Consider the following 54,438-nt stretch of genomic DNA (forward strand, 5'->3'; position numbering starts at 1 on the left):
CGAGCTGACCACTACTGTCCAGGCCGGCACCATGGACACAGCGGCAAACGCCGGTACCACCATCACCGCATTGGAAACAGCATTGAACAACGTCGGTTCGATGCGTGCCAAGTTCGGCGCCAACATCAACCGTCTGAACCACACCAGCAACAACCTGGCGAACATGAAGGACAACACTGATATGGCCAAGGGCCGGATCATGGATGCCGACTTCGCCATCGAAAGCGCCAACATGAGCAAGAACTCGATGCTCATGCAGTCGGGTATTTCCATGCTCAAGCAAGCTGGCCAGATGCCGGGCATGGTCATGGGCCTGCTGGGTTAAAACCACCCGCTCGCGGCGACCCCTCGAATGGTTCGCCGCACCGCGCTTTTACGAGCTGAACGCTCGCTAATCAGAAGGATTTAGACCATGGCACTGTCCATTCATACCAACTATTCCGCGCTGACCACCAACACCGCGCTGAACAAGTCAAACAGCTCCCTGGCCACCAACCAGCAGCGCCTGGGCACTGGCCTGCGCATTAATTCGGCAGCTGATGACGCCGCTGGTCTACAGATCGCAACCCGGCTGAACGCCCAGAGCCGCGGCATGGGTGTCGCAATGCGCAACACCGGCGACGCGACCTCAATGCTGCAGACCGCCGAAGGCGCCTTCAGCGAAATGACCGACATTACCCAGCGCATGAAGGACTTGGCGACTCAGGCTGCCAACGGCACCAATGGCGTTGCTGACCTCAAGTCGATCCAGTCCGAGTACGACGAACTGGGTAAAGAGCTGCTGAACATATTCAAGAACACCAAGTACGCCGGTGAAGGCCTGTTCAGCAACGGCACTACTAATGATGGTGCCACCGGTAAATTCGGTCTGGCCGCAGGCGTGACCTTTCAGATTGGCTCCAGCGCAAGCGAGACGATGGTAGTCAATGCTTCTGCCAAACTTGGCACGCTGGCTACCAACTTGGGTGCCGCATCCGCTATTTTCACTGCAAACGGTGCCGCTGCAGTGGGTACCGAAATCGCCACAATCACTGCTGGCCCGCCTGAGACAGCAGTCAACAACGCCAACGCCAGCATTACCAAACTGGAAACAGTGCTTAACTCGCTCGGTGAAGTGCGTGCGCAGTTCGGTTCGAGCATCAACCGCCTGAACCACGTAAACAACAACTTGGCGAACATGAAGGACAACACCGAGATGGCCAAGGGCCGGATCATGGATGCTGACTTCGCCATCGAAAGCGCCAACATGAGCAAGAACTCCATGCTCATGCAGTCGGGCATCTCCATGCTCAAGCAAGCTGGTCAGATGCCAGGCATGGTCATGGGGCTGCTGGGCTAAGCGGTACACAACATCGCCGGTCGCTATTGACTGGCAACGAAAAGCCCCGACTCGTCGGGGCTTTTCGTTTCTGGGAATACCCGAACGGGCATGCTCCGACAAACGGCTGTGATGATTGAGCGAGAGAACACATCACAATATAGGCCGAATTAAGCCGCTGACGGCAGCTGTAGCACCTCTATCTGCCCTGTTTCACTCAGCATTTGCTCTGCAGACTCGATGGCCGTTCGGCGCCTTTTTGGTGCAACCGCCTTGCATGATCAAAAAAACGGCGCCAATATGCCGCCGTCTCGTTTTGCCAAGGTGATCACACCGGTAAAACCTTGTCTTCGCGAAATCCGAACCTAGGCGCTCATGTCCTCATCTCTGACCCCTCCGGCCATCGATGCCCTTGTCTGTCCCTTGTTGAAAACGGGCCGGGCCAGCTGTACAGCGCGCTTCGATCGCTCGCTGTTTCAACTCGTGCGGGTCGACGATGAACACGAAGATACACTCGACTTGGGTTTTTCCGGCAGCCGTGTGCTGGAGCGTCTGCTGCAGGCGCCCGGCGAGGTTGTATCCCGTGAGGAGCTGATGACTTATGCCTGGGAGGGACGGGTTGTTGGCCAGGGCAGCCTTAATCAGCAGATCTACACGCTTCGCCAGGCCCTGTTCGATTCTGGTAATCAGATCATCCAGACGTTGCCGCGCCGCGGCTACCTGTACAACCCGCAATACCTGAAGGATCAATTGCAGCCTTCAATCGAAGCCGCGCCTGTAACGGTCGTTCCGGCGGGCGCCAGCGCGGTAGTGGTGAAGTCGCCAGCCCCGAGCACCCTGCCAATCACCGAGCAGCCCAAACCGGCACGCCAGCACCGTTCATGGCAGACCTTCGCGCTTGCCGGTACAGGCATGATGGTGCTGCTGGGCCTGGCAACGCTTGGCTTTCGCCTGGCCAGCAGCTCGGCACCCTCGTTCATGCAGACGGTCGATGCTGGCGCGCTCGAGGTGCTTTACGTGGAGAAGAGCCAGCACCTGCTCGACTCGCTGGTTAAGGAAACCCGACCTCTGGTCGATACCATGGCCAACATGAGTGCCGAACCGGCCCGTCTTATCGTCAACATGTCCCCGGGTTTCTACGAGATTCGTTGCCTGCAAGATGACGGCCGGGTCAATTGGCTCAAGGTTCACAAGAGCCGCGTCCAGACGATTCCCAGTGACCATTTACAAGAGTGCCTGCAATGAATAGCCAGAACGAGACCGGCGCAGTCGGCAAACGCATGCTGCGGGTGATGGCGCCTGCTGCGCTGCTGCTATGGGCGTTCGTGGCGATGGGCACCACCGGAACGGCTTCGTCGAGCCTCGATGGCCACTACAGTTCCAGCGGGCGTGTACTGCTGAGCGACGGCACAACCCTCAAGGTCAGCCAGAGCCTGGTCTTCAACAAGGGCCGTTTCTATTCCATGACGCGCAACGCGCCGGCCATCGTCGAGGCGTCCGGTCGCCTGGAAACCGATCTGCTCGGACGGGCATCGCTGGTCGTGGAAGAAGGCCAGGTGCACGGCCTGGGATCAAAGGACGAAATGGACGATGACCTGGTGTTCAACCTGTTTTACGGCTCGCACAAAGGGGCGCGCATCACGCTCGAGCAGGTCGGCTCGTGCCTATACGGCGTAGAAACGCGACAGGTTTATTGCGCGGACGATCACCCCAACCGCGGATGAAGCAGGGCTGCCAGCAATTGCGATAACGCGTGGTAGTAATGGGCTGTCGGCGTCATGATGAATCCGACGCTAGACGCGATGCCGGTAGCTGGCTCGTACGGGTGGGATCTTCGCTAGATAAAGTGCCGAAGCCGATACTTGCATCGCGCACTTGCAGGCGCGAGCCTGCTCGCGAATGAGGGTGCGGCGTGCATCGAGGATTGCGGCATCCTCGACGCCGATTCGCCAGCAAGCTGGCTCCTACAAACGGCAAATTCCTGGGTTCGAATCAAGGAGCCTCGTCCCGGCGCTGCGGCCTGCATTGCCCTACCTGTTTGGATTGAGCTTGCTCGCAATCAATGGCTGAGGCGCTCGCTCCGTAGACCTGCAACCCACCACGAGCGGGCGCCCAATGACCTATCAATTTGCAGCCGCTCCGCTATAGCTCGCGCCGCTCTCGGAGAAGCGGACCTTGCCGTAGCTGTCACCGAACAATTCCTTGTACAGCGCCTCGGCCGAAGCGGTGAGTAGCAGAATTTCCACTCGGCGGTTAGCACCGTTCTGCGGATCTTCAAGCTGCAGCGGCATGACGTCGGCCTGAGCGGTCACCTGCAGCACCGCGCGTTCACCGAGACCGGCATCGACCAGCGCATTGCGGGCGCGTAGGGCACGATCCCCGGACAGATTCCAGTTGTTGTAACCGTTCTTCTGCCGATAGGGCGTGGCGTCGGTATGGCCGCTGATGATCAGTTTGTTATCCACCTTAGCCAGTACGCCGGCGAGTACGCCCAGCAGCTTCTGAAAATGCGGATTGAGGGTCGCGCTACCGCGCTGAAACATGAAGCGCTGCTGGTCGTCCTTGATAAGAATGCGCAGCCCCTGCGGGACCACGTCCACTTCCAGGTTCGCTAACGCATCGACTTCGCTGGCGACCTCACGCATCAACTCAGCGAGCTTTTTCAGCTCTTCGGTCGAACCGTAGTTATGGCTGCCGTCCTGGTCGGTTTTCCCTACCTTGCGCTCGGTTTCGTCAGCCTGCGGTGGGCGCACCGGTACGCCGTCAAGTTCCAGCGGTGAGGTGCTGGTGCCGTCGAAGATACCCGCCCCGCCATCGACCAGCGGATTACTCTCCATCTCGCCATAGGACGGGTTGGTCTGATTCATCTGCGGTTGGATGATCCACAGCACCATGAACAGCGCCATCATCGCCAGGGTGAAGTCGGCGAAGGCCACCTTCCACGCACCGCCATGCTCGTCGCCGTGACCCTTCTTGCCGCGGCGCTTGATGATGATCTCGTGCTCGCCGCCGCCCTTGTTCTTGTCCCGGCTCCTCATGCGGCGTCCCTTTCTTCCTCGTACTGGGTCACCCATTTTTCCAGCTGGCGGAAAGCGGGCTTGACGTCCTGCTCGATCAGCTTGCGACCGGCGTCGACCGCCAGCAGTGTGGGCTTGCCGGCGACATGGGCAACCAGCGTGGTGCGCACGCATTCGAGCGCCGAGAGTTCGGTCTTGATCCGCTGGCTCATGGCGTTCGAAAGCGGATCCATCAGGCAGTAGCAGAAGAAGATGCCGAGGAAGGTCCCGACCAGCGCTGCCGCTACGTGCGCGCCGATTTCCGCGACGCTGCCACCGATGCTGCCCATGGTGATGATAATGCCCATGATCGCTGCGAGGATGCCGAAGCCAGGCATGGCTTCGCCGATCTTGTGCAATGAGCGCGCCGGCTGCAGCAGGGCGTGCTCCATGGCTTCGAGCTCCTGCTCAAGAAAGCCTTCCAGCTCGTGAGCGCTGATCTTGCCCATCGCCATCAGCCGGAAGTTGTCGGCGATAAAGGCCATCAGGTTCTTTTCCTGAAGGATCAGCGGGTAGCGAACGAACAGATCGCTTTGCTCCGGCTCCTCGATATGCGAATCGAGCACCTTGAGGCCGCCGACGTCGACCATTTCCAGCAGTTCGTAGAGCAGCATCAGCAATTGGCGCTGAAACTCCTCGCCACGACGCTGGTAGGAGAAGACGCCCTTGATCTGATGCAGCATCTCGATCAGCACTTCCTTGGGGTTGCCGACCACCAGACTGCCGAGCGCGGCACCGAGAATGATGACCACCTCGGCCGGCTGCCAGAGCATGCGCATGTCGCCGTGCGCCATGGCGTAGCCGCCCAGCACGCAGCCGATGATGATGAAGGCGCCTAATACTTTCTGCATGACTACTGACTTCTCTCGGTTAGGAATCGGCAGGCCTTGCCGATCGCCTGTTTGCTCAGCTGACAGACCCGGGCATCGCTGACTTCCAGCACCAGGGCAATTTCCTTCAGGCTCAGTTCGTGCTGGTAATACAGCGTTAGTACGAGGCGCTCACGCTCGTCCAGCCGTGCCAGCGCCTGCGCCAAGACGCGCTCCTTGATCAGGCGCTCCTCGAACAGCTCGGTGGTGTCCGGGAAATGCTCGTGGCCGCTCTGCAGCAGCTCATCGAGGCTTTCGATGGCCTCTGATGAATCGGCACAGAGGAACGCCTGGTATTCCTTTTCATCAAGGCCGGTGTGGGCCTTGATTTCCTCGTCGCTGGGTTCGTGGCCCAGCTGTCGTGACAGGTCGCGGATCGCATCGCGCACCTTGTGTGCTTGCTGGCGGACTTGGCGCGGGCGCCAGTCCTGGCGGCGCAGCTCATCGAGAATCGCGCCGCGGATACGCAGGGACGCGAACTTGCCAAAGCCTTCGTCCGGCTCGCCGTAACGACGCAAGCCTTCGAGCAGCCCCATCATGCCGATCTGTTCCATGTCCTCACGGTCGAGCACCTGGTTGGCCTGCAGTGACAGCTGGCGAACAATGCGTTTGACCAGCGGCAGGTACTGCATCAGCCAGCGCTGCTCGACCGCCGGCGCGAACACCGAAGGGGCAGCCGGCGTAGCGCCGTAGTAGTCGATGGGGCAAGTGGCACTCATGGCGGGGCCTTTACTGCACGATCAGCTTGTTGACCAGCACGTGCTCGAAGGGCACCGCTGCGTTCTTGCTGGCGAAGTCGGCGAAGAGCGCCTTCTCCAGACGCTCCTGCAGCTCGCCGATCTTCAACCCACGCAATTCATCGAAAGGCAGGGACGACAGGTAGCCCACCACCGAGTTACGCACGATGGGCTCGGCCTGCTCGAATTTCGGTGGCTCGTCAGATACCTCCGCCTGCAGCGCCAGGTCCAGCACGAAGTAGTGCTCACGTCCGTCGCCGCGCACGCTGACGATGATCTTCTGCACCGGGAAGAACACGTACTCCAAGGGCTCGACCGGTTCAGCCTCCGCGACTTCGCCCGAGCTGGAGCCTTCCAGGCCGGGCTTGAGCAGCCAGTAGCTGGCGCCAACGCCACCGGCAACGGTCAGGACGTTGAGCAACAGCATCAGCAGAACAATACGGGGCGTCGACATAACACACTCACAAATGGCTAATTAGGTTGAATCGGCTCAGACCGTCACCAGGACATCACGGGTCCGGGCACTTTCGCGTTCCGGCGCTTGCTCCTGCGGGCGGGCCGCCAGAGGTGTTTCTTCCCCTGCCAGCACCGGGCGTTGGCGCTGCTGGCCCTGCTGACCGCCGCCGTCGGCGCCGACCTGCACGTTGACCTGGACGAAATGCTGGCCCACCAGCTCCTGGCGCAGACGGTCACTGGTTTGCTGCAGCAGGCGCGCCACATCGGCGTTCGCTGCGGACAGTTGTACGTTCAGCCGGCCCGACTCGTGGTTGAGCAGGATTTCCATGCTGCCCAGTTCCGGCGGATCGAGGCGGATGGTGGCGCTCTGGATCTTCTGCTGGATTTGCAGATCGACGTTTTCGCGCAAGGCGTGGAGCATCTGCTCGCCCCACTTGGCCTCCGGTGCCTGCAACTTCAGCGCACGGTCCGCAGACTGCAGCGGCGCGCTTTGTCCGCGCTCGACCGTCGCGGCCAGAGGGTCGCCCGCTTCCAGTGGCTCAGCGACCTCCAGAAGCGAGTCCAGCGACGCGGCCGGCATGGCATCGGCCGACGTGACTGCGGCGGCCAGGGATTGGCCGACACTCATCTCAACGATGGGCTTGGGCATGGCTGTCGCCACCGGGTTCAGCTCAACGGTGCGGCCCTGAACAGCCATCTTCGCAATGTTCAGCGAATCGCCCGGCACGGCATTGAGCGGGGCGTCAGTCATCTGGATCTGCCCCGGCAATGCGCTCAGCAGATCGTCGGGGGTCGCTGTGGTGGCCTGCGGAAGCGCCTGTGGCGCAGGCGCGGCGCCCGGTTGTGCAGCATCACGCGCCTGAATTTCGGCCAGTTGCTGATCGATCATGCCCAGCAACCATTGCTCAGGGGTCAACTCCTGGGGCGCTTCATTGCCCTGGCTGACACTGCCGCCTGCCTGCAGCACCTGGCCCTGCTCAGCAGCCAATACCGGTAATGGGCCTTGCAGCGAGGAGGCAGAAATTTCGGAAGACAGGTCGTCACCCGCGCTCGACGCCAGCAGCATGCGCTCGCCGAAACCGCGCATGGCACTGCCAGCCATGGCTTGACCAACAGTGGCCTGCCCGCCCTGGCTCGCACGCGCAGCAACCGGCACCGCGGATTCGCCACTGGCTGCCGTACGCGTTGCTGATATCGACTGGATCATCATCCCCTGTCTCCGGCTTGGAACATATCAATGCGCTGGTAGGCGGCACGCCCTTCGGCGTGCTCGAGGTGGTTCAAGAGCAGCAGGCGCAGACGCTCGCACTCTTCGGCGCAGGCTTGCAGGCCTTCCCCGTGGAGCTGCTTGAGGCGGCTCTTGGCCGCGTGCGTCGGCTCGTCCAGTTCAAGCCGACCGGCCAGTGTTTCGAGACACTGACGAATCGCCGCATCAACCGTGGCCACGGCGGTCCAGTCATTGCTCTGCAACGCCGCCTGCAATTCGCCGTGCAGCGCCATCAGGCGCTCGCTGTCACTTACGGGCGGCACTGACGCCCTCCCAGCCCTCGCGGAGAATGCCGAGCAGGTTGATCACTTCGTCCAGCCCTTCCAGCGACAGCGACACGCTGACGTCCGAGAGCCGGTAGATGCAGTACTCGTACAGCCGTGCCAGCCTTTGAACCACCTCGCCGCCGCCCTCTTCATCAAGCGCACCGTTGAGGCCGTTGAGGATGTTCATACACTTTTCCAGCGATACGCCCTTCTGCTGGTACCGTTTGTGCTCGATGTGGCCGCGGGCGCGGGCCAGCTCGTCCAGCAGGCCGTCCATCAGCACCAGCACCAGTTCGTAAGGCGAAGCCGAGGCAGCACGTGCCTCGAGGTCTACCGAGCGGTAGCTGTCATAACTGTCGTTGGGGTGATAGCTGTTCATGAGAACAATCCGTTAGCTTGCGATGTGGTGGGCATCGAGAACATTCCGCTGGTCTGCTCCATGCTCTGCATGGTCTGCATCATGCTGGTGAACTGCCGCAGGTAGCGGCTGTAATGGGTGTCGTACTGCTGCTGGAGCGTCTCGAACTGCTCGTCGATGCGGCGCAGGCTCATGTCCAGCGTGTCCATGCGGTTCTTCAGCAGGCCGTTGGTGCTGCTGGTGTAGCTGGCGACAGTCTTGTCCATGCTCTCCAGCAGCTTGTCGGTGCCGGTGAACAGCTCCTCGAAGCCCGCAGGATCGTTGGCGACGGCGGCCTCGAAACGCTTGGCATCGATCGTCAGCTTGCCGTTACGGTCGGCGCTGATGCCGAATTCGATCAGGCTCTTGCCGCCGAAGTCGGCACGCAACAGGCTGTTGAGGCGGCTTTCGATGGAACGCACGCTGGAATCGCCGGCCAGTGCGCCGCGTTTGGCGCTATCGCTGCCGCTGGCGGTCAGCGAATCGAAACTGGTCATCAGGGCGTTGAAGGCGTCGATGAATGTCTGCGCCTTGGCCTGTGTGCCAGCTTTGTCCTGGCCCACCGTGACGGTCAGCGGGGTGTCGGTCGCCGCATGCGTCTTGCTCACGGTCAGGCTTACGCCGTCGATGACGTCGGTAAAGGTGTTGCTGGCGCTGGTCAGCTCGATGCCGCCCGCGCCATAGCTGCCACCCATACGAACCATCGCGTCCTGGGCAGTCGATAGCGCGGTCGTGGTCGCGGCAGCGTTGCCTGTCATCGTGAGGCTGAATGCATTGGCAGCGCCGGTTTGCTCACTGCTGACGACCAGACTGACCGCGCCGTTGCTGCGCACCAGGGTCGCTTGCACACCGAGACCGGCGTCGTTGATCGCCGTGGCGGCATCGCCAAGCGTGGCGTACTGGCTGAGGTCGAACGATTGGGCATTCAGCGTCAGGGTGCCGCTCAGGCTGCCATCGACCAAGCCCTGTACCGCGACCTGCTGCTTGCTGGCCAGGCGCTCGACGAAAAAGTCATAGGTACCGGCCGTTGCGGTAGTGCCCACGCTAGCCGTGGCATAACCCTCCTGACTGAAGGTTGCACTGTTGGTCAACATGCTCGATGTGCTGCTGTTGAGCTTGGTGATGGCGGACTTGAAGGTCGTCATCGACGTGCGCAGCGAATTCAGCGCTTCACGCTGGGCCTTGTAGCGGGACTCGTTGCGGTTAAGCCGATCCAGCGACGACTGAACTTCGTAAGTCGCCAACTGCGTCGACATCTGCTGTACGTAATCGGAATTTATAGCCATCACCATCCCCTCTTGTTGTTTCTAGAGCAGATTGCATGCCAGGTCTGAAACGCCCGCGATATGGGCCTTCCAGCAAACGGCATGCAGAAAAAAGGCTTCCGCAACGTGACAGGACCAGGAAACGGGGAAGTGCCGTTTCCGCCTCGACGCGGGCGGAGCATCTGTCTGTAAAGGCGACGTCAACAGTGAGGTAGTTAAAGGCCAAACCGAAAAGGATTAATTCCTTGATGGCGACGATAGGCCTGTCGCGGCAAGGCGCCTCTTACACGCTGTCGTGGTGTGGATCGCAGTGGCGTACGGCTGAAGGGAGCTGTGGCTGAAGCCACTAACGGGAGCTGAGAATCCGCAGAAGCGCGGACGAATGTCTTTGCGCCTCAATAGGCCTGCGGCGAATACAGCCGCGCATCCTGCCCACCGGCGAGCAGCTGCTGAAGAATGTCGTGATGCATGGCGAGCAGCTTGCCGTTGTGCTCGTTGAATTGCTGACATTGCACAGCGAGATCACCGACTTGCCGCCAATGCTGCTGAAGGGAGTCACCGCGCTCACCCGTGCAGCTGGACAGCAGGCGGCGCATGCCAACACCCGAGGTTTCCAGACCGAAAGCCGCGAGCACCTTGCTGCGTCGCTGGGCGCGCGCGGCGATGGCTTCGACACGCACGGTGATCTGCAGGTTGATGCGGTCGATCTCCGGCACGTCGCGCTCGAGCAGACGTCCGTAGAGCGCCTGCATCAGCTCGCGCAAGGCGAGGTAATCGCCGCAATCCTGCTGGAGATCGTCATCGACGACTGCCAGCAGCTTATCGCGCTGGCTCACGCATCGTTTCCGCGGTGGTAGCTGAGCATGCTGCTGGCCAGATCACCCACGTCGGTAGAGATCTCGCCGCGCTGCAGCGCTTGCTTGATGGCCGCCACCCGGTCCAGATCGACCTCGGGCATGGCGCGCAGGGCGTCGTGCATCTGCTCCAGCGGCAGGCTTGTGGCCGGACGCGCAGCAGGCTGGGCCGTGGGGCGCGCACTGGCCGGACGCGCCGAAGCGGTCTCGGTGGGCATTGCAATGGCGGGCTTGAACTGCCGGCTGATTTCCATGATTTCGTTCCAACTCAGTGGTTACTGCCAAACAAGCGACCGCTAAGGCGCAAACCTTAAATGTTTTTTTGCTAGGGCTGACAGGCGGGCCGCCTGACGCCGTTTCCAAGCGCCGTGTTCAGGCACTCCTACTCAGGCGATCTGATTGCGCCACCAGGTCTGCGCGGCCAGACCGTCCTGAATTTTCTGTTCCTGCGCCATGAGCAGCTGCTGCCACTGCTGCATCTTGGCGTCGATCACATGCTCAACCACCTTCTCGCTGCGCATGGCCTGCAGCAGCTCCTGCTGAATACGCACCAGGGCCTGCTCGGCCACGGCCAGTTCGCGCCGCTGCAGCTCGACCATCTTGTACAGCGTGGCCTTGTAGCGCTGCTGATTGTCGCGCTGCAGCGGCGTGCTCATCGGCACGGAGAAGCCGCACAGGCGGCTGAGACCGGTGATGTTGTTGCGATAGCGCTGGCAGAGGTTCTGCTGGTACTGAACCTGCCCGAGCATCTGCTTGACCCGGTTGCCGCGCAGGCTGGCCAGGCGCGTGAGCGTTTCGATCTGCTGCTTCATGGCTTCCTGATGATGCTTTGCAGGATGGTGAGACTGGTTTCCAGCTCCGCCGCCTCGCCCACTTCTTGGCGCAGAAAGCGTTCGATGGTGGGTGCAAGCTGCACGGCGCGGTCGGTCTTGATGTCTGCGCCGGGGCTGTAGCCACCCAGCGGGATCAGCTCCTTGATCTTCTCGTAAGTGCTGTAGAACTCCTTGAGCTGCCGCGCCGCGCCCAGGTGCGGCGGCTGGCCGACCTGACTCATGCATCGGCTGACCGAAGCGCAGATGTCGATGGCCGGGTAATGCCCGGCGTCCGCCAATCGACGCGACAACACGATGTGGCCATCGAGAATTGCACGCGCGCAATCGACGATCGGGTCCTGCTGGTCGTCGCCTTCGGCGAGAACGGTGTACAGCGCACTGAGGCTGCCGTTGTCGTTGGCACCATTGCCGGCGCTTTCGACCAACTCCGGCAGCATGCCGAACACAGACGGCGGATAGCCCTTGGTCGCTGGCGGCTCGCCGAGGGCCAGGGCAATTTCTCGCTGGGCCATGGCGTAGCGGGTCAGCGAATCGACCAGCAACAACACATCGTTGCCCTGGTCGCGGAAATAAGCGGCGATGCTGTGGCAAAGCTCGGTGGCCTTGAGACGCATCAGCGGCGATTCGTTGGCCGGCGCCACCACCACGACGGCCTTCTTCAGGCCCTCTTCACCCAGCGAATGCAGCAGGAACTCCTGCACCTCGCGCCCGCGCTCACCGATCAGCCCGACCACCACGACGTCAGCCTTGGTCTGGCGCGTGATCATGCCCAGCAGCACGCTCTTGCCCACACCGGAACCGGCGAACAGGCCGACGCGCTGGCCCTTGCCGAGGGTGAGCATGGAATTGATCGCCCGCACGCCGACGTCCAGCGGTTCACTGACCGGCTTGCGCTTGAGCGGATTGACCGAAGGCAGCTCGGTGGGCAGCGGATCGCGCCCGCTGAGCTTGCCCATTTCGTCCAGCGGCTCACCGAGCCCGTTGACTACGCGTCCCAGCCAGGATTCGTCGATATGCAGCTTGGCATCATCCGGCGCCGGGAATACGCGCGATCCGGCCGTCAGCCCCACCGGTTTCTTGAAGGGCATCAGGTAGGTGATGTCGCGGTTGAAGCCCACCACCTGCGCTTCGAGCATGCTGCCGTCGCCCTGTTCGACGAAGCAGCGCTGGCCGGTCATGCGCTGGCAGCCGAGGCTTTCCAGCAGCATGCCGGAAACGCGCACCAGCCGGCCGCTGACCTTCGCCAGCTGCACCGTGTCCAGCGAGCGCAACGCCTCGTCGAGCCTGAAGCTCTCGCGCAGGGACATCTCAGGCTTCCGCCCTGATGTGCTCGCCCAGCGTATCCATGCATGAATCCAGGCGCTGCTGGCAGCCGATATCGGCTTCAGCCTGCGCCGTGATCACACGACACTCGCCGAGCGCCAGCTTCTCATCCGGGACCAGACGCCAGTTCGCCGCACGCTCGGGCGCCAGCTCCTTGATCCGGGCGCATTCCTCGGGGTTGAACAGAATGCGCACGTCTTCCTGATCACCCGGCATGGCCGCCAGAGCTTCTTCAGCCAGGGTCAACAATTGCGTCGGATGCAGGGTCAGTTCGCAGCGAATCACCTGCTTGGAGACTTTCTGCACCAGCTCCAGCAGTTGCTCGCGACGCGCCTGTTCAAATTCCTGCCGGAAGTGCTCGAAACGCTCGACCAGTTCATCCAGCGGCCGGGCCGCTTCGTCGAATGCGCGACGTCCCATGACACGGCCTTCTTCACGACCGATCGTCTTGCCGTCCTCGACACCGCGCTCGAAACCTTCGCGATGTCCGGCTTCACGACCCTGCTCGAGGCCCTGCTCGTAGCCCTTGTCGATGCCTTCCTGAAAGCCATCGGCAACGGCGCGCTGCAGCGCCGCCGGGTCACCGGCCACGCTGTCGGCCAGTTCAGAGGCGGTGCGCACGCGAGGCGGGAAGCGGAACGGCCGCCAGGAGCGACCTTCACCCTTGATGATCTTGATGCTCATCGGCGCTTACTCGACGGTCTGTTCGCGGAACAGCTGAACCTGCAGGTCGCCTTCGTTGGACATGTCCCGGACCACGGCCATGATGTCCTTGCGCACCTGCTCCACCCGCGACAGCGGCACTGGGCCCTGGCGACGGTTGATCGACTCCATCTGCTGCGCCTGGCGCTTGGGCAGCGCCCCCTGGATGGCATTCACCAGCGCCGGCTCGGCGCCCTTGAGCGCAACCACCCACTCTTCCAGCGGGATCACTTCAAGCAGCGTTTGCAGCACATCCTGGTTCTGCCGGGACAGAATGAAGAAGTCGTACATTTCATCTTCGATCTTGCCGACCAGTTCTTCGTTGTGCGCGCGCAGCAGTTCGAACATCTGGTCTCGGTTGCCCTTGAACCGGTTCATGATGTCTGCGGCCTGCTTCACGCCACGCACCTGTGAACCCTGATTCGTGAGCACTTGCAGACTGCGATCGATGAGCTGCTCCAGCTCGGCGATCACGTCGCTGTTGACCTCGCTCAGGTTGGCGATGCGGTACAACAGCTCGTCCTGACGCTCGGCCGGCATGCACTCGAGCACGTCGGTGGCCATGCCAGGCGGCAGGAAGGCGAGGAACACCGCCTGCATCTGCGCGTGCTCCTTGGCGATCAGCGCGGCGAACTGCTTGGGGTCCAGCCACTCCATCTTGGCCATCTTGGCGCGAATTTCTTCGCCATAGATGGAGTCGAGCAGCGAACGGGTGATGTCGCCACCCAACGCCTTGCCGAGCATGCCGGACAGGTAGGTGCGCGACGCACCCTTGATGCTGCTCTGCTCCTTGTAGTCATCGAAGAAGCGGCTGATCACATCGGAGACCATCGGTTGCTTGACGTTGGACAGACGCGCCATCGCCTGGCTGATGCTGATGATTTCCTCGCGGGAGAAGTTGCGCAGGATGCCGGCCGAAATGTCATCGCCCATGCTCAGCATGAGGATGGCCGCCTGGTCCAGCGAACTCACCGAGCGCAACTGCACCGGGCGCGCCTTGATTTCCTTGCTCGAGCCGGTCGCCGACTCAGCTGGCTGGGTTGAGTTCTCTTTCATTGCGGCCTATCCAATGCTTGATGACTTCCGAAACGCGCTCCGGGTCGTTCTTGGCAAGCATCTGCAGATGCTCGATCTGTAGCTCCAGCCCCGAACCGGGCGCTGGCAGGCGAATTTCCGAGAGCGGATTGAGTTCGCCGAATACATGGATGCCGTCGCCACTGGGCCGTGGGCTGGCCAATGCCGCGCGGGTCTCGGCCTCGATGGGCAGCGGCCCGGGCGCGGCCGCCAGGGTGCCTTCCAGTGCAACCGGATCAGCTTCGCCTGGCGCGTTGCGCTGGGTCAGGCTGCGAACAGCCGGACGTACCACGATCAACAGCAGCAGCAGTGCGATCAGGCCAGCCACGCCGAGCTTGGCCAGGGCGTGCACTTGACTGTTTTCCCACCACGGCACTTCTTCAGTGACGGTTTCAACTGCGGCGAAGGGCAGCACGCTGAGGGTCAGCAGGTCGCCGCGCGCCTCCTTGAAGCCGACGGCGCTGCGTACCATGGCTTCGAGCTCGGTACGGGCCTCTTCACTCCAGCCGCCTTCCGGCGCGGCGGCGGCGTTGAGCACCACCGCGACGCTCTGCTGGCGCAGGGTGAAACCGGCATGCTTCACATGGATCACGCTCTGGTCGTAGTCCAGTTGACGGGTGGATTCCTCGCGCAGGGAGGTCGCACCCTTGGTTTCGCCCTTGACCGGCTTGGGCTCCTCGCCCTCCTTTGGGGGCGCGACAGGCCGGTTGGCCAGCGAGCCGGGCACACCGAGCGCCAGCTGATCGAGCGCGCTTTCGTTACTCAGCACTTCGCGACGCAGACGCGGGGTTTCGCCATAGGACTGCAGCGTCTCTTCCTTCTGGCTGAAATCGATATCGGCCGCGACGCTGATGCGGTAATTGCCGCTGCCCAGTACCGGCGCCAGCACTTCTTCGATATTGGCCACCGCCTTCTGCTGATAGTCCTCCACGGCACCCCAGTTCTGCGCCGGGCCACCGCCGACATTCAAGCCGCGCGACAGCAGGGCGCCGTATTGATCGACCACGCCAACATCTTCGGGCTTGAGGTTGGGCACGCTGCCGGCAACCAGATTGAGGATCGCACTGACCTGATCGGCGCCCAGCTTGTAGCCGGGCTCCAACTGCAGCATCACCGAGGCCGTGCTCGGCGCACGCTTGCTGACCACGAAGGAGCTGTTCTCCTCCTGCGCCAGGTGCACACGGGCATGCTGAATGCCTTTGAGCGACATCACGGTGCGCGCCAGCTCGCCTTCGAGGCTGCGCTTGAGACGCACGTCCTGGACGAACTGGCTGGTGCCCAACGGCTCTTCCTTGTCGAACAGCTCGTAGCCGGCCGGCAGGGCAACTTTCACGCCCTTGGCGGCGAGCAGCATGCGCGCCTGGGACAGCTGATCCTCGCGCACCAGAATTTGGCCACTCTGCGGATGGATGCGGTATTGCACAGCCTCGGCATCGAGCACCTGCATCACCTCGGCGACCGGAAAGGCCTCACCGGCGCCATGCAGAGGACGGAACGATCCGTTATCGCGCCACAGGTAGAAGGCCACGGCGACTGCCAGCGCGGCGGCAATGACTGCCATGCCGGCGAGCGTTACCCGCGGGTCGAGTTGGAGGCCGCCGGCGGGCAGTTTGCTTTTGATTTTCTGCAGCACGTCTTAGCTCTCACGCCGGGTCAAAGCGGCGTTCTCATGACGTCGTCAAACGCCGTGGTCAGTTTGTTGCGCACCTGCAGCAACGCGGAAAACGACACGCTGGCCTTCTGGCTGTCGATCATGGCGCCCACCAGATCGTCGCTCTTGCCGCTGTCCACCGCGGCCATGGCAGCGCCAGCCTGATGTTGCTGCGCATCGACCGAACGCATCGCCGCCATGAACATCCCGCCTGCATCGGGCGCCGCCTGGTCAGCCGGTTTGATGGTCGTGCCACTGGCGACATCCTGAAGCTGCTGCATCCGGCCCAGCAGATCCTGCTGCACCTGAGTGATTGAACTCATCGCTGGCTCTCCCTTGTAAAACTCAGAAATTCAGCTCGATGCCCTGCTCGCGCATGGCATTGAGGCGGTAGCGCAAGGCGCGTGAGGTCATGCCGAGGCTGGCCGCCGCCTTGGTCTTGTGCCCATCGAACTTGCGGATGGTGTCGATCACGTGCTGGTACTCGGCCCACTTGCCGCTGGCGCGCAGGGCGGCTTTGCCGGACTCGACCGCGGGCAGCGGCAGCCGCTCGCTGCGCACTTCGGCTTGAGGCGGTGCGGCCAGCCCGAGATCCTGCGGCTGGATGAACAGGCCATTGCGCAACACCAGAGCGCGTTGCACGGTGTTTTCCAGCTCGCGGGCATTGCCCGGCCAGTCGTGCTGCAGCAAGGCGCGGCAGGCATCGCTGGTGAACAGTTCTTCGTCGGCTTCCTGCGGCGCGTACTTGGCCACGAAGCGGCGAGCCAGCGGCAGCACGTCTTCCTTGCGCTCACGCAGCGGGCTGATGTGCAGCGGCAGCACGTCGAGACGGAACATCAGGTCGGCGCGGAAACGCCCTTGCGCCACTTCCGCCTGCAGATCGCGGTTGGTCGCGGCGATGATGCGTACGTTGAGTTCGATTTCCTTGCGCCCGCCGAGGCGCTCCACGCGCTGTTCCTGCAGAACGCGCAGCAGCTTGGCTTGCAGCCCCAGCGGTAGCTCACCGATTTCATCGAGCAACAAGGTGCCGCCGTTGGCCAGCTCGAATTTGCCTGGCTGGGCCGTCACTGCACCGGTAAAGGCGCCCTTTTCATGGCCGAATAGAATCGATTCGAGCATCTGTTCAGGGATAGCGGCGCAATTCACCGCGATGAAAGGTGCATCGGCACTGGCCGAGAAACGATGGATGTAACGCGCCATTAGCTCCTTGCCGGTGCCGGTTTCACCGGTGATCAGGATCGGCGCTCGGGTCAGCGATACACGCTGCGCCATGGCCAGTAGGCGGCGGCCAGCCTGAGAACAGGAGACGAAACTTTCCTGCGCGGCGTCAGCGAATTCCTGGCGGCGCAACAACGCGCTTAATTGACTTTCGCTGAACGGCGACAACAAGTAGTCGACACAACCCAGCTCAAGTAAAGCGGCCGCCTTTTCCTGATCGGCATACTGCACGACCGGAATAACACTGACCGAGCGCCCACGGCGAATAAGTGAATCGATCTGCGTATATAAGGCCGGCTGCTGAATGCCGCTGATCACAACGAAAACCAGCGACGCTCCTTTCAAGGCTGCACTATCCAGATCATTTAGATCGGCATGTAGAAAGACCGCGCAACCTTCCTTCCGCAAACCTGCTTCAAGGAACTCGCAACCCGCTTGGGCGGGGTTACCGACAATAAGGATTTTCTTGCGCGCCGGCGCTGGAGCGAATAGCTCTTCGCGGGAGTAGTTCATTGCATGACTGACACTGTTCAATGTGACCACCTTGGCGCCGTCAGGCTTTTGCTTGAACACAACGCCGGATTCGCTGAAAAAATTATTTAAGTCTTTTGGAACTTTTGTCGCCCTGTCTGTCCAACTCGCCGTACGAGATGGATCCGACACCGACTGTCCTCGAAACAATTGCGCGCACGCTAACAAGCCCGCCCGGAACCGCCCAATCAGTTCCGCTAAAATTAAATCAATTGCTCATAGCTGATCTCAAAAAAGATCAATTGATACCTATTGATTTAATCCTTCCTCGCGCCCAAGCCTAGACTGGCGGCACGCTAGAGCCATGCCCGTGACCTCAGGCATCGCAACCCCGCCCTGGCCAAACACTCTTCTGCTTATTCCCGCGCGACAGGCCCGTGCTCGCCGTGCAAGAACCAGGAAATACCGTTCACAACATGTCTGGCAATTCAAAAGTCCACCATGGCGTGCCCGCCCAAAGCCTGACTGTTTTGAAACCGCAGAAGCTTGGCCGGCATCACCACAAGATTCCTCAGTTCATCAAGGAAACCACCAACAAGAACCCACGCTTGATGGGCGATTACTTCTTGCGCAATTACCGGATCAGCCTTGAGCTGAGCAAGGTGGATGTGCAAGAGCCGGCGAACAAAGCGCCGGAGTGCATTTATCGATCGCCGATGGGAAAAGTTGGCTTCTCAATTGATCGGGCACTGCTTACCGAGGCACTCGAGTGCTATTACGGCGGAACCATAGTGCCCAGTCAGGAAGCACCACCGATCAGCACCTCCGAACAACGGATGCGTGATCGACTGGGCCTTGATCTGACTTATATCTTTGCGCGTTCAATATTATCCGGCGATACGTTTGGCGAACTTGAGCGCTATGAAAACGATTACGAAGAAACAACTTGGGAATATGTTGCTGAGTTCGAATACATCAGCCACCTGACCAATAGCCGTTCATCGATCTTCATTCATCTGGACACCGATCTGGTCGATGAACTGACCAGTCGCCTGGCCGGCCCGTTACCTGCTCGGCTGACAGGCAACCCGGTTGATCACATCAAACACCTGCCGGTACGGCTGGATTGCGTGGTCGCCTCGGTACAGATGCCACTGTCGCAAGTGCTTGCCCTGCAGCTCAACGACATTCTCATGGTGCGCCCCCTGGATCGTTACGAGGTGCGCATCAACCAGCAGAAGCTCTTCCGGGGGACTGTCTTCGAAGAAGACGGCGCCTTGTTCCTCACTTCACTTGAAAGCGTGAAATCCCAATGACCGGTCAACTGTCAGACAACGAATTCGAGAACCTCATCAACGAGGGCGACCTGAGCCTCGACGCCACCGATGAGCCGGCCGTTGCACCGGCCCCACAGCCCCAGGCGCCGCGTCAGGACCTGAGCTTCTTCGGCAAGATTCCGGTCAACGTCACGCTGGAAGTGGCGTCGGCTGAAATTTCACTGAAAGAGCTGATGGAGTGCGACACCAGCAGCGTCATCGTCCTCGACAAGGTGGCCGGCGAGCCGCTGGACGTGAAGGTCAACGGCACCCTGTTCGCCAAGGCCGAGGTGGTGGTGATGAATGGCAGCTACGGCCTGCGCATCGTCGAACTGTCTGGCGTCGGTCTGGATGCGCTGACGCAATGAACCTGCGTCGCGGGCTGTCGCTGCTGTGCCTGTTGCTGATCGGCCTGTTCCCGCTGGCGGCACAGGCTGCCGGCGGCGAAATCACTCTGTTCAACCTGAACGATACGGAGAACGGCCAGGAATTCAGCATCAAGCTGCAGATCCTGATCATCATGACGCTGCTGGGCTTCCTGCCGGCGATGCTGATGATGATGACCTGCTTCACTCGCTTCATCATCGTACTGGCCATCCTGCGCCAAGCCATCGGCCTGCAGCAGAGCCCGCCAAATCAGGTGCTGATCGGCATCGCGCTGATCGTCACGCTGCTGGTGATGCGACCGGTATGGCAGGAGATTCATAGCGCCGCCTTCGAGCCCTTCCAGAACGACGAGATCAGCCTGGAACAGGCGCTCGACGTTTCCAAAGCCAGCCTTTTTGGTTTCATGCTGGCGCAGACCAACAAGACCTCGCTGGAGACCATGGTGTCGCTGGCCGGCGAGGAAGTGCCGGAGAACCTCGACGACCTGGACTTTTCCCTGCTGCTGCCGGCGTTCGTGCTGAGCGAGCTGAAGACGGCGTTTCAGCTGGGCTTCATGATCTTCGTGCCGTTTCTGGTGATCGACCTGGTGGTCGCCAGCGTGCTGATGGCGATGGGCATGATGATGCTCTCACCGATGATGATTTCGCTGCCGTTCAAGCTGATGGTGTTTGTGTTGGTGGATGGGTGGGCGTTGTTGATGGGGACCCTGACCACCAGTATTCAGCCGTTTTAGGGGGCGCTGAGATGAGTCATCGCTCCTCCTATGCCTCAGCGGCCGAACGATCTATCGCTTCTCGTAGCAGCGTGATGGGACGCCCAGTCTTTTCTTGCGATCAGGCGCTGGCGCAGATCTTCATGCACGACGCCGCGCTTTCCTCGGCTGGGACTACAGGTTGCGCCTTGCACGGCGCGTCACTTTTTCTTGTGTGGCCAAGAAAAAGTAACCAAAAAGAAGGCCACCCCTGCATCCGGACTGGGCGTCCCCGGTTCACTGCGCAAAACTTCCCTCGCTCCGGCGCTGCTCCGGGGGTCGGACTGGGCGTCCCCTCACGAAGGGCCATCCCTGGCCCATCGCTCCTCGCTCGGCATCCATGCCTCGCGACCCCCTACGCAACGCCTACGCTCGGCCTCCTGAAGGGGACTCGGGACCGAGCCGTCTGGAAGTTCTTGAATGGCAACAGCAACAAAGCGCTTCAATCTTCGGCGGGCTTCGTAGGGTGGAAAACTGCGAAGCATTTTCCACCGCAATTGATACGTCGCTCGGTATCAGACTTCGCCTCCAAAAAGCGGTGGGTAAGCTTCGCGTTACCCACCCTACGATCGGCCGAAACTCGCAAAACCGCTTCGCTGCACGGCCCATCAAACACCACCGAATCGCCCCTTTTAGGAGGCCGAATGGAATCGCTGCGTAGAGGGGCGAGCGGCATGGATGCCGCGAGAGCCGTGAAGGGCCATGGATGGCCCTTGCGCGGCGACCCTCGGAGCAGCGATGGAATGAGGGAAGTCGAGCGCAGCGAGACCCGGATGCAGGGGCAAGACCTTTTGGTTCCTTTTGGGGCGACTGCCAAAAGGGACTCGCCCAGCAGGGCGAAACCACTGCCTCAGCCCACATCGGCAATAGGTATCGCTCGAAGCCAAAGCCAAAGCCAAAGCCAAAGCCAAAGCCAAAGCCAAAGCCAAAGCCAAAGCCAAAGCCAAAGCCAAAGCCAAAGCCAAAGCCAAAGCCAAAGCCAAAGCCAAAAAGCTTCGCGAGCAAGCTCGCTCCTACAAAGATGCAGCACTGCAGCTCTGAGCTGCAAACCAGCCCTCACCTCCCAGGTGCTCCCATGCTGACCCCCGACACCGCCGTCAACATCGTCTCCAACGCCATCCACGTCATCGTGCTGGTGGTCTGCGTGCTGGTGGTGCCGAGCCTGCTCGGCGGCCTGCTGATCAGCATTTTCCAGGCAGCCACCCAAATCAACGAACAGATGTTGAGCTTCCTCCCCCGTCTGCTGATCACCCTCGGCATGCTGGTGTTTGCCGGGCACTGGATTCTGCGCACCTTCAGCGACCTGTTCATCGAAACCTTCACCCAAGCCGGGCGGCTGGTCGGTTAGCCGTGGGCAACGAACCCATCATGCAGGCCGGTCAGTACCTGCAGTCGTTGCTGGGCTACTGGTGGCCGTTCTGCCGGATCATGGCCGTGTTCAGTCTGGCGCCGATGTTTAGCCACAAATCGCTGAGCATCCGCGTGCGTGTGCTGCTGGCCATGGCTCTGACGGTCGTGCTCACCGCCGCCCTGCCAGCCACCGCGCCCATCGACCCGCTGTCGATGAAGGGCATCCTCACGGCGCTGGAGCAGATCGCCATGGGCCTGCTGCTGGGCGTGGCGCTGATGCTGGTGTTCACGGTGTTCACCCTGATCGGCGACATCGTCTCGACTCAGCTAGGGCTGTCCATGGCGGTGTTCAATGACCCCATGAACGGGGTGTCTTCTGCATCGATCATCTATCAGCTGTATTTCATCCTGCTGGCGCTGCTGTTCTTCGCCACCGACGGCCATCTGGTGATCGTCACCATCATCTACCAGAGCTTCATCTTCTGGCCGATCGGCAGCGGCATCCATTTCGATGGCCTGCAGACCATCGCCCTGTCTTTGAGTTGGGTGATTTCCGCCGCCCTGCTGATTGCCCTGCCCATCGTCTTTTGCATGACACTGGTGCAGTTCTGCTTCGGCCTGCTCAACCGCATTTCGCCGGCGATGAACCTGTTTTCGCTGGGCTTCCCCATGGCGATCATCGCCGGGCTGGTGCTGATCTACCTGACCCTGCCCAACCTCTCGGAAGCCTACCTGCACCTGACCCGCGAACTGCTGGGCAACATCGGCGAGATTTTGCGGAGTGGGCGCAATGTCTGAGAACAGCACCCAGGACAAAACCGAAGAGGCCTCCGAGCAGAAACTCAAGAAGAGTCGCGACGATGGCCAGGTCACCCGCTCCAAGGACGTCGCCACCACCGTCTCGTTGCTGGCGACGCTGCTGGTGTTGAAGTTCAGCTTTGGTTTCTTTTTCGATGGCCTGCAACAGGCGTTCAGCTACTCGTACATCAACTTTCATCACAGCGAGATGACGCTCGATGACCTGCAGCTGATCCTCACCCACAACCTGCTGGTATTCATCAGCGTGCTGCTGCCGTTGCTGGTGACACCGATTCTGGTGATCGCCTTCGCCCTGGTCCCGGGCGGCTGGGTGTTCGCTTCGAAGAACTTCGCACCCAAGTTCAGCAAGCTCAACCCGATTACCGGCCTGGGGCGAATGGTGGGCGCGCAGAACTGGTCCGAGCTGCTCAAGTCACTGCTGAAGATCACCGCCCTGCTGGGCGTCGCCGTCGGCCAGCTCTATTACGCCGCGCCCAAGCTGATCGCCCTGCAACGCAGCGACATCAGCAACGCCATAGGCAGTGCCTTTTCGCTGACGTTCGACCTGGCGATCGCGTTGCTGATGGTTTTCCTGCTGTTCTCGCTAATCGATATCCCGCTGCAGCGCTTCTTCTTTCTGAAAAAGATGCGCATGACCAAGCAGGAGCGCAAGGAAGAGCACAAGAACCAGGAAGGCCGCCCCGAAGTGAAGGCGCGGATCAAGCAGCTGCAGCGCCAGCTGGCCCAGCGGCAGATCAGCCGGGTGATCAAGGATGCCGACGTGGTGATCGTCAACCCCACGCACTACGCCGTGGCGCTCAAGTACGACCCAAAGAAGGCCGAAACCCCCTTCGTCATCGCGCGTGGTGTCGATGAAACCGCGCTGTATATCCGCAAGCTGGCCCAGGCCAACAATCTGGAAGTGGTCGAGCTGCCACCGCTGGCGCGGGCGATCTACTTCAGCACCCAGGTCAATCAGCAGATTCCGGCGCCGCTCTATACCGCGGTCGCCCACGTACTGACTTACATCCTCCAGCTCAAAGCCTGGAAACAGGGTCGCCGGGCCAAGCCCAGGCTGGCCAGCGACATTCATATTCCCGAAGAACTGTTCAACCGAGCACGATCATGAGCCTGATTCAGAAACTGACCCCGACCTTCAGCAGCGGTCGGATTGGGATCCCGCTGATCATCCTGTCGATTCTGGCGATGATCATCCTGCCGCTGCCGCCGCAGCTGCTGGACGTGCTGTTCACCTTCAACATCGCCATGTCGATCTTGGTGCTGCTGGTCAGCGTGTCATCGAAAAGTCCGCTGGATTTCTCGCTGTTCCCGACGGTGATCCTGATCACCACGCTGATGCGCCTGACATTGAACGTCGCCTCGACGCGGGTGGTGCTGCTCGAAGGTCATACCGGCACGGGCGCAGCGGGCAAGGTGATTGAAGCCTTTGGTGAGGTGGTCATCGGCGGCAACTTCATCGTCGGCTTGGTGGTGTTCATCATCCTGATGATCATCAACTTCATCGTGATCACCAAGGGTGGCGAGCGGATCTCCGAAGTGACCGCACGCTTCACCCTGGACGCCCTCCCCGGCAAGCAGATGGCCATCGACGCCGACCTCAACGCGGGTCTGGTGACCAACGAAGAGGCCAAGGCCCGCCGTCAGGAAGTGGCCAAGGAAGCGGATTTCTACGGCGCGATGGACGGCGCCTCGAAGTTCGTTCGCGGCGACGCCATCGCCGGCATCCTGATCCTGCTTATCAACCTCTTCGGCGGCTTCGCCATCGGTGTGTTCGTCCATGAGCTGGCGGCCGGCGAAGCCTTCAAGCAGTACGCCCTGCTGACCATTGGTGACGGCCTGGTGGCGCAGATCCCGGCGCTGCTGTTGTCGACCGCCGCGGCGATCATCGTTACCCGGATCAACGAATCCAGCGACATCACCAGCCAGGTCCAGCGCCAGCTGCTGGCCAACCCGGCTTCGCTGTACACCGTGGCCGGCATCCTCTTCGTACTCGGCATGGTGCCGGGCATGCCCCACCTGGCGTTTATCGGTTTTGCCGCGCTGATCGGTTTCATTGGCTGGCGAGTGTCCCTGCACGAGCCGCCAGCTGCTGGCGCTGACCTGAAGGAGATTCAGGCCATTGGCCAGGCGATGGACAAGGAAAAGGCACAGTCGCTGGCATGGGAAGACATCCCGTTGGTCGAACGCCTGTCCATTTCTCTCGGTTACAAGCTCGTCGGGCTGGTCAACGAAGCTTCTGGTGCACCTCTGCCGGCGCGGGTGCGAGGCGTTCGCCAGACGTTGTCCGAGCACCTGGGCTTTCTGCTGCCCGAAGTACAGATCCGCGACAGCTTGCGGCTCAAGGCGTCGCAATACGACATCTACATCAATGGCGAGAAGATCGACGGCGCCGAACTGCACGCCGACCGCCTGATGGCGATTCCGTCGCCGGAGCTATACGACGAGATTGACGGCATCCTCGGCACCGACCCCGCGTATCGCATGCAGGTCGTGTGGATTCAGCCGTCGGACAAGTCGCGCGCGCTGAACCTCGGCTACCAGGTCATCGACTGCGCCAGCGTGGTCGCCACGCACCTGAACAAGGTGGTGCGCGAGCACCTGCCAGACCTGTTCAAGCACGACGATGTCGAGCACCTGATGCAGCGCCTCACCCTGCAGGCACCAAAACTGGCCGAAAGCCTGAAGAACGCGCTGAGCTACACCCAGCAGATGCGAGTGTACCGTCAGCTGCTGTTGGAAGAAGTGCCGCTGCGCGATATCGAAACCATCGCCAGCACCCTGCTCGAATGCAGCGAAACCACCAAGGATCCGGTGCTGCTGGCGGCCGACGTGCGTTACGCCCTGCGCCGCAGCATCGTTTCGATGATTGCCGGTGATCGTCGCGAACTGGCGGTCTTCGTGCTGGAAAACGCGCTGGAAAACACACTGCTCAATGCCCTGGCGATTGCTCAGCAAGCCGGCCAGGTGAGCCTGGACAACATTCCGGTGGAGCCGAGTCTGCTCAACCAGCTGCAGAACAGCATGCCGGTGGTGAAGGAAAAGCTGCGCAAGGACGGCCACCCACCGATCCTTACCGTGATGCCACAGCTGCGCCCGCTGCTGTCGCGCTACGCCCGGGTATTCAGCCCAGGCCTGCACGTGCTATCGCAGAACGAGATTCCGGATCGGGTCGGGGTGAACATTCTCGGCACGCTGGGTTAATCGGTCCCGGTTCTGGCAGGCTGCCAGCGATCCCCGCGACTCGTGAGGCCGGGGGATCGCCAGCAGGCTGGCTCCTACGGGTGCGGTGTTCGCCTCGGAGCGGGCTGCTTTTGTAGGAGCGAGCTTGCTCGCGATCATGGGCCCTTCGTGGCTTCAGGGAGGACACAAGCCGCTTCGACTGCTTAAAGATTCTCCGCCAGGAACACCAAACTCCGCCCATGGGCCAGGGCGGCGGCGTTCTGGTTGTAGGCTGGCCGCGCCCAGCAGTTGAAGCCATGATCGACGCCCGGGTAGGTCTCGATCTGGGCCCCACCGACCTGCGCCATCTTTTCCTGCACGGCGGCGACCGCGTCGCTGTCGATGTGGTCGTCTTCTTCGGCGAAGTGGAACAGCGTCGGACATTCGATCTTCTCAGCCTGGTCCAGACGCTTCTCGATGCTGCCGGGGTAGTAGCAGACCGCAGCATCGACGCCCGAGTTGGCCGCCAGCAGATAGGACAGCACGCCGCCCATGCAGTAGCCCACCGAGGCTACGCGCCCATTGCAGTCGTCGCGCTCACGTAGCCGCTCGGCGCTGCGGCGCAGATCATCGATGGCGAGATCGAAGTCCAGAGCCTTCATCAGGGCAAAGGCACGCTCCCAGTCGTCGCCGTCATAACCGAGCTTGACGCCCAGCTCGCTACGCCAGAACAAGTCTGGCGCCAACACCACGTAACCATCGGAGGCGTACTGATCGGCCACCGACTGGATGTGCTCGTTTACACCGAAGATTTCCTGAATCAGCACGATGCCGGGGCCGTGACCGGCCGGTGGCAGCGCCAGGTAGCCTTTGAAGGTCTTGCCGTCTTGCGCGGGGATGTCGATCCACTGTGAAGTCATGCCTGTCTCCGTTGGGTGGCGAGTTGCCGGACACGTTTCAGGGGCGCCGAAGAGCACCGGTCGAACAGGTGCGACAGGAACAGAGGGACTCGAGTTCGCGCCGCTTAGCCTTTTGCGGCACAAGATCCAACCGAGATCTCGGCAAAAGCGATGAGGAACATTCTGCCGTGTGTCTTGGGTCAGAGTTCTGACTCGGCTGCCCGCCTCCACTAACATGCGAGGCCGGCTTGAGCACAACAAACACGGAGACGACCGATGCACCAGGCGCCCGCGCCCGACGCCCATGCTACCCACGGCGAGCCGAACGACCCGCGCCTCTATCGCAAGATTGCCTGGCGGCTGATCCCGTTTCTCTGCTTCTGCTACCTGGCGGCGTACCTGGACCGCATCAATGTCGGCTTCGCCAAGTTGCAGATGGCCGAGCAACTGCAGCTCAGCGAAGCGGCATTCGGCCTCGGGGCGGGCCTGTTCTTCGTCGGCTACATCCTCTTCGAAGTGCCCAGCAATCTGATCCTCAAGCGCGTCGGCGCGCGGGTCTGGATCGCGCGGATCATGATCACCTGGGGCGTGCTGTCGGCCTGCACCATGACGGTCACCACGCCTAACCAGTTTTATGTGGTGCGTTTTCTCTTGGGTATCGCCGAGGCGGGCTTTCTGCCGGGTGTGCTCTATTACCTGACGCTGTGGTTTCCGACCTACCGCCGTGGGCGGATCATCGCGCTGTTCATGATCGGCCTGCCGCTGTCGAGCGTGATCGGCGCGCCCTTGTCCGGCTGGATTCTCGGTGCCTTCGATCAGGTTCAAGGCCTGCGCGGCTGGCAGTGGCTGTTCCTGCTCGAGGGCATTCCCAGCGTGCTGCTCGGACTGCTGGCGCTGCGCCTGCTGCCCGACGGCCCGAAGCGCGCCGGCTGGCTGGACATCACTGAGCAGGGCCAGGTATTGCGCGACCTGGCCGTCGACGAGGCGCAGAGCCCGGCCAGCGGCGAAACTTTTCGTCAGGGCTTCTTCAACCTCAAAGTGTGGATGCTCGGTGGCATCGATTTCGCAATCCTGCTGAGCGCCTATGCGCTGGGCTTCTGGATGCCGACCTTCATCCGCAATGCCGGTGTCAGTGATGTTTCAGAGATCGGCCTGCTGACTGCAGTGCCCAGCATTGCCGCGGTGATTGGCATGCTGGTGCTCGGCGCCAGTTCCGACCGCTTCCGCGAGCGGCGCTGGCACATCATCCTGCCGTTCTGGATCGGCGCCGCAGCCATGGCCACCAGTACTGCATTCACCGACAACGTGATGGCAACGGTGCTGCTGTTCTCCATCGCCCAGGCGGCGATCATTGGCGCGGTTCCGGTATTTTTCAGCCTGCCGGCCACCTTTCTCACCGGCACCGCGGCGGCAACCGGCTTTGCCCTGGCCTGCTCACTGGCGAACATCGCCGGACTGGTCAGCAATACGCTGATCGGCGTTACGCTCGACCTCACCGGGGAAAGCGGTGCGGCACTCTGGTTTTTCGCGGCGTGTCTGGTGCTCGGCTCGCTGCTGGTGATCGCGCTGCCGGCAAAGGTGGTGAATCGCTAGTCGCGCCGCCTGGGCATCAGCTCACCAATCAGCCGGGTGTATTCATCACTCGGCCGGTCCAGGGAGAAGCCCATTTCGAAACTGTCACGGCGGGAATCCTTGCGAACCCACTGGCACAGCACCACGACCTGCACTTCACGGGTTCGATCGCCTACGGTGGGCACATGCAGGCACATTTCGTAGCAGCCGTTCACGCCCAGGGGTTGCTTCGCGACCAGGCGCAGCCCGCCCATCGACAGGTCGGCCACGTAGCCCATGGGGTCGCCGCTGAGGCGATTGGTGACCTGAATACGGCTGAGATGGCGAAAGGTGAGTCGGCTGTGTTGGCGCATGGCGAGGCTCTGGCAGTCCTTTATTCCGCAGCACTGCAGCAGAGAGCGTGCTCCCCGGCATGACGGCATGCGGTGTACCTACAGCCTGCAAGCGACCGAAACACAGCATAAATTAAGGGGCTATCCAGCTTTTATTTCAGCTAGCGGAGCGGGGCCAGACCTCCGCTCCGCCGTTGATCAGCGCTCGGGGCGGTCCTGCTTGTTGCGCTTGAGCGCCTCTTCCTCACTGACATCGTCAGCCATGCCCGGCGGGACGTTGTAGGCACCGCCTGGAACGTCGTCGCGATCGCCTCCGGCGGCTTCGCCATTGCTGGTTCTGCTCGCCTGGTCGACACGCTCGTCGTTGCGATCGTTGATCGTTTCCAGGTTCTCTTTGCCGCGTTCGGATTGATTCATGGGACCTCCGTCTGGTTGCACATTCGGACACCGCTCGGCATCCCCATAGGTTAGGAAGACGCGCGATCGCAGAAGTTGCATGCAGTGTTGTCGAGAAGACCGGCCATTCGGCAGACACGCTGAACTAATCCGGGCTGATGACGGCCAAAAAATCATCTGGGGATTTCCCCACTGCCGCCGTGTGAATCTATGCAACTGACTCGAAGCCTGCCCGTCGACACCACGCCCGTGACATGCGAGGTGGCAGCGCCTTCCAGGGCGCTTTACTTTGCCCTGCTCGACGCTCCCGATGATACCGCCGTGCGTAACCGCGCCGCTGACTACCTTAATGCCCAGCTGGACGCCGCATCCGCGCTGTCCTGCGACCTGCCGCCAGATCCGGCCGGGCTTGGGGACTGGCTGGACGCGCATACCGCCAAAATCGGCGGTCAGTACCAGGCCTACCTCGACGAACGTCGCGCCGGCGGGCCACGCCGCTATTTCACCAGTAAGGCCCATGCCCTGCACTTTCTGCGCGGCGTGGCGCCAACCAAGCTGGTCGACGGTGCCTGGCTCTATGGCCTGCTGCAACGCTGGGACGACGCGCGCTTCACCTCGCTGATCCAGACTTATCTGGAAGAGCTGGGCGAAGGCCAGCCGGAAAAGAATCATGTGGTGCTGTACCGCAAGATGCTCGCCAGCCAGGGCTGCGACGACTGGCAGAACCTGGACGATGACAACTTTGTTCAGGGGGCGATCCAGCTGGCACTGGCCGAGCACGCCGAGCAGTTCCTGCCCGAGGTGATCGGCTTCAATCTTGGCTACGAGCAGCTTCCGCTGCATCTCTTGATCAGTTCGTACGAACTCACCGAGCTAGGCATCGACCCCTATTACTTCACCCTGCATGTGACGGTCGACAACGCCGACAACGGCCATGCGAAGAAGGCCATTCAGGGCCTGCTCGCCGCCTGGCCCCAGGTGGGCGACGGCGACGAGTTCTATCGCCGTGTCATCAATGGCTATCGCCTCAACGATCTCGGTGCGAGCACGCTTTCGGTGATCGGTGGCTTCGATCCCGAGCAGGAAGTGATGCGGGTGCTGGAAAAGAAGGCCGGCGTTGGGCAGTTCGTGCACTCCGACTACTGCCGCTTCGACGGCCGTACCGTGAACCAGTGGCTGGCCGAGCCCGAGCTGATCCCGCAATTCATCGAGACGCTGCAACGCCGCAGCTGGATCAAGCGCCACGAAGATCCGCAAAACAGCCGCTTCTGGCAGCTGATTACCGGAGAACAGGGGCCGATGTTCGGGGTTTTCAGTGGTCACGAGCAGCAATTGATTTACGATTGGATTGCCGGCGACTGGCTCGCTGAGCAGCCGGCTACCCGCGGCAAACCGCACCCATCGTTGGCGCAACGGCAGGTGCCGTTCAACAGCCGCCGGCGAATGACAGCCGAGCGGCCGGCAAAGCCGGCACTGGTGCAGCAGGACACGCCGGTCAGCGACTTCGATCAGGAAACCTTGCTGCTCGAACAACAACTGACACAGCTGCCGACACGCGAGGCGCGCATGCGTCACCTGTTGCCGCTGCTGGCGCCGACCCGCCATCACAGCGCGGCAGGGTTGCTGGCCACCCGCATCTTTACTGGATTGTTCAACTGAGGCGAATTCGCCAGGGATCTCACATGACCACGGAAACTGCCCAGGACCGCGCGCTGCTGCACCTGGCTCAGGCGCTGCGCGAGCGCGGTTACCACTTCATCACCCCCACGCCACTGACCCATGAACGGGTCAATGCTCGGGTGGAAAATCAGTTGGCGAACGACCTGGAAGGCGTGTTTGGCTGGAGCCGACCCTTCCAGCATGAGCTGCTGCCACCCGCCATCTTCAGCCTGATGGATCAAGCCGGCGTGCTTGCACCCTGCGATTCCCGCTGGCGCAGCCGCGTGCGAATGTCGAGCCTCGACGGCCAGCTGTTCGTGCACTCGGCCTACCCCACCGACGCAGCGGATGCGGTGTTCTTCGGCCCGGATACCTATCGGTTCGCCAATGCGATCCTGGCCCACCTGAACAACCACAAAGGGCAGATCGGGCGCGCGGTGGACATCGGTTGCGGCTCGGGTGCAGGGGCGATTCTCACGGCCCTGGCGCGCCCGCAGGCAGAAGTCCTGGCGGTCGACATCAACCCGGCCGCGCTGCGCATGACCCGCACCAACGCGGCACTCGCCGGGGCCGACAACCTCAAGGCACGCCACAGCGATCTACTCAATGATATCGACGGCGAATTCGACCTGATCCTGGCCAACCCGCCTTATCTGGTCGATCCGGACGAGCGCGCCTATCGCCACGGTGGTGGCCCCTTGGGCGCCGGGCTGTCCCTGGCAATTTTCGACGGTGCGCTGCAGCGCCTCGCGCCATGCGGCACCTTGCTGCTGTATACCGGTGTGGCGATGAAGGGCAACCAGGACCCGTTCCGCCGCGAGATCGAGCAACGCCTCGAAGGCCATGGGCTGGAATGGCGATATCGAGAAGTCGATCCCGATGTCTTCGGTGAAGAGCTGCTCGACGGCGCCTATACCGAGTGCGACCGCATCGCTGCGGTGGTGCTGGAAGTGACCCGTCCGGCTGCTTGAAGCGGCCTGTGGCACCTTTACAGACACCACGCGGAAACGCTTGGCGGTTTTCCACCCTACACCGGCAGCAGCACCAGGCAGGCAGATAGGGTAATCAGCGAGCCGAGCGTCGATAGCAGCACCACACGCGACACCCGCGACGCTTCGCGCCCATAGAATTCGGCGAGCATGTAAGGCCCGGTGCCGGTGGGCAACGCACTGAGCAACAGCGCCGAATAGGCCCATAGCGTCGGCAGCTCGAAGACCTGAAAAGCCAGGAACCAGGTGATCAGCGGCTGTACCACCAGCTTCAGCGTGACCAGCGGCCATACCCCGCTGACCTTGCCGCCGGGCTGCGGCTGCGCGAGGAACAACCCCAGCGAAACCAGCGCACAGGGCGCCGCCGCCGCACCCAGCAACTTCAGCAGTGTCTCCACCGGCACCGGCAGGGCTAGCCCGCTCGCCGCCCATAACCCACCCAGCATCGGCGCCACCACCAGCGGGTTACGCAGCAGTGCAACGCTGACCTTGCGCAGCGTTCGGCTGAAGCCCTGCCCGGCGTGCAACCCGGTCTCCACGCATGCCAGAGCAATGGCAAACAGCACGCACACCACGATGATCGAGGCCACCATGGCCGGCTGCAGCGCTTCGTCACCCAGCACCAGCATGCACAGCGGAATGCCGATGTAGCCGGTGTTCGCATAGGACGCCCCAAGTGCATCGAGACTGGCATCGGCCAGCGGCTGCTTTTGCAACAGTCGATAACCGAGCGTAAAGCCGAATACGCCAAGGCAGCCCACCGAGAACGCCGTGATAAAGCCCGGCTGCCAGAGCTGTTCCCAGGTGGAGTTGGCGACCACGCTGAACAGCAGCGCCGGCAACCCCAGCCAGACCACGAAACGATTGAGCTCGGAGGCGCCCGTCGGCCCCATGCGGCCTGTGCGACGGCATATAAAACCGAGGAAGATCAGCGCAAAAACCGGCAGGACGACGTTAACGACGGCGGACATGGACTCTCATCGGGTGGTGACCGCCGGAGGGTGGGGGTGTAGGCGGGGTAGCAGACCTTAGCAAAAAATGGCTTACCGCATGACAGGAGGCGGATCGCTACACGACAGGCGAAGAGGCATCGGCTGAACGTTTCGCTTCAACGGCGATGAGCGAAACGTCCAACCCACACCCGACCTAGCCCAGTTGGCGACAGCCTAGCCTCGATCTAATGCAACAACGTCGACACCGGATACCCGTTCGGCTCCGCCCGCCCGGCCGCAAACTCTGCTTCGACACGGCCGCGCATGGCATCGGCGCCCTGCGGGAAGCCGCTGCGGTCGCTGTAATCCCACTCAGTGACCAGCTGACTTTCGCTTGCCAGTGCTTTGGCACAGGAAATATCCAGCGCGGTAATGCCAGCCACAGCGCCAGCGGCGATGGCCGCATTCACCTGCTCAGTACCGTTTTCAATACTCAGGCCCAGGCCAACTAGATCCAGCGCATCGCCGCCGATGCGGCCATAGATCCACGGCTTGGGATCGTCGGTCAGCAACAAGCCAACGCCAGTGGCGATTTCCCGCGCACCGCAGGCGCGAATCAGGCCCTCGTTGTCGGGCACGCCGAGAAAACGGGCCAGCTTGCCCGGCATCAGCACTTCGGCCAGACCCAGCCCGATGCTGAACCAGCCGAGGCCGCGCGCCAGCGTACGGGCGGAGTGGTTGGTACGGGTAACACGATGGGGAACGCTCATGAAAATTCCTCCTCAGTAGCCGCCTCCGATGGCGAGCACGGCACTCTCGGGCCCTGTGAAAACGCCGCGAGCGATGACCAGGCAACCAGTGGCCGAGCGCAGCCGTTTTCACAGGGTCTGGCTCAGGGTTTGAGAACGACCTTGATGCAGCCGTCATGCTTGTCGCGGAAGGTCTTGTACATCTCCGGCCCCTGCTCGAGGCTGACGCTGTGGGTAATGACGAACGAGGGGTCAATCTGGCCTTCCTGAATGCGCTTGAGCAGATCATCGGTCCAGCGGTTGACGTGGGTCTGCCCCATGCGGAAGGTCAGGCCCTTGTTCATCGCCGCGCCAAAGGGGATCTTGTCGATCAGGCCGCCGTAGACGCCAGGAATGGAGAGAATGCCGGCCGGGCGGCAGACATAGATCATTTCGCGCAGCACGTGCGGCCGGTCACTCTCCATCATCAGCGCCTGCTTGGCGCGGTCGTACATGGAGTCGATGGAGCGCGCGGCGTGTGCCTCCATGCCCACCGAATCGATGCATTTTTCCGGCCCCTTGCCGCGGGTCAGTTCCTTGAGCCGCTCGAGCACGCTTTCTTCGTCGAAATTGATGGTGATGGCGCCACCGGCACGGGCCATTGACAGCCGCTCGGGCACGTTGTCGATGCTGATGACCTGTTCGGCGCCCATCATGATCGCGCTGCGGATGGCGAACTGGCCAACGGGCCCGGCGCCCCAGACGGCCACTGTGTCGGTGGGCTGGATGTCACACTGAGCCGCAGCCTGCCAGCCGGTGGGCAGGATGTCGCCGAGAAATAGCACCTGCTCGTCGGTCATGCCATCGGGCACCACGACGGGGCCGACATCGGCATAGGGTACGCGGACGAATTCGGCCTGGCCGCCGGCATAGCCACCGGTGAGGTGGGTGTATCCGTACAGCCCCGCGGTGGTATGGCCGAACACCTTGTCGGCCACGTCCTTGTTGCGGTTGGTGCGCTCGCACACCGAGAAATTGCCGCGCCGGCACTGGTCGCACTCGCCACAGACGATGGTGAAGGGCACCACCACGCGGTCGCCGACCTTGAGCTTCTTGTTCGCCGAGCCGACCTCCATCACCTCGCCCATGAACTCGTGGCCCATGATGTCGCCGTGCTGCATGCCGGGCATGAAGCCGTCATACAGGTGCAAGTCGGAGCCGCAGATGGCGCAGGACGACACCTTGATGATGGCGTCGCGGGGGTCTTCAATCGACGGGTCGGGTACGTGGTTGTCGCAGCGAATATCGTGCTTGCCGTGCCAGCGAAGGGCTCTCATTGGAAAAATCTCCTGCTTCGGTGTTCGAAAACGCCGCCGTGGTGGTTCTTCCTGATGATTTCGCCGCGATGCGGCAGCTGCTCCTGACCCGACTGCTGCCATGCGGCAGGGTGTACGGCGTGCGTGCTATCAGATTTTTAGTAAGCACGATGGCGGCAGAGTTGCGGCAGATGACAACGAACCGGGCGAATCGCCGACGGACTGTCATGCGCGGTTCTGAGCCGAAGACGACGGCGCAGCCATTTTTTTGCGCCGGTAGAGGCTGATCCGCCGACCGTCGCACGCCGCCTTTGCCCGTGCCGAGAGCGAGCTGGCTCCTACTGATGAGCGATGCCTCTGGCTGCTGTAGGAGCGAGCTTGCTCGCGAACCAAAGGTGAATGACGCCGCTCGGCGCGGGCTTATCGCCGCGCCATCATGCCCGGCGCCGCGGTCGCTCAGCCCTTGCCGGGGCGTATGGAAGCGTAGCCGTTGCGATAGCTGGAATATTGCGGCACCCACCCAAGCGCACGGGCGCGGGCGTTGCTGCACCGTTTGCTGCCGGCGCGACGGGTCATCGTCTGTTCGGACCATTGGGTGACACCCAGCCGCTCGCGCAACCAGTCGACCACTTCGTGAAGGGGAGCCGGGTCGTCATCCACGCCGAGGTAACAATCCTCCAGATCGCCACCGGCCAGATCGGTCTGCAGCAGACAGGCGAGCAATGCGGCCGCATCGTCACGATGAATGCGGTTGCTGTATTGCGGCGGATCGCGCTCGACCCGCAGACCCGAGCGCACCTGGTTCTGCATCCACGGTCGCACCGGGTCATACAGCCCGGCCATGCGCACCCGAGTCGCCGGATAGCCGCATTCCAGCGCCAGCTGTTCCGCTTCAAGCATGACCTGGCCGGTGTAACCGGTGGGCTCGGTGGCCGAAGTCTCATCGATCCACTCTCCCCCGTTCTGCGCATAGACACCGGTGCTGGAAACAAAGAAAACGCGCTTCGGTCGCTGGCCACGCTTCTCCAGCCAGCCAAGCGCATGGCGCAGGCCCTCGACGTAGGCCTGCCGATAACCGGGCTCGTCGTGCTGGTTGGCCGAGGCGGCATACACCAGGTAGTCCAGCTTGCCGTTGGGCCAGCCACGCGGCACGTCACTCGAGGCGAGGTCACCTCGGACCGGCAGGATCGGTACCGGCAGGCTCGCCGCCTGACGGCGCAGACCGTACACCGTCCAGCCCGCGCGGCTCAGCTGCAGGCCGAGGCGAATACCGACATCGCCGCAGCCGGCGATCATTACAGAGGGTCGAGTTGCCATGGCGGTTGCTCCATAACCGATGCGGACCATCGATTCGGCCCGCCTTTCTTGAGTGTACTGCTGTCAGCAGGATTCACGCTGATCACTTAATAAGGGAACGGCTGCTGGCCAGTTGGTTCGAACACGAGCAAAGGCTATGCTAGCCCGCACTCTGATGGAATAACCCTATGACTCTGACCGAACTGCGCTACATCGTCACGCTCGCCCAGGAATCCCACTTCGGCCGTGCTGCCGAACGTTGCCACGTCAGCCAGCCCACCTTGTCGGTGGGCGTGAAGAAGCTCGAAGACGAGCTTGGCGTCCTGATTTTCGAGCGGACCAAAAGCGCGGTTAGGCTGACGCCAGTCGGCGAAGGCATCGTCACCCAGGCGCAGAAGGTGCTGGAGCAGGCGCAGAGCATTCGCGAGCTGGCTCAGGCCGGCAAGAATCAGTTGGCCGCGCCGCTCAAGGTTGGCGCCATCTATACCGTCGGCCCTTACATGTTCCCGCACCTGATCCCGCAGCTGCACCGCGTGGCGCCGGACATGCCGCTGTACATCGAAGAGAACTTTACGCATATCCTGCGCGACAAGCTGCGCACCGGCGAGCTGGACGCGATCATCATCGCGCTGCCGTTCCAGGAAGCCGATGTGCTGACCCTGCCGCTGTATGACGAGCCCTTCTATGTGCTGATGCCTGCCGGGCATCCGTGGACGAAGAAGGAAACCATCGACAGCGAGATGCTCAACGACAAGAGCCTGCTGCTCTTGGGTGAAGGTCATTGCTTCCGCGATCAGGTGCTCGAAGCCTGCCCGACCACGCGCAAAGGCGAGGCGCCGAGTCACACCACGGTGGAGTCCTCGTCGCTGGAAACCATCCGCCACATGGTCGCTTCCGGGCTGGGTGTATCGATCCTGCCCTTGTCGGCAGTCGACAGCCATCACTATTCCGCCGGTGTACTGGACATTCGTCCGCTGACGCCGCCGGTGCCGTTCCGCACGGTGGCCATCGCCTGGCGCGCCAGCTTCCCCCGCCCACGGGCGATAGAGGTGCTGGCCGATTCGATCCGCCTGTGCTCGGTGGCGAAACCGCCTGCCGACAAAGCCTGACGCGATGAGCGAGCTGGCGGCAGTCCCGGTGACTGCAATCAAGGGCGTCGGCGCAGCCCTGGCCGAAAAGCTCGCCAAGGTCGGCCTGGAAACCCTGCAGGACCTGCTGTTCCACCTGCCACTGCGCTACCAGGACCGTACCCGCATCGTGCCCATCGGCGCGCTGCGGCCCGGACAGGATGCCGTAGTCGAAGGCACCGTCACCGGCGCCGATGTGGTGATGGGCCGGCGCCGCAGTCTGCTGGTGCGCCTGCACGATGGCAGCGGCAGCCTCAGCCTGCGCTTCTACCACTTCAGCCAGGCGCAGAAGGAAGCCCTCAAGCGTGGCACCCAGGTGCGCTGTTATGGCGAGGCCCGTCCAGGTGCGTCGGGGCTGGAGATCTACCATCCTGAATACCGTGCGCTCACGGACAGCGAGCCGGTGGCCGTAGAACAGACGTTAACGCCGATCTACCCGACCACCGAAGGCCTGACCCAGCAGCGCCTGCGCCAACTCACCGCGCAGGCGCTGGCTCGGCTCGGTCCGCACAGCCTGCCCGATTGGTTGCCCGAAGAGCTGACCCGTGATTACCGCCTGGCCAAACTGGACGAGGCGATTCGCTACCTGCACCGGCCGCCGCCGGATGCCGATCTGGAAGAACTTGCCGAGGGCCGCCACTGGGCGCAGCACCGTCTGGCGTTCGAGGAATTGCTGACGCACCAGCTTTCGATGCAACGCCTGCGCGAAAGCAGCCGCGCTCAGCACGCGCCGCCCTTGCCGGCTGCCCGCGAACTGCCGCAGCGTTACCTGCAAAACCTGGGTTTCCACCCCACCGGCGCACAGCAGCGGGTCGGTGCCGAGATCGCCTATGACCTCGCTCAGGACCAGCCCATGTTGCGCCTGGTACAGGGCGACGTCGGTGCCGGCAAGACGGTGGTAGCGGCCCTCGCCGCCTTGCAAGCGCTTGAGTCGGGCTATCAGGTCGCCTTGATGGCGCCGACGGAAATACTCGCCGAGCAGCACTTCATCACCTTCTGCAAATGGCTCGAGCCGCTCGGCATCGAAGTCGCCTGGCTGGCCGGCAAACTCAAGGGCAAGGCCCGTGCCGCGGCGCTGGAGCGCATCGCCGCCGGTTGCCCGATGGTAGTCGGCACCCACGCACTGTTTCAGGATGAGGTGCAGTTTCGCCGCCTGGCGCTGGTGATCATCGACGAGCAACACCGTTTCGGCGTGCAGCAGCGGCTGGCGCTGCGGCGCAAGGGCGTCGAAGGACGACTCTGCCCGCACCAGCTGATCATGACCGCGACGCCCATTCCGCGGACGCTGGCGATGAGCGCCTATGCCGATCTGGATACCTCCATCCTCGACGAACTGCCGCCCGGTCGTACGCCAGTCAATACCGTGCTGGTCGCTGACAGCCGCCGGCTGGAAGTCATCGAGCGGGTGCGCTCGGCCTGCAATGAAGGCCGCCAGGCCTATTGGGTCTGTACCCTGATCGAGGAGTCCGAGGAGCTGACCTGTCAGGCGGCGGAAACCACTTTTGAAGACCTGTCCGCCGCGCTCGGCAATCTGAACGTCGGGCTGATCCACGGTCGCATGAAGCCGGCCGAAAAAGCAGCGGTGATGGCCGAGTTCAAGGAAGGGCGCTTGCAGCTGCTGGTCGCCACCACCGTGATCGAAGTGGGCGTCGACGTGCCCAACTCAAGCCTGATGATCATCGAAAATCCCGAGCGCCTTGGACTCGCCCAGCTGCACCAGCTGCGCGGGCGGGTCGGTCGTGGTAGCGCGGCCAGCCATTGCGTGTTGCTCTATCACCCGCCACTGTCGCAGATCGGCCGTGAACGTCTGGCGATCATGCGCGAGACCTGCGACGGCTTCATCATTGCGGAAAAAGATCTGGAATTACGCGGCCCGGGCGAAATGCTCGGCACCCGTCAGACCGGCCTGCTGCAGTTCAAGGTCGCCGACCTGATGCGTGATGCCGATCTGCTGCCTGCCGTGCGCGATGCAGCGCATGCTTTGTTGGAACGCTGGCCCCAGCATGTAAGCCCCTTGCTAGAGCGCTGGCTGCGTCATGGCCAGCAATACGGTCAAGTTTAACGCTCGTCGGTAAACCCTAACCGCACTAAGCATGAGGCTATACTGCGCCGCATGGGAATAAGACGGATCATGCTCATGAACTCGGCTGTCGACACAACAACTACAGTTACGCCACCCGCGCTTATCGTCCAACTTCTGGACAAGCTGGCGCTGCCCTACCGTACATGCGACGACAGCCCTGAGCTGAACTCCGCACAGCGCATACAAGCGGTACTGGTCGACGATGCCATCGGTGCGTTGCTGGTGCTTTTCCCGCGCGACCATCTTCTTGATCTTTCCCGCGTGGGGGAACTCACCGGCCGTCAGCTGCTGGCGGTCAAGCCGGATCGGCTGACCCGCATGCTTTCCAAGCACAGCCTGCAGGTTCTGCCAGGCCTGCCGCCGCTGACCAGTTCACCCTGCCTGTATGAAGAGCGGCTGCTGCAGCAACCTGCGCTGTTCATCGACAGCGGGCATCCCGGCCTGCTGCTGGAAATGGCCAGCCACGATTTCAAACAGTTGCTCAGCAAAGCCAGCGCCGGCCAGTTCGCCGTTCCGTTGAGCACCATCCAGCCCAACCTCGACCGTCCGGAAGAGGACCGCGAGGAAATCACCAAGGCGGTGCAAAGCTTCACTGCCCGTCGCATTCAGAAGCGGCTGGAAGAAACCATCGAGATTCCCCCGCTGGCGCAAACCGCACAGAAGATCATCAAGCTGCGAGTAGACCCTGAGGCCTCGGTGGATGACATCACAGGCGTGGTCGAGACCGACCCAGCGTTGGCCGCACAAGTGGTCAGCTGGGCCGCTTCGCCCTACTACGCCGCGCCCGGCAAGATCCGCTCGGTGGAAGACGCCATTGTCCGCGTACTCGGTTTTGACCTGGTGATCAACCTGGCGCTCGGCCTGGCACTGGGCAAGAGTCTGAGCCTGCCCAAGGACCAGCCGCAGCAAGCCACGCCCTACTGGCAGCAGTCGATCTATACCGCGGCGGTCATCGAAGGGCTGAATCGCGCGATTCCGCGGACTCAACGGCCGGAGGCAGGCATCAGTTATCTGGCCGGGCTGCTGCACAACTTCGGTTATCTGGTGCTCGCGCACGTCTTTCCGCCGCATTTCTCGCTGATCTGTCGACACCTGGAGGTCAACCCGCACCTGAGCCACAGCGTGATTGAACAGCACCTGCTGGGGATTACCCGTGAGCAGATCGGTGCCTGGCTGATGCGTTACTGGGGGATGCCTGACGAGTTGTCGACAGCGCTGCGCTTCCAACATGACCCGCACTATCAGGGCGAGCACGCCGGGCATGCCAACCTGGTCTGCCTGGCCGTTCAGCTGTTGCGTAACCGCGGCATCGGGTCCGGTCCCTACAGCGAGGTTCCGCAGGAACTGTTCGATCGCCTCGGGCTGAGCCGTGAGAAGGCAAACGACGTGGTAAACAAGGTACTCGACGCCGAAGCGGCGCTACGCGCCTTGGCTACACAGATTCATCCAGCGCCCTGAGCCCTGCCCAGCAGCGCCTTTCCCGGCGCTGCCGGCCGCAGGCCTCGCCTATCGCTTCCGTTGCAGGGCGACCTAGCCTTCCGCACGGAAGCTCACCCGCGCATCCACCAGCCCCTCCCCGACCTGACTGATACTGACTTCGGCGAGGCTCGCACCTGCCGCCTGCAGCTCATCGAACCAGCGCAACAGCGCGCCATAGGATGCCCCCGGCAGCGTGACCTGCAGGCTACCGTCATTGCCGAAGTCAAAACTCTCGATGGTCAGGCCGCTCTGTTGAGCGCTTTGCGTGACTAATCCCTGCAATTGATCCGGCGCCAGCGACACCGGGTTGCTGCGTGACATCTGCCGAGCCAGTTCGGTGTTCTGTTCAAGGTAGGCATGCAGCTCACGCTCCTGCTGAAAGAAAGCCTGCGCATCCCGCACGCGCTGCTGAGCGGGCGCCCAAAGCAGCAGGTAGAACAGCACCACAAGCAAAAAGGCACCAAGCAGGCTGAGCGACAGGCGCTCGCGGGGCTGCAGACGTTGCCAGCGAATCCATAGCGGCGATTCAGCCAGGCGCACTCGCATCTGTTCTCTAAGGTTCATCCTCGGCCTCCAATCACCACTCGGGCGCTGACGGCATCACCGTCACGGCTGGCCGAGCCCAGCTGAACACTCTCCCCGGTCTCGCCCAGGCGCTGACGCAGCTGCTCGAGCGCGGCAAAATCGCTGGCGCGCACCTGCAGCGCGAGATCACCCCGGGCCTGGTTGAAATCAAGCTGCCCGATCGACACCGGAATACCCTCGGCCAAGGCCAGCGCTACTTCATTCAGCAAGCGCATGAACTCGGCCGAAGCACCGGCGCTCTGGCCTATATGTTCGTCGAACTGTGCGCGCAGATTGACGATGCGTCGGTCCTCGGGAAACAGCTCGGTGTAAAGCGCCCGACTCGCCTCGGCATAGCGCTCGGCCTGGCTTTCCAGCGTCCAGGCCTGAACTAGGTTGAACACCAGCTGCACGGCCAACACCAGCGCCAGCACGATCATTACCGGCTTCCATTGGCCCAGCCCGCTGCCGGCTGCCTGAATGGCGAAGTCACCCTGCGCAAGATTGAGCGCAGCGGCACGCCCCGACGCGAGAAAACGATAGGGCTCGTCAAGTTGCTGGTAGTCGTCCAGCGGAGCCGGCCCCACATCCAGGGTTCCGTGCCCATGATGTGGCGCGGGACACTGGCCGACCAGATGCGGCCATTGGGTACTCTCGAAGGCCAGCCGGGCTTCCGGGCTGCCACCGAGCAGTGCGCGGTCTTCGATAAACAGCAGCTGGGTGCCGTCACGTGGCAGCAAGTCGGCATCGACGTGGATCGCGACGATGGTCAGGCCCAGCGTCTTGAGATCCTGCAGCCAGTCGGCCAGCAGTTGTCGGCGGATGGCAATGACCCGACGCCGCCCGTCTTCGAGCGCATCGCCATGGGTCAGGTGCAGATCATCGACGTTCTCGGCCAGCAGCTCCTCCACCGCGTAGGCCAGCGCCTGATTGACCCAGCGCGCCTTGCGCGTCGGCAGGTTGACTGCGAACGCACTGCACACCTCGGCCGGCAGCACCAGTGTCACCGCCGCCGACGATCGTTCGATGACCTTGGCCAACGGCATCCAACCATCGTTGCCTTCGCCCGGCAGCCAGTAGACGCGTGTGTCGCGGTCGATCCGGGGGCCGCAGTCAGCGGGCAGAAACAGGCAGTCCATCGGCTAGCGATCTCCGTCGTTGGTTGATCGGGGCAGTCGTGGCGGCTGTCCCAGGTTGCGTTGCAGCACCCGGACATCGCCGTCGTCCTCACGCCGCAATCGGCTCACCAGAGCCAGGCGGCGGTCCGCCAGGCGCACTTCGCTGATGGCCTGAAAGAATTGACTGGTCACCGCGAGATTGGTGCTTTGAAGTTGGACACCGCTGAGCGCCGGTTGCGCCATGAAACTGGCCGTGTCACGAAACGGGGCAGCCTGACGTGTCTGCACCAGCGATTCGGCGGCGCTGAGACTGAGGCTGTCGGCAAGGCTGGACAACACCAGGGCACTGGCCGTGTTGACGTTAAGCGGTGTATCCGCCGGCAGCGCCGTGACGTAGGGAGCCAGCCGTTGAAAATCCTCGTCACGCACGCCGAGCAGCAAGCGCAGTTCGGAGAGGTCTTCCAGCCGCCGGCCCGCCGTGCGATAGGGCGGGTCGAGCAGCAGATAGTCGTTGTCCTCCGCACCAAACTCGCCGCTGGGCTGCTGGTCGCTGTCGAGCCAGTCCACCAGTCGCTCGCCATAGGGCTCGGTGATCTGCAGGCGCAGCAGCAACCGGCGAAACTGGGCAAGCGCTGCCGCGTTGGGTTGCTGCTCCTGCACCAGGCTGTTGAGGTTGAAGCGCCCGGCCAGGTCCTCGATCCGTACCTGAACCTGCCCCTGACCTTCATCGAGATCGTAGGCCGGTTGCGGCAGCGCCCAGGCTTCGAGCAGATGGTCCACTGCCGGTTGCCCAGTGCCCTCGCCAGACAGCCGCAGATCGCGGCGTAGCAGGGTCTGCGCCAGCGCCTCGCCACCCAGTGCGTAGTGCCAGGCCTGGCGCGCCTGCAGCTGGTTGCCGGTGCCCCGGATCGACAACTGCTGACGCGCAATCATTCCGGCGCAGATCACCGTGACAATGGCGACCACCAACAGCACCGTGATGAGCGCGACGCCGCGCTGCGCTTTCATTGCATTTCTCCCACGCCGCCAGGCTCCGGCACGCCCTGGGAGTCGGGCTGGATGAATTGCGGCGTCGGGGTCGGGCCGTCCGGCAACCGCAGCAGGCGGGTGATGGTGCCGTAGCGCTGGTGATCGACGGAGACCTCCACGGCCAGCGGCAACCGCCTCGCCTGTTCCTCTGGATTACCACGTCCGAATTCGAACGGAGGCCATTCCTCGTGCCACGTGTTCTCCGCGTCAAGATAGCGCAGCCGCAGCGCCTGCACGTTATCTAGCACGGGCTGCACCCGTGCCTCACTGTCCACATCGCGGTCGAGCACGACCCAGTAGACCCGTTCCAGCGTGTCGCCAGCCAGCCGCCAGCGCACCCGCTGCAGGTTGGCCCGGCGCATACCGGTGGGGTTACGCCAGCCGCTGCGGGTCAGCTCCAGCGATACGCCGTCCGCAGCGCCGGCCATCTGGCCTACAAAGGCATTTTGCTCGTCGCCGTAGCCATCGCGCACCGGTCGCGGCATGGCCTGAATCAGGTCCCGCTCCAGACTCCACATCGCGCGCCCCAGTTCTCGCAGCTGGACTTCCTGTGCGCGGACCACTTCGTCGCTGCGCATCACCGCTTCGAGCATGCGGTAGGTCGCTAGTCCCAACAATGCGAACAGCGCAATGGCTATCAGCAGTTCAAGCAGCGTGAAACCCGCCATGGCGCGACGCGTCTGGATGCTCATGGGTCGACGCCAACGAAGCCCGTAAGGCTGGTCACCGCGCGCTCTTCGATTGGCCCAGCGCCGACACCTCGCCGCTGCTCGGCAGCCGCGACCCAGACGCGGATACGCAGAAGACCGGGCGTACCGCTGGTTTCCACTTCGCTCAGGGTCTGCCATTGGCGCCCACCAAACTCCAGGCGGGTATCTTCACGGCCAACGCTCGGTGCCGGTTGTTGCAGCTGCAGCTCGGTGAGGCGGTTGTCGGCGATCCAGCCGGCCAGGGTCAACGCTTCCAGCCTCCCGGCATTGCTCACGCTGCGGCCGGCCGCCGTCAACACCACCGCCGCGACGATGGCAAATATCGCCAAAGCCACCAGCACCTCAAGCAGGGTGAAACCGCTCGAACGCGCCGGGGAGGGGTTCATCGACGCTGCTCCACCGGTTCAGCCCGCGGCATCCGGAAGCCATCGCTGGATACCGTCCAGCGGCTCCCTCCGGGACGCTGGTCAGACAGGGTCAGGGTGAACGGGGACAGCTCGCCACTGGAGAGAATCAGCAGCTGCGGCTGCACGCGTGGGGCACGCCGCCGCTCACGGTCTTCATCACCGGACAGCCCCGCCGGGTCATCCTCGCGCTTGACCGGGGCGACCAGTTGCAGCGGGGTGCCGTCGAGCTCCAGCTCCAAGCGCATCCACTCCGGCGCCTGGTGCGCTTCGCGATCGCCAACGTCGCGCCAACGCGCATCGGCTTCGTCGTAGCTCATCGCCCGATAACCGTCCCGGTCGAACAGCAGGCCGTATTCGCGGCTATCGAGGACGGCTTCGTCGGCCATCAGGCTGATGAGGGTGGCTACGCGTTGCGCTTCGTCGCGGATCTCACGCGATGAGCTGGTGTTGCCGGTCGACAGCACGGCCAGGCCCACCAGGCCGCCAAGGATGACGATCACCACCAGCAGCTCGATCAGCGTGAAGCCGCCTTCCCGGCGCGCCTGGGGCATGGATCAGAGGTCCCAGTTACCGATGTCCGCGTTCAGGTCGGAGCCGCCCTGCTTGCCGTCAGCACCATAGGAATACAGGTCGTACTGGCCTTGGGTGCCGGGCGACAGGTACTGGTATTCGTTACCCCATGGATCCTTCGGCACGCGCTTGAGGTAGCCGTCGCGGTTCCAGTTCTTCGGCTGGGGATTGCCGCCCGGCTTCTCCACCAGCGCATCCAGCCCCTGTTGGGTGCTGGGATAGGCATAGTTATCCAGCTTGTACATGTCGAGCGCGGCGCCGATGGCCTTGATATCGCCCTTGGCCACGGTGACCTTGGCTTGATCCGGGCGGTTCATCACCTGCGGCACCACCAGCGCGGCAAGAATCCCCAGGATCACCACCACCACCATGATTTCGATAAGGGTGAAGCCACCCTGTTTGCGACTGTTCAACGTCATTCTCACTAGCCCACCAGTTGATTGAGAGAAAGGATCGGCAGCAGGATCGCCAGCACGATTACCAATACCACAGCCCCCATGAACACCAGCATGAAGGGCTCGAAAAGTCCCACCATCAGCGAAATCTGTGCGGCCAGATCGTTCTCCTGGTTACGCGCGGTGCGCGCCAGCATCTGATCCAGCTCGCCAGACTTTTCGCCGCTGGCGATCATGTGCAGCATCATCGGCGGAAACTCGCCCGTTGCATCCAGCGCACGGGTCAGGCTGCCGCCCTCGCGCACGCGCTGTGCCGCTTCGATGACCTTGTCACGAATACGCAGGTTGGCGATCACCGCCGCGGCGATCCCCAGCGCATCCACCAGCGGCACACCGCTGCGCGTAAGGATCGCCAGCGTCGAGGCGAAACGCGCCGTGTTAGCCGCCCTGGCCAGCCGCCCCACCAGCGGAATTCGCAGAATGAAGGCATGCCAGCGGCGCTTGATCTTCTCATCACGCAGCGCCTGCCGCATGGCCAGGGCGGCGGCCACGATACCAATGAGCATCAGCCAACCCCAGTTCTGTACCACTTCGCTCACCGCGATCAGCCCGGTGGTCAGGGCCGGCAGTGCCTGCCCGGTGTTGACGAACACCTTCACCACATCCGGCACCACATAGCCCAGCAGCAACACCACGATGGCCAGCGAGGCCACCAGCAGGATCACCGGGTACAGCAGCGCCAGTTGAATCTTCTGCCGCGACTGCTGGCGCTGGTCGGTGTAATCGGCCAGCTGATCGAGCACCAGCCCGAGGTGACCAGCATGTTCGCCCGCCGCGACGGTGGCGCGGTAAAGCTCGGGGAACGCCGAGGGATATTCGCGCAGCGAGCCCGCCAGGCTATGCCCTTCCATCACCCGCGCCCGGACGGCCAGCAGCATCGACTTGATCTTCTGGGACGACGACTGTGCCGCCGCCGCACGCAACGCTTCCTCGATAGGCAACGCCGCCTGCACCAGGGTCGCCAGCTGCCGGGTCACCAGCGCCAGGTCTCGCGCCGACAGCCCGCGGCCAAAGGCGAAGCCGCCCCCGCCAGTGTCCTCCTTGGCCTTGGCCTGCTTGACGTCCAGTGGCGACCATTGCTTCTCGCGCAACAGCTGCCGCGCCTGACGTGCGCTGTCCGCCTCGATCAGGCCCTTCTGCTCGCGACCCCGGGGGTCGAGGGCGATGTATTCGAAAGCTGCCATCAGCGCTCAGCCGTTGCAGTCAGGCGCGGCAGTGCGCAGCCGTTCAGGCAAAAGCGCCTCGGGGAGGTCGCCTGCCCAACGCCGCCGTGGGCACTGGGGATGTATTCAGAGCTGATCATGGCCTGGGCTGCGGTCCTCCTGCCGGTCTGCTCATGCGCTTATTCCTCGCGCGTCACGCGCAACACTTCTTCGATGGTGGTCACGCCCTCTCGCACCTTGCGCAGGCCATCCTCACGAATGCTCGGGCCCAGCCGGCGGGCATGGCGAACCATGTCCTGCTCGGCGGCGCGGGTGTGGATCATGCTGCGCAGGGTGTCGTCGAACAGCACCAGTTCGTAGATGCCGGTCCGCCCACGGTAGCCCAGCTGGCGACAAACGTCGCAGCCTTCGGCGTGGTATAGCGTCGGGGCTTCGCTCGAGTCGAGGCCGAACAACGCGCACTCGGCCTCGTCGGCGATATAGGCGCGCTTGCAGTCATTACACAGCACGCGGACAAGGCGTTGGGCCAGTACGCCAAGCAGCGACGAGGAAATCAGGAATGGTTCGACGCCCATGTCCACCAGGCGGGTGACCGCACCGATGGCGCTGTTGGTGTGCAGGGTCGAGAGCACCAGGTGACCGGTGAGCGAAGCCTGCACGGCCATGTCGGCGGTTTCCTGGTCGCGGATTTCGCCGACCATCACCACGTCGGGGTCCTGGCGCAAAATGGCGCGCAGGCCCCGCGCGAAGGTCATGTCGACCTTGGTGTTGACCTGGGTTTGGCCGATGCCCTCTAGGTTGTATTCGATCGGGTCCTCGACGGTGAGGATGTTGCGCGTACGGTCATTGAGCGTGACCAGACTGGCGTACAGCGTGGTGGTCTTACCCGAGCCGGTCGGGCCGGTGACGAGAATGATCCCGTGCGGTTTTTGCACGGCCTGTTCCATGACCTTGCGATCACGGTCGCTCATGCCCAGATGGCGGAGTGTGAGCCGGCCGGCCTGCTTGTCCAGCAGACGCAATACAACCCGCTCGCCGTTGGCCGATGGCAGGGTCGACACACGGATATCCACCTCACGGCCACCCACCCGCAAGGAGATGCGGCCATCCTGCGGAATACGCTTTTCGGCAATATCCAGCCGCGCCATGACCTTGATCCGCGACACCAGCAGCGCCGCCAGCTCTCGCTTGGGCTGCACCACTTCGCGCAGGATGCCGTCGATACGAAAGCGAATGACCAGACGTTTTTCGAAGGTTTCAACGTGGATATCGGAGGCGTTCTCCTTGATTGCCTCGCCCAGAATGGCGTTGATCAGGCGAATGATTGGGGCATCGTCCTCCTGCTCCAGCAGATCCTCGGTTTCCTGAATCTGATCAGCCAGGCTGTGCAGGTCCATATCATCGCCGAGGCCTTCAACCATCTGCATCGCAGCGGAGGAGTCGTGCTGATAGGCCGCACTCAGGGCCTGCTCGAATTCATCCTGCGCCAGCCATTGCATCGCCAACGGACCACCGGCGACACGCTGGGCCTCCTGCACAGCGGTCAGCGGCGCACCTTCACGGGCGCACAAACGCAGGCCCTCCGGGCGCTCCAGCAGAAGCACGCCGTGGCGGCGAGCGAAAGCGAACGGCAGCCGCCTGGGCTGCGATTCCTCCATCAGGATCATTTCATTCACGTCTAGATCGGCCATGTGAATTTCTCATGAGTAATGCGATCGAACGTCGTCGGCATTCCGAAGCCAGCGCAACCAAATGCATTGGACTACAGGGAATCCATGACATTACAGGCACTGATCCGATTTTTTTTGCACATGCGCCGCGCCGACCGGCACCAAGGTCGCATACAGACAAGCCCGCCGACGAATACAACGTCTATGGTCCGTCATTCATGATTGCGCCGCGCATAACCAACTACAGAACCTTAGACGAAGGTCGAACCCAATACCGACGCAGCCTGCAGCGATACAAAGCAACCTAATGGTCACGGCGTGAACGAACATTCGCCGTTGCGTTCAGATTAAAACAGTTGTTTGATTTTCATAGCCCTTGCAGAATGCCGCGCCGCAGCAGGCAAACCGGCAAGTGCAGGGGCCCGTTAGCCGATTCACACCCAGCCGCCATCCGCAGTGGCCGGGCGAAAAGTAACGCCAGCGTTGCGATAGCCGGGTTACCGCGCAGCACGCTGGTTACGATCAAGCAGGAGAACAAGAACAATGCACATTGGTGTTCCTCTCGAAACCAGGCCCGGTGAAACGCGCGTTGCCGCGACACCGGAAACCATCAAGAAGCTGATCGGGCAAGGGCATCGGGTGACGGTGCAGAGCGGAGCTGGCGTACAGGCCAGTGTTCCGGACAGTGCCTTCGAAGCGGCAGGCGCAACCATCGCCGATGCCGCTGCGGCGTTCGCAGCAGAGATCCTGCTGAAGGTGAACGCACCGAGCGAAACCGAACTGGCGCAGATGCAGCCAGGCACGATCTTGGTCGGCATGCTCAATCCCTTCGACAATGAAAACATCGCACGCATGGCCGAACGCGGGATCACCGCCTTCGCCCTGGAAGCCGCGCCGCGCACCTCGCGCGCTCAAAGCCTCGACGTGCTCTCCTCACAGGCCAACATCGCCGGCTACAAGGCGGTGATGGTTGCCGCCAACCAGTACCCGCGCTTCATGCCGATGCTGATGACCGCCGCCGGTACGGTGAAAGCCGCACGGGTGCTGATCCTCGGTGCCGGTGTAGCGGGTCTGCAGGCCATTGCCACGGCCAAGCGCTTGGGCGCGGTCATCGAAGCCTCGGACGTACGTCCGGCGGTGAAGGAGCAGATCGAATCGCTCGGCGCCAAGTTCGTTGATGTGCCCTGCGAGACCGACGAAGAGCGTGAATGCGCCGAAGGTGTTGGCGGCTATGCCCGGCCGATGCCGGCCAGCTGGATGGCGCGTCAGGCGCAGGCCGTGCACGAACGTGCCAAGCAGGCCGACATCATCATCACCACTGCGCTGATTCCGGGCCGCAAGGCGCCGACGCTGTTGCAGGAAGAAACCGTGCAGCAGATGAAGCCCGGCTCGGTGGTGATCGACCTCGCCGCCTCTCAGGGCGGTAACTGTCCATTGACCGAAGCCGATCAGGTGGTGGTCAAGCACGGCGTGACCCTGGTTGGCTACACCAACCTGGCGACGCACGTGCCGGCGGATGCCTCGGCGCTATACGCACGCAACCTGCTGGACTTCCTCAAGCTGGTGATCGATGGCGAAGCCAAGTTCCAGCTCAATCTCGAAGACGACATCGTCGCCGCGTGCCTGATGTGCCGCGACGGCCAGGTCGTGCGCACCAACGGTTAAGGGAGCCCGAAAGAATGGACCTGATATCTGATGGCATCTACAACCTGATCATCTTTGTGCTGGCGATCTACGTCGGCTACCACGTGGTCTGGAACGTCACCCCCGCGCTGCACACGCCGCTGATGGCAGTCACCAACGCCATCTCGGCGATCGTCATCGTCGGCGCCATGCTCGCCGCCGCGCTGACTGTCACCCCGATGGGCAAGCTGATGGGCACCCTGGCCGTGACCCTGGCCGCGGTCAACGTCTTCGGTGGCTTCCTCGTCACTCGCCGCATGCTGGAAATGTTCAAGAAGAAGGAGCGCGCAGGCGCCAAGGCGGAGGTCAAGCCATGAGCATGAATCTGATTACCCTGCTCTACCTCGTCGCCTCGGTGAGTTTCATCCAGGCGTTGAAAGGCCTGTCGCACCCCACCACCTCGCGCCGCGGCAACCTGTTCGGCATGATCGGCATGGGCATCGCCGTGGTCACCACGGTATTTCTGGTGTTCAAACTGGGCGCGCAGCTGGTCGAGAGCGCCAGCCCTTGGAGCGGTTTGGGCTTCATCGTCTTTGGCCTGCTGGTGGGCGGCACCATCGGCACACTGATGGCCAAGCGCGTCGAAATGACCAAGATGCCCGAACTGGTCGCCTTCATGCACAGCATGATCGGCCTGGCCGCGGTGTTCATCGCCATCGCTGCCGTGCTCGAGCCGCAATCGCTGGGTATCGTCCAGGCCATCGGCTACCCGATCCCGGCCGGTAACCGCTTGGAGCTGTTCCTCGGTGCAGCCATCGGCGCCATCACCTTCTCCGGTTCGGTGATCGCCTTCGGCAAGCTGTCGGGCAAGTACAAGTTCCGCCTGTTCCAGGGCGCGCCTGTGTCGTTCCCCAACCAGCACAAGATCAACCTCGCCGTTGGCGTGGCGATTCTGGTGCTGGGCCTGATCTACACCTTCAGCGGCAACTTCACCGCGTTCCTGATCCTCGTGGCGCTGGCCTTCGTCATCGGTGTGCTGATCATCATCCCCATCGGTGGTGCGGACATGCCGGTGGTTGTATCGATGCTCAACAGCTACTCGGGCTGGGCAGCGGCCGGAATCGGCTTCTCGCTGAACAACTCGATGCTGATCATCGCCGGTTCGCTGGTGGGCTCGAGCGGCGCGATCCTCTCGTACATCATGTGCAAGGCGATGAACCGTTCGTTCTTCAACGTCATCCTCGGTGGTTTCGGTGGCGACGCCGATGCCGGCCCGGCAAAAGGCAGCCAGGAGCAGCGTCCGGTCAAATCCGGCTCCAGCGATGACGCCGCCTTCCTGCTGTCGAACGCCGATACCGTGATCATCGTTCCCGGCTATGGCCTGGCGGTGGCACGTGCACAGCATGCGCTGATGGAACTGGCCGAGAAGCTGACGCACATGGGCGTGACCGTGAAGTATGCGATCCACCCGGTTGCCGGCCGTATGCCCGGGCACATGAACGTGCTGCTGGCCGAGGCCGAAGTGCCGTACGAGATGGTCTTCGAGATGGACGACATCAACTCCGAGTTCGGCCAGGCCGACGTGGTGCTGGTGCTGGGCGCGAACGACGTGGTCAACCCGGCGGCGAAGAACGATCCCAAATCGCCTATCGCCGGCATGCCGATCCTCGAGGCGTACAAAGCCAAGACGGTCATCGTCAACAAGCGCTCCATGGCCAGCGGCTATGCCGGTCTGGATAACGAACTGTTCTACATGGACAAGACCATGATGGTCTTCGGTGATGCCAAGAAGGTCGTCGAGGACATGGTCAAAGCAGTCGAATAAGCGACACCCGCTGCACCAGAACCCCTCGCGGCTCAGCCTCGAGGGGTTTTTTATGCACCCTCAACCGAACAATTAGGTGCCTGAAGCACCGGTACAGTAGGTCTGCTTGCACAACTGGACCGGCACAATTCAGATTCCCTGTGGCTGTTACGCAACAGCCCGCCACGCGACTCTATCTGCCCATAACCCATCCCCGTGAATTGCGGGAAGGAGCGGCTCATGGAGCGCGTACTGACTTGGAGGCAAAAAACTGCAATCGGCTTGCCGCCGCTGCACCGGGTATTGCAGCAGCTACGTCTGTGGCAGCGACGCGCACGAACTCGCCAGCACCTGGCTGCGCTCGATGAGCGTCAGTTGGCCGATGTCGGCATCAGCCAGAGCGAGCGGATGGACGAGCTGAGCAAGCCCTTCTGGCGCGGATAAAGCCGCTTCCAGGCGGCCTCGTCGGGCCTTAAGCTGAACGGCACGCTGGTCCAAAGGTCATATCGAGTAACGGCGAAAAATTGCGTCCAGCCTGGAGAACACCATGAACAAGTATCTGTTGTCAGTTGCCACCGCGGCCTGCCTGGTCGCGGGCACCGCGTCAGCCGGAAGCATCACCGGCACCATCGATGCCATCGGCGCCTCGCTGGTCAACACCGTCGAAGGCACCTCCGATATCACCTCGAACCTGGGCGACGACAAGCTGGTGCTCGACGCCAAGGACGATGCGGCGCGTTTCGTCGCCAGCAATGGCGAAGCGCGCGGCGCTCACCTGGAAGCAGCGCTGAAGCACATCCGCACCCAGGCCCCAACCCTGCACGCCAGCGATCTGCAACTGGCCGGGGCGATTCTAGCGCTCTGATACGCACGACCGATTAAGCGCAGCGCTGGTCCTGGGGCTGGCGTTTCGCTAGCCTTGGCGGCTGTTTCTCTGGCTCCAGGATTTGCATGCGTTCGCTCTACCTAGCACTTGCCAGCTGCTGCTTCTGCGGCGGCGCCCAGGCCTTCGACACCACCCTCGCTGGCACCGTCGCCTCCAGTTACGTTGCCAGCCAGGTGACCAGCGCCCCTTTCGACAACAAGCTGATACTCGACGCTCGCGACGACGCGGCCGGATTCGTTGCGACTCAAGGAAAGATCCGAGGCGCTCGCCTGGACGCTGCACTGCGCTGGTTACGCGAGCGGCAACCGCAGCTGCTGGCCGGTGACCTTGAACTGGCCGAGGCAATTCTCGTCCAACCATCGACCCCGCTCCCCCGAGACAGATCATGAACTTCAAGCTGATCGCCGCATCTTTCCCCCTGGCCCTTTTCGCCGACGGTGTTCAGGCGCAGACGCTGGTGGCTACCAGCAATATCGTCGTCAACGCCTTGGACCGCAGCATCAACTTCACCTCCGACGTGACCAGCCGCATCAGCGACATGAAAGTCGTCGGCGAAGCCCGCGACGAGGCGGCCGGCTTTGTCGCCAGCGGCGGTGAAATACGCGGCGCGCGACTGGAAGCAGCCCTTGGCCGCTTACGTGATGCCTTCCCGGCAGCCCAGCAGGCCAGTGACCTCGCCTTGGCCGAAGCCATCCTCGCTCAGTGAAATCATCTCGGGCCCGGTGGCTGGGCGTTGCGCTCACTCTGGTCATGCCGTTCGCTAATCTGTGCCAGGCCGAGCTGCGCCTGACACTTGATAGTGCCGAGCTGCAACCGGCCGAACTCGCCGCCAGTCAGCAATTGCTGGACGAAGCGCTGGCCGCGTTGCCGCCGCGAATGCTCGAGCGTCTCGACCGAGATGTGCGCGTCCGCTGGCATGACGGGCTGACCCACGACGTCTATGGCAGCGCCGGAGGCAACCTGCTGCTGCTCAACCGGCGCCTGCTGCCGGCACTCACCGATGGCAGCGCAGCCGCTCAACGCACCGAGCGGCCGCACGGCACGGTGCGTCAGGAAATGCTGGCGACGCTCATTCACGAAGTGGCTCATCTCTATGACCGCGCCCAGCTCTGGTCGCCGGAAATCCATCGACAGCAGGCTTTCTGTGGACAGCGCGCCAGCAGTCTCGGCCTGGTCGGCTTGCCGGACAGCTGCCGCGGGCAGACCGAGCGCCGCTTCACCCTCAGCGACGAGCCGCGCCTGCTCGATCTGGCCGGCTGGCCACAACGCGTTGGCCAGCGCGGCGCACGCGAGCAAGACAATGCCCAGCAGGCACGCAGCCCCGATGCCTACGAGCTGAGCAACCCGCTGGAATTCGTGGCGGTGAATCTGGAGTACTTTCTCCTCGACCCCCGCTACGCCTGCCGTCGCCCTTTGCTGCATCACTATTTCAGCCAGCATTTCGGCTGGCAGCCCGCCGGGGTCGAAGCCTGCAAAAGCGCCTTGCCGATCCTCAACGCCGGGCATGACTTCGCGCGCACCCCGCTGATCGAGCTCGACCCCGAGCGCGTCTACGAAGTCGACTATCTGTTTGCCGAAGCCAACGACGCCTGGGTCAGCCGCTGGGGCCACAGCATGCTGCGCCTGGTGATCTGCGCGCCAGGCCGCCCGCGCGGGCCGGACTGCCGCCTGGATCTGGACCATCACCTAGTGCTGTCTTTTCGCGCATTCGTCAGCGATGTACAGCTGTCGAGCTGGGACGGCCTCACTGGCGTCTATCCTTCTCGCCTGTTCGTACTGCCGCTGGGCCAGGTGATTGATGAGTACACCAAGGTCGAACTGCGCAGCCTCGCCTCGATTCCGCTGAAGCTGCAGCGCGAGGAGATCGAAAACCTGGTGATACGCAGCGCCGAAATGCACTGGAGCTACGACGGCGACTATTACTTCCTGTCGAATAACTGCGCGGTCGAAACCCTCAAGCTGCTGCGGAGCGGCGCCGCCCGCCCCGAACTCGCCGCCCTCGACAGCATCCTGCCCAGCGGGCTTCTGGAAATCCTGATCAATCGCGGCCTGGCCGACGCCAGCGTGCTCGACGACCCACAGGAGGCATTGC

Annotated in this window: 58 protein-coding genes (2 of these 58 only partly in view); 25 read left to right on the forward strand and 33 right to left on the reverse strand. The window is 62.6% G+C overall.

The window, feature by feature from the left end; translation table 11 throughout:
- The 4 genes from lafA (ALTERO38_RS19190) to ALTERO38_RS19205 all read left to right on the forward strand — a co-directional run.
- Window positions 1-325 carry the end of a lateral flagellin LafA gene (gene lafA / locus ALTERO38_RS19190; RefSeq protein WP_148925838.1) on the forward strand. The gene continues 518 nt to the left of window position 1, outside the view, so the window shows 325 of its 843 coding nt (coding positions 519-843); its start codon lies beyond the left edge, outside the window; it ends in the stop codon at window positions 323-325.
- Between the two features lie 87 nt (window positions 326-412).
- Complete coding sequence (gene lafA / locus ALTERO38_RS19195) at window positions 413-1,339, forward strand: lateral flagellin LafA (RefSeq protein WP_159969351.1); 927 nt, start codon at window positions 413-415, stop codon at window positions 1,337-1,339.
- Between the two features lie 354 nt (window positions 1,340-1,693).
- Window positions 1,694-2,563 carry a transcriptional regulator gene (locus tag ALTERO38_RS19200; RefSeq protein WP_159969352.1) on the forward strand — a complete coding sequence of 290 codons (870 nt, stop codon included), beginning with the start codon at window positions 1,694-1,696 and terminating at the stop codon, window positions 2,561-2,563.
- On the forward strand, window positions 2,560-3,042 hold the full coding sequence (locus tag ALTERO38_RS19205) for a hypothetical protein (protein WP_148925835.1): 483 nt from the start codon (window positions 2,560-2,562) through the stop codon (window positions 3,040-3,042). The genes ALTERO38_RS19200 and ALTERO38_RS19205 overlap by 4 nt, the downstream gene beginning before the upstream one ends.
- 399 nt (window positions 3,043-3,441) lie before the next feature.
- Here the strand turns inward: ALTERO38_RS19205 and ALTERO38_RS19210 are convergent, their stop codons facing one another.
- The 17 genes from ALTERO38_RS19210 to ALTERO38_RS19290 form a co-directional block, all read right to left on the reverse strand.
- A complete protein-coding gene (locus ALTERO38_RS19210) occupies window positions 3,442-4,356 on the reverse strand; it encodes an OmpA family protein (RefSeq protein ID WP_159969353.1) in 915 nt (304 codons plus the stop codon).
- Complete coding sequence (gene motA / locus ALTERO38_RS19215) at window positions 4,353-5,225, reverse strand: flagellar motor stator protein MotA (RefSeq protein WP_045422662.1); 873 nt, start codon at window positions 5,223-5,225, stop codon at window positions 4,353-4,355. Before motA ends, ALTERO38_RS19210 begins: the two co-directional genes overlap by 4 nt.
- 2 nt (window positions 5,226-5,227) lie before the next feature.
- Window positions 5,228-5,962 (reverse strand): FliA/WhiG family RNA polymerase sigma factor, encoded by a 735-nt coding sequence (locus ALTERO38_RS19220; RefSeq protein WP_159969354.1) that lies wholly within the window; start codon window positions 5,960-5,962, stop codon window positions 5,228-5,230.
- Window positions 5,963-5,972: 10 nt separating this feature from the next.
- Window positions 5,973-6,434, reverse strand: coding sequence for a flagellar basal body-associated protein FliL (gene fliL, locus ALTERO38_RS19225; protein WP_159969355.1), 462 nt, complete (start codon window positions 6,432-6,434; stop codon window positions 5,973-5,975).
- Window positions 6,435-6,470: 36 nt separating this feature from the next.
- On the reverse strand, window positions 6,471-7,646 hold the full coding sequence (locus ALTERO38_RS19230; RefSeq protein WP_159969356.1) for a flagellar hook-length control protein FliK: 1,176 nt from the start codon (window positions 7,644-7,646) through the stop codon (window positions 6,471-6,473).
- Window positions 7,643-7,966 (reverse strand): hypothetical protein, encoded by a 324-nt coding sequence (locus ALTERO38_RS19235; protein WP_102837146.1) that lies wholly within the window; start codon window positions 7,964-7,966, stop codon window positions 7,643-7,645. The genes ALTERO38_RS19230 and ALTERO38_RS19235 overlap by 4 nt, the downstream gene beginning before the upstream one ends.
- Entirely contained in the window at window positions 7,950-8,348 is a 399-nt protein-coding gene (gene fliS, locus ALTERO38_RS19240; protein ID WP_159969357.1) for a flagellar export chaperone FliS, read from the reverse strand. Before fliS ends, ALTERO38_RS19235 begins: the two co-directional genes overlap by 17 nt.
- On the reverse strand, window positions 8,345-9,652 hold the full coding sequence (gene fliD / locus ALTERO38_RS19245) for a flagellar filament capping protein FliD (protein WP_159969358.1): 1,308 nt from the start codon (window positions 9,650-9,652) through the stop codon (window positions 8,345-8,347). The genes fliS and fliD overlap by 4 nt, the downstream gene beginning before the upstream one ends.
- A gap of 374 nt (window positions 9,653-10,026) precedes the next feature.
- A complete protein-coding gene (flgN, locus tag ALTERO38_RS19250) occupies window positions 10,027-10,467 on the reverse strand; it encodes a flagellar protein FlgN (protein WP_148925830.1) in 441 nt (146 codons plus the stop codon).
- On the reverse strand, window positions 10,464-10,739 hold the full coding sequence (gene flgM / locus ALTERO38_RS19255; protein WP_102837150.1) for a flagellar biosynthesis anti-sigma factor FlgM: 276 nt from the start codon (window positions 10,737-10,739) through the stop codon (window positions 10,464-10,466). The genes flgN and flgM overlap by 4 nt, the downstream gene beginning before the upstream one ends.
- A gap of 132 nt (window positions 10,740-10,871) precedes the next feature.
- Window positions 10,872-11,297: a flagellar FliJ family protein gene (locus ALTERO38_RS19260; protein ID WP_064481202.1), complete on the reverse strand. Its 426-nt coding sequence runs from the start codon at window positions 11,295-11,297 to the stop codon at window positions 10,872-10,874.
- Complete coding sequence (gene fliI, locus ALTERO38_RS19265) at window positions 11,294-12,625, reverse strand: flagellar protein export ATPase FliI (protein ID WP_159969359.1); 1,332 nt, start codon at window positions 12,623-12,625, stop codon at window positions 11,294-11,296. Before fliI ends, ALTERO38_RS19260 begins: the two co-directional genes overlap by 4 nt.
- Before the next feature lies 1 nt (window position 12,626).
- Window positions 12,627-13,325: a flagellar assembly protein FliH gene (fliH, locus tag ALTERO38_RS19270; protein WP_159969360.1), complete on the reverse strand. Its 699-nt coding sequence runs from the start codon at window positions 13,323-13,325 to the stop codon at window positions 12,627-12,629.
- Between the two features lie 6 nt (window positions 13,326-13,331).
- A complete protein-coding gene (locus ALTERO38_RS19275; RefSeq protein ID WP_102837154.1) occupies window positions 13,332-14,399 on the reverse strand; it encodes a FliG C-terminal domain-containing protein in 1,068 nt (355 codons plus the stop codon).
- Entirely contained in the window at window positions 14,371-16,050 is a 1,680-nt protein-coding gene (gene fliF, locus ALTERO38_RS19280) for a flagellar basal-body MS-ring/collar protein FliF (RefSeq protein ID WP_159969361.1), read from the reverse strand. Before fliF ends, ALTERO38_RS19275 begins: the two co-directional genes overlap by 29 nt.
- 20 nt (window positions 16,051-16,070) lie before the next feature.
- Window positions 16,071-16,391: a flagellar hook-basal body complex protein FliE gene (locus ALTERO38_RS19285; RefSeq protein ID WP_102837156.1), complete on the reverse strand. Its 321-nt coding sequence runs from the start codon at window positions 16,389-16,391 to the stop codon at window positions 16,071-16,073.
- Window positions 16,392-16,413: 22 nt separating this feature from the next.
- Entirely contained in the window at window positions 16,414-17,799 is a 1,386-nt protein-coding gene (locus ALTERO38_RS19290; RefSeq protein WP_148925987.1) for a sigma-54 dependent transcriptional regulator, read from the reverse strand.
- Between the two features lie 434 nt (window positions 17,800-18,233).
- Here ALTERO38_RS19290 and ALTERO38_RS19295 point away from each other — a divergent pair, with 434 nt between their 5' ends.
- From ALTERO38_RS19295 to flhA, 7 genes are all read left to right on the forward strand, one after another.
- A complete protein-coding gene (locus ALTERO38_RS19295; RefSeq protein WP_102837157.1) occupies window positions 18,234-19,073 on the forward strand; it encodes a FliM/FliN family flagellar motor C-terminal domain-containing protein in 840 nt (279 codons plus the stop codon).
- A complete protein-coding gene (gene fliN / locus ALTERO38_RS19300; protein WP_159969362.1) occupies window positions 19,070-19,441 on the forward strand; it encodes a flagellar motor switch protein FliN in 372 nt (123 codons plus the stop codon). Before ALTERO38_RS19295 ends, fliN begins: the two co-directional genes overlap by 4 nt.
- The gene (fliP, locus tag ALTERO38_RS19305; RefSeq protein ID WP_159969363.1) at window positions 19,438-20,193 is read left to right on the forward strand and encodes a flagellar type III secretion system pore protein FliP; all 756 of its coding nucleotides are present in this window, start codon (window positions 19,438-19,440) and stop codon (window positions 20,191-20,193) included. Before fliN ends, fliP begins: the two co-directional genes overlap by 4 nt.
- Before the next feature lie 1,093 nt (window positions 20,194-21,286).
- Window positions 21,287-21,559: a flagellar biosynthetic protein FliQ gene (locus tag ALTERO38_RS19310; protein WP_019342009.1), complete on the forward strand. Its 273-nt coding sequence runs from the start codon at window positions 21,287-21,289 to the stop codon at window positions 21,557-21,559.
- A 20-nt stretch (window positions 21,560-21,579) separates the two neighbouring features.
- A complete protein-coding gene (fliR, locus tag ALTERO38_RS19315; protein ID WP_159969365.1) occupies window positions 21,580-22,359 on the forward strand; it encodes a flagellar biosynthetic protein FliR in 780 nt (259 codons plus the stop codon).
- Entirely contained in the window at window positions 22,352-23,488 is a 1,137-nt protein-coding gene (flhB, locus tag ALTERO38_RS19320) for a flagellar biosynthesis protein FlhB (RefSeq protein ID WP_159969366.1), read from the forward strand. Before fliR ends, flhB begins: the two co-directional genes overlap by 8 nt.
- Window positions 23,485-25,581 (forward strand): flagellar biosynthesis protein FlhA, encoded by a 2,097-nt coding sequence (gene flhA, locus ALTERO38_RS19325; RefSeq protein WP_159969367.1) that lies wholly within the window; start codon window positions 23,485-23,487, stop codon window positions 25,579-25,581. Before flhB ends, flhA begins: the two co-directional genes overlap by 4 nt.
- Before the next feature lie 182 nt (window positions 25,582-25,763).
- On the opposite strand, the gene ALTERO38_RS19330 is transcribed toward flhA, so the two are convergent.
- The gene (locus tag ALTERO38_RS19330; protein WP_159969368.1) at window positions 25,764-26,459 is read right to left on the reverse strand and encodes a dienelactone hydrolase family protein; all 696 of its coding nucleotides are present in this window, start codon (window positions 26,457-26,459) and stop codon (window positions 25,764-25,766) included.
- A 255-nt stretch (window positions 26,460-26,714) separates the two neighbouring features.
- Between ALTERO38_RS19330 and ALTERO38_RS19335 the strand changes: the two genes are divergently transcribed.
- Window positions 26,715-28,031, forward strand: a complete 1,317-nt coding sequence (locus tag ALTERO38_RS19335; protein WP_159969369.1) for an MFS transporter — start codon at window positions 26,715-26,717, stop codon at window positions 28,029-28,031.
- On the opposite strand, the gene ALTERO38_RS19340 is transcribed toward ALTERO38_RS19335, so the two are convergent.
- Window positions 28,028-28,363: a PilZ domain-containing protein gene (locus ALTERO38_RS19340; protein WP_102837165.1), complete on the reverse strand. Its 336-nt coding sequence runs from the start codon at window positions 28,361-28,363 to the stop codon at window positions 28,028-28,030. The two genes, ALTERO38_RS19335 and ALTERO38_RS19340, sit on opposite strands and share 4 nt — an antisense overlap.
- Window positions 28,364-28,540: 177 nt before the next feature.
- Window positions 28,541-28,759, reverse strand: a complete 219-nt coding sequence (locus ALTERO38_RS19345) for a hypothetical protein (protein ID WP_102837166.1) — start codon at window positions 28,757-28,759, stop codon at window positions 28,541-28,543.
- A 189-nt stretch (window positions 28,760-28,948) separates the two neighbouring features.
- Here ALTERO38_RS19345 and ALTERO38_RS19350 point away from each other — a divergent pair, with 189 nt between their 5' ends.
- Together ALTERO38_RS19350 and ALTERO38_RS19355 are read left to right on the forward strand one after the other, a co-directional pair.
- Window positions 28,949-30,397: an iron-containing redox enzyme family protein gene (locus tag ALTERO38_RS19350; protein WP_159969370.1), complete on the forward strand. Its 1,449-nt coding sequence runs from the start codon at window positions 28,949-28,951 to the stop codon at window positions 30,395-30,397.
- A 23-nt stretch (window positions 30,398-30,420) separates the two neighbouring features.
- Entirely contained in the window at window positions 30,421-31,368 is a 948-nt protein-coding gene (locus ALTERO38_RS19355; RefSeq protein ID WP_159969371.1) for a methyltransferase, read from the forward strand.
- A 56-nt stretch (window positions 31,369-31,424) separates the two neighbouring features.
- Here the strand turns inward: ALTERO38_RS19355 and ALTERO38_RS19360 are convergent, their stop codons facing one another.
- The 4 genes from ALTERO38_RS19360 to ALTERO38_RS19375 all read right to left on the reverse strand — a co-directional run bounded on the left by ALTERO38_RS19360 (window position 31,425) and on the right by ALTERO38_RS19375 (window position 35,679).
- A complete protein-coding gene (locus tag ALTERO38_RS19360; RefSeq protein ID WP_159969372.1) occupies window positions 31,425-32,357 on the reverse strand; it encodes an AEC family transporter in 933 nt (310 codons plus the stop codon).
- Between the two features lie 206 nt (window positions 32,358-32,563).
- Window positions 32,564-33,088 (reverse strand): transcriptional regulator, encoded by a 525-nt coding sequence (locus ALTERO38_RS19365; RefSeq protein ID WP_102837170.1) that lies wholly within the window; start codon window positions 33,086-33,088, stop codon window positions 32,564-32,566.
- Between the two features lie 122 nt (window positions 33,089-33,210).
- On the reverse strand, window positions 33,211-34,383 hold the full coding sequence (locus tag ALTERO38_RS19370) for a zinc-dependent alcohol dehydrogenase (RefSeq protein ID WP_102837171.1): 1,173 nt from the start codon (window positions 34,381-34,383) through the stop codon (window positions 33,211-33,213).
- Between the two features lie 435 nt (window positions 34,384-34,818).
- The gene (locus tag ALTERO38_RS19375) at window positions 34,819-35,679 is read right to left on the reverse strand and encodes an SDR family NAD(P)-dependent oxidoreductase (protein WP_159969373.1); all 861 of its coding nucleotides are present in this window, start codon (window positions 35,677-35,679) and stop codon (window positions 34,819-34,821) included.
- A gap of 167 nt (window positions 35,680-35,846) precedes the next feature.
- On the opposite strand from ALTERO38_RS19375, the gene ALTERO38_RS19380 reads away from it, so the two are divergent.
- From ALTERO38_RS19380 to ALTERO38_RS19390, 3 genes are all read left to right on the forward strand, one after another.
- Window positions 35,847-36,767 carry a hydrogen peroxide-inducible genes activator gene (locus ALTERO38_RS19380; RefSeq protein WP_025239895.1) on the forward strand — a complete coding sequence of 307 codons (921 nt, stop codon included), beginning with the start codon at window positions 35,847-35,849 and terminating at the stop codon, window positions 36,765-36,767.
- A gap of 4 nt (window positions 36,768-36,771) precedes the next feature.
- The gene (recG, locus tag ALTERO38_RS19385) at window positions 36,772-38,847 is read left to right on the forward strand and encodes an ATP-dependent DNA helicase RecG (protein WP_159969374.1); all 2,076 of its coding nucleotides are present in this window, start codon (window positions 36,772-36,774) and stop codon (window positions 38,845-38,847) included.
- Between the two features lie 75 nt (window positions 38,848-38,922).
- Window positions 38,923-40,326, forward strand: coding sequence for an aminoacyl-tRNA deacylase and HDOD domain-containing protein (locus ALTERO38_RS19390; RefSeq protein WP_159969375.1), 1,404 nt, complete (start codon window positions 38,923-38,925; stop codon window positions 40,324-40,326).
- A 72-nt stretch (window positions 40,327-40,398) separates the two neighbouring features.
- Here ALTERO38_RS19390 and ALTERO38_RS19395 read toward each other — a convergent pair whose 3' ends face one another.
- The 9 genes from ALTERO38_RS19395 to gspE form a co-directional block, all read right to left on the reverse strand.
- On the reverse strand, window positions 40,399-40,911 hold the full coding sequence (locus ALTERO38_RS19395) for a type II secretion system protein M (RefSeq protein WP_159969376.1): 513 nt from the start codon (window positions 40,909-40,911) through the stop codon (window positions 40,399-40,401).
- The gene (gspL, locus tag ALTERO38_RS19400; protein WP_159969377.1) at window positions 40,908-42,050 is read right to left on the reverse strand and encodes a type II secretion system protein GspL; all 1,143 of its coding nucleotides are present in this window, start codon (window positions 42,048-42,050) and stop codon (window positions 40,908-40,910) included. Before gspL ends, ALTERO38_RS19395 begins: the two co-directional genes overlap by 4 nt.
- A 3-nt stretch (window positions 42,051-42,053) precedes the next feature.
- Window positions 42,054-43,037, reverse strand: a complete 984-nt coding sequence (gene gspK / locus ALTERO38_RS19405) for a type II secretion system minor pseudopilin GspK (RefSeq protein WP_159969378.1) — start codon at window positions 43,035-43,037, stop codon at window positions 42,054-42,056.
- Window positions 43,034-43,750 (reverse strand): type II secretion system minor pseudopilin GspJ, encoded by a 717-nt coding sequence (gspJ, locus tag ALTERO38_RS19410; protein WP_159969379.1) that lies wholly within the window; start codon window positions 43,748-43,750, stop codon window positions 43,034-43,036. The genes gspK and gspJ overlap by 4 nt, the downstream gene beginning before the upstream one ends.
- Window positions 43,747-44,154 (reverse strand): type II secretion system minor pseudopilin GspI, encoded by a 408-nt coding sequence (gene gspI, locus ALTERO38_RS19415; protein ID WP_159969380.1) that lies wholly within the window; start codon window positions 44,152-44,154, stop codon window positions 43,747-43,749. The genes gspJ and gspI overlap by 4 nt, the downstream gene beginning before the upstream one ends.
- Window positions 44,151-44,726, reverse strand: a complete 576-nt coding sequence (gspH, locus tag ALTERO38_RS19420; RefSeq protein WP_159969381.1) for a type II secretion system minor pseudopilin GspH — start codon at window positions 44,724-44,726, stop codon at window positions 44,151-44,153. The genes gspI and gspH overlap by 4 nt, the downstream gene beginning before the upstream one ends.
- Window positions 44,727-44,729: 3 nt before the next feature.
- Window positions 44,730-45,164, reverse strand: coding sequence for a type II secretion system major pseudopilin GspG (gene gspG, locus ALTERO38_RS19425; protein WP_159969382.1), 435 nt, complete (start codon window positions 45,162-45,164; stop codon window positions 44,730-44,732).
- A gap of 5 nt (window positions 45,165-45,169) precedes the next feature.
- The gene (gene xcpS, locus ALTERO38_RS19430) at window positions 45,170-46,384 is read right to left on the reverse strand and encodes a GspF family T2SS innner membrane protein variant XcpS (RefSeq protein ID WP_159969383.1); all 1,215 of its coding nucleotides are present in this window, start codon (window positions 46,382-46,384) and stop codon (window positions 45,170-45,172) included.
- A 158-nt stretch (window positions 46,385-46,542) separates the two neighbouring features.
- Window positions 46,543-48,054, reverse strand: coding sequence for a type II secretion system ATPase GspE (gene gspE, locus ALTERO38_RS19435; protein ID WP_159969384.1), 1,512 nt, complete (start codon window positions 48,052-48,054; stop codon window positions 46,543-46,545).
- Window positions 48,055-48,576: 522 nt separating this feature from the next.
- On the opposite strand from gspE, the gene ALTERO38_RS19440 reads away from it, so the two are divergent.
- The 8 genes from ALTERO38_RS19440 to ALTERO38_RS19475 all read left to right on the forward strand — a co-directional run.
- Entirely contained in the window at window positions 48,577-49,698 is a 1,122-nt protein-coding gene (locus tag ALTERO38_RS19440) for a Re/Si-specific NAD(P)(+) transhydrogenase subunit alpha (RefSeq protein WP_159969385.1), read from the forward strand.
- Between the two features lie 14 nt (window positions 49,699-49,712).
- Window positions 49,713-50,033 carry an NAD(P) transhydrogenase subunit alpha gene (locus ALTERO38_RS19445; RefSeq protein WP_102837186.1) on the forward strand — a complete coding sequence of 107 codons (321 nt, stop codon included), beginning with the start codon at window positions 49,713-49,715 and terminating at the stop codon, window positions 50,031-50,033.
- Window positions 50,030-51,481, forward strand: coding sequence for an NAD(P)(+) transhydrogenase (Re/Si-specific) subunit beta (locus ALTERO38_RS19450; RefSeq protein WP_148925809.1), 1,452 nt, complete (start codon window positions 50,030-50,032; stop codon window positions 51,479-51,481). The genes ALTERO38_RS19445 and ALTERO38_RS19450 overlap by 4 nt, the downstream gene beginning before the upstream one ends.
- Window positions 51,482-51,700: 219 nt before the next feature.
- Window positions 51,701-51,904 (forward strand): DUF1127 domain-containing protein, encoded by a 204-nt coding sequence (locus ALTERO38_RS19455; protein ID WP_148925808.1) that lies wholly within the window; start codon window positions 51,701-51,703, stop codon window positions 51,902-51,904.
- Between the two features lie 103 nt (window positions 51,905-52,007).
- The gene (locus ALTERO38_RS19460) at window positions 52,008-52,325 is read left to right on the forward strand and encodes a DUF2388 domain-containing protein (RefSeq protein WP_102837259.1); all 318 of its coding nucleotides are present in this window, start codon (window positions 52,008-52,010) and stop codon (window positions 52,323-52,325) included.
- Between the two features lie 86 nt (window positions 52,326-52,411).
- Window positions 52,412-52,735, forward strand: a complete 324-nt coding sequence (locus ALTERO38_RS19465) for a DUF2388 domain-containing protein (RefSeq protein WP_159969386.1) — start codon at window positions 52,412-52,414, stop codon at window positions 52,733-52,735.
- Entirely contained in the window at window positions 52,732-53,052 is a 321-nt protein-coding gene (locus tag ALTERO38_RS19470; RefSeq protein WP_159969387.1) for a DUF2388 domain-containing protein, read from the forward strand. The genes ALTERO38_RS19465 and ALTERO38_RS19470 overlap by 4 nt, the downstream gene beginning before the upstream one ends.
- A 44-nt stretch (window positions 53,053-53,096) precedes the next feature.
- Window positions 53,097-54,438: the 5' portion of a DUF4105 domain-containing protein gene (locus tag ALTERO38_RS19475; protein WP_159969388.1), read on the forward strand. The gene runs 578 nt beyond the window's last position; the window shows 1,342 of its 1,920 coding nt (coding positions 1-1,342); it begins with the start codon at window positions 53,097-53,099; its stop codon lies off the right edge, out of view.

This window comes from Pseudomonas sp. 9Ag (genome assembly GCF_902506445.1).
Classification (GTDB): Bacteria; Pseudomonadota; Gammaproteobacteria; order Pseudomonadales; family Pseudomonadaceae; genus Stutzerimonas; species Stutzerimonas stutzeri_AB.

Excerpts from the sequence above, each read along its gene's own strand:
- lafA (WP_159969351.1), top strand. The coding sequence starts at position 413 with ATGGCACTGTCCATTCATACCAACTATTCCGCGCTGACCACCAACACC.
- ALTERO38_RS19200 (WP_159969352.1), top strand. The coding sequence starts at position 1,694 with ATGTCCTCATCTCTGACCCCTCCGGCCATCGATGCCCTTGTCTGTCCC.
- ALTERO38_RS19205 (WP_148925835.1), top strand. The coding sequence starts at position 2,560 with ATGAATAGCCAGAACGAGACCGGCGCAGTCGGCAAACGCATGCTGCGG.
- ALTERO38_RS19210 (WP_159969353.1), bottom strand. The coding sequence starts at position 4,356 with ATGAGGAGCCGGGACAAGAACAAGGGCGGCGGCGAGCACGAGATCATC.
- motA (WP_045422662.1), bottom strand. The coding sequence starts at position 5,225 with ATGCAGAAAGTATTAGGCGCCTTCATCATCATCGGCTGCGTGCTGGGC.
- ALTERO38_RS19220 (WP_159969354.1), bottom strand. The coding sequence starts at position 5,962 with ATGAGTGCCACTTGCCCCATCGACTACTACGGCGCTACGCCGGCTGCC.
- fliL (WP_159969355.1), bottom strand. The coding sequence starts at position 6,434 with ATGTCGACGCCCCGTATTGTTCTGCTGATGCTGTTGCTCAACGTCCTG.
- ALTERO38_RS19230 (WP_159969356.1), bottom strand. The coding sequence starts at position 7,646 with ATGATGATCCAGTCGATATCAGCAACGCGTACGGCAGCCAGTGGCGAA.
- fliS (WP_159969357.1), bottom strand. The coding sequence starts at position 8,348 with ATGAACAGCTATCACCCCAACGACAGTTATGACAGCTACCGCTCGGTA.
- fliD (WP_159969358.1), bottom strand. The coding sequence starts at position 9,652 with ATGGCTATAAATTCCGATTACGTACAGCAGATGTCGACGCAGTTGGCG.
- flgM (WP_102837150.1), bottom strand. The coding sequence starts at position 10,739 with ATGGAAATCAGCCGGCAGTTCAAGCCCGCCATTGCAATGCCCACCGAG.
- ALTERO38_RS19260 (WP_064481202.1), bottom strand. The coding sequence starts at position 11,297 with ATGAAGCAGCAGATCGAAACGCTCACGCGCCTGGCCAGCCTGCGCGGC.
- fliI (WP_159969359.1), bottom strand. The coding sequence starts at position 12,625 with ATGTCCCTGCGCGAGAGCTTCAGGCTCGACGAGGCGTTGCGCTCGCTG.
- fliH (WP_159969360.1), bottom strand. The coding sequence starts at position 13,325 with ATGAGCATCAAGATCATCAAGGGTGAAGGTCGCTCCTGGCGGCCGTTC.
- ALTERO38_RS19275 (WP_102837154.1), bottom strand. The coding sequence starts at position 14,399 with ATGAAAGAGAACTCAACCCAGCCAGCTGAGTCGGCGACCGGCTCGAGC.
- ALTERO38_RS19285 (WP_102837156.1), bottom strand. The coding sequence starts at position 16,391 with ATGAGTTCAATCACTCAGGTGCAGCAGGATCTGCTGGGCCGGATGCAG.
- ALTERO38_RS19290 (WP_148925987.1), bottom strand. The coding sequence starts at position 17,799 with ATGAACTACTCCCGCGAAGAGCTATTCGCTCCAGCGCCGGCGCGCAAG.
- ALTERO38_RS19295 (WP_102837157.1), top strand. The coding sequence starts at position 18,234 with ATGTCTGGCAATTCAAAAGTCCACCATGGCGTGCCCGCCCAAAGCCTG.
- fliN (WP_159969362.1), top strand. The coding sequence starts at position 19,070 with ATGACCGGTCAACTGTCAGACAACGAATTCGAGAACCTCATCAACGAG.
- fliP (WP_159969363.1), top strand. The coding sequence starts at position 19,438 with ATGAACCTGCGTCGCGGGCTGTCGCTGCTGTGCCTGTTGCTGATCGGC.
- ALTERO38_RS19310 (WP_019342009.1), top strand. The coding sequence starts at position 21,287 with ATGCTGACCCCCGACACCGCCGTCAACATCGTCTCCAACGCCATCCAC.
- fliR (WP_159969365.1), top strand. The coding sequence starts at position 21,580 with ATGCAGGCCGGTCAGTACCTGCAGTCGTTGCTGGGCTACTGGTGGCCG.
- flhB (WP_159969366.1), top strand. The coding sequence starts at position 22,352 with ATGTCTGAGAACAGCACCCAGGACAAAACCGAAGAGGCCTCCGAGCAG.
- flhA (WP_159969367.1), top strand. The coding sequence starts at position 23,485 with ATGAGCCTGATTCAGAAACTGACCCCGACCTTCAGCAGCGGTCGGATT.
- ALTERO38_RS19330 (WP_159969368.1), bottom strand. The coding sequence starts at position 26,459 with ATGACTTCACAGTGGATCGACATCCCCGCGCAAGACGGCAAGACCTTC.
- ALTERO38_RS19335 (WP_159969369.1), top strand. The coding sequence starts at position 26,715 with ATGCACCAGGCGCCCGCGCCCGACGCCCATGCTACCCACGGCGAGCCG.
- ALTERO38_RS19340 (WP_102837165.1), bottom strand. The coding sequence starts at position 28,363 with ATGCGCCAACACAGCCGACTCACCTTTCGCCATCTCAGCCGTATTCAG.
- ALTERO38_RS19345 (WP_102837166.1), bottom strand. The coding sequence starts at position 28,759 with ATGAATCAATCCGAACGCGGCAAAGAGAACCTGGAAACGATCAACGAT.
- ALTERO38_RS19350 (WP_159969370.1), top strand. The coding sequence starts at position 28,949 with ATGCAACTGACTCGAAGCCTGCCCGTCGACACCACGCCCGTGACATGC.
- ALTERO38_RS19355 (WP_159969371.1), top strand. The coding sequence starts at position 30,421 with ATGACCACGGAAACTGCCCAGGACCGCGCGCTGCTGCACCTGGCTCAG.
- ALTERO38_RS19360 (WP_159969372.1), bottom strand. The coding sequence starts at position 32,357 with ATGTCCGCCGTCGTTAACGTCGTCCTGCCGGTTTTTGCGCTGATCTTC.
- ALTERO38_RS19365 (WP_102837170.1), bottom strand. The coding sequence starts at position 33,088 with ATGAGCGTTCCCCATCGTGTTACCCGTACCAACCACTCCGCCCGTACG.
- ALTERO38_RS19370 (WP_102837171.1), bottom strand. The coding sequence starts at position 34,383 with ATGAGAGCCCTTCGCTGGCACGGCAAGCACGATATTCGCTGCGACAAC.
- ALTERO38_RS19375 (WP_159969373.1), bottom strand. The coding sequence starts at position 35,679 with ATGGCAACTCGACCCTCTGTAATGATCGCCGGCTGCGGCGATGTCGGT.
- ALTERO38_RS19380 (WP_025239895.1), top strand. The coding sequence starts at position 35,847 with ATGACTCTGACCGAACTGCGCTACATCGTCACGCTCGCCCAGGAATCC.
- recG (WP_159969374.1), top strand. The coding sequence starts at position 36,772 with ATGAGCGAGCTGGCGGCAGTCCCGGTGACTGCAATCAAGGGCGTCGGC.
- ALTERO38_RS19390 (WP_159969375.1), top strand. The coding sequence starts at position 38,923 with ATGAACTCGGCTGTCGACACAACAACTACAGTTACGCCACCCGCGCTT.
- ALTERO38_RS19395 (WP_159969376.1), bottom strand. The coding sequence starts at position 40,911 with ATGAACCTTAGAGAACAGATGCGAGTGCGCCTGGCTGAATCGCCGCTA.
- gspL (WP_159969377.1), bottom strand. The coding sequence starts at position 42,050 with ATGGACTGCCTGTTTCTGCCCGCTGACTGCGGCCCCCGGATCGACCGC.
- gspK (WP_159969378.1), bottom strand. The coding sequence starts at position 43,037 with ATGAAAGCGCAGCGCGGCGTCGCGCTCATCACGGTGCTGTTGGTGGTC.
- gspJ (WP_159969379.1), bottom strand. The coding sequence starts at position 43,750 with ATGAGCATCCAGACGCGTCGCGCCATGGCGGGTTTCACGCTGCTTGAA.
- gspI (WP_159969380.1), bottom strand. The coding sequence starts at position 44,154 with ATGAACCCCTCCCCGGCGCGTTCGAGCGGTTTCACCCTGCTTGAGGTG.
- gspH (WP_159969381.1), bottom strand. The coding sequence starts at position 44,726 with ATGCCCCAGGCGCGCCGGGAAGGCGGCTTCACGCTGATCGAGCTGCTG.
- gspG (WP_159969382.1), bottom strand. The coding sequence starts at position 45,164 with ATGACGTTGAACAGTCGCAAACAGGGTGGCTTCACCCTTATCGAAATC.
- xcpS (WP_159969383.1), bottom strand. The coding sequence starts at position 46,384 with ATGGCAGCTTTCGAATACATCGCCCTCGACCCCCGGGGTCGCGAGCAG.
- gspE (WP_159969384.1), bottom strand. The coding sequence starts at position 48,054 with ATGGCCGATCTAGACGTGAATGAAATGATCCTGATGGAGGAATCGCAG.
- ALTERO38_RS19440 (WP_159969385.1), top strand. The coding sequence starts at position 48,577 with ATGCACATTGGTGTTCCTCTCGAAACCAGGCCCGGTGAAACGCGCGTT.
- ALTERO38_RS19445 (WP_102837186.1), top strand. The coding sequence starts at position 49,713 with ATGGACCTGATATCTGATGGCATCTACAACCTGATCATCTTTGTGCTG.
- ALTERO38_RS19450 (WP_148925809.1), top strand. The coding sequence starts at position 50,030 with ATGAGCATGAATCTGATTACCCTGCTCTACCTCGTCGCCTCGGTGAGT.
- ALTERO38_RS19455 (WP_148925808.1), top strand. The coding sequence starts at position 51,701 with ATGGAGCGCGTACTGACTTGGAGGCAAAAAACTGCAATCGGCTTGCCG.
- ALTERO38_RS19460 (WP_102837259.1), top strand. The coding sequence starts at position 52,008 with ATGAACAAGTATCTGTTGTCAGTTGCCACCGCGGCCTGCCTGGTCGCG.
- ALTERO38_RS19465 (WP_159969386.1), top strand. The coding sequence starts at position 52,412 with ATGCGTTCGCTCTACCTAGCACTTGCCAGCTGCTGCTTCTGCGGCGGC.
- ALTERO38_RS19470 (WP_159969387.1), top strand. The coding sequence starts at position 52,732 with ATGAACTTCAAGCTGATCGCCGCATCTTTCCCCCTGGCCCTTTTCGCC.